General features: G+C 61.3%; 53 protein-coding genes and 2 tRNA genes. 21 read left to right on the top strand and 34 right to left on the bottom strand.

Features of this window, described 5'->3' with window-relative positions:
• Positions 1–10: 10 nt before the first annotated feature.
• The 9 genes from dnaG to K529_RS03150 all read right to left on the bottom strand — a co-directional run bounded on the left by dnaG (position 11) and on the right by K529_RS03150 (position 10,706).
• Positions 11–2,020 carry a DNA primase gene (gene dnaG / locus K529_RS03190; protein WP_046002424.1) on the bottom strand — a complete coding sequence of 670 codons (2,010 nt, stop codon included), beginning with the start codon at positions 2,018–2,020 and terminating at the stop codon, positions 11–13.
• 67 nt (positions 2,021–2,087) lie between these two features.
• Positions 2,088–2,447: a hypothetical protein gene (locus tag K529_RS03185; protein WP_005654777.1), complete on the bottom strand. Its 360-nt coding sequence runs from the start codon at positions 2,445–2,447 to the stop codon at positions 2,088–2,090.
• Between the two features lie 38 nt (positions 2,448–2,485).
• Complete coding sequence (locus K529_RS03180; protein ID WP_406707193.1) at positions 2,486–3,043, bottom strand: sarcosine oxidase subunit gamma; 558 nt, start codon at positions 3,041–3,043, stop codon at positions 2,486–2,488.
• Positions 3,036–5,981 carry a sarcosine oxidase subunit alpha family protein gene (locus K529_RS03175; RefSeq protein ID WP_046002422.1) on the bottom strand — a complete coding sequence of 982 codons (2,946 nt, stop codon included), beginning with the start codon at positions 5,979–5,981 and terminating at the stop codon, positions 3,036–3,038. Before K529_RS03175 ends, K529_RS03180 begins: the two co-directional genes overlap by 8 nt.
• Complete coding sequence (locus K529_RS03170) at positions 5,978–6,256, bottom strand: sarcosine oxidase subunit delta (RefSeq protein ID WP_005657308.1); 279 nt, start codon at positions 6,254–6,256, stop codon at positions 5,978–5,980. Before K529_RS03170 ends, K529_RS03175 begins: the two co-directional genes overlap by 4 nt.
• Before the next feature lie 66 nt (positions 6,257–6,322).
• Complete coding sequence (locus K529_RS03165) at positions 6,323–7,588, bottom strand: sarcosine oxidase subunit beta family protein (RefSeq protein ID WP_046002421.1); 1,266 nt, start codon at positions 7,586–7,588, stop codon at positions 6,323–6,325.
• 501 nt (positions 7,589–8,089) lie between these two features.
• On the bottom strand, positions 8,090–8,452 hold the full coding sequence (locus K529_RS03160; protein WP_005634395.1) for a hypothetical protein: 363 nt from the start codon (positions 8,450–8,452) through the stop codon (positions 8,090–8,092).
• Positions 8,453–8,559: 107 nt separating this feature from the next.
• Positions 8,560–9,198 carry a VOC family protein gene (locus tag K529_RS03155; protein ID WP_005634392.1) on the bottom strand — a complete coding sequence of 213 codons (639 nt, stop codon included), beginning with the start codon at positions 9,196–9,198 and terminating at the stop codon, positions 8,560–8,562.
• 77 nt (positions 9,199–9,275) lie between these two features.
• Positions 9,276–10,706, bottom strand: coding sequence for a Glu/Leu/Phe/Val family dehydrogenase (locus tag K529_RS03150; RefSeq protein WP_005634390.1), 1,431 nt, complete (start codon positions 10,704–10,706; stop codon positions 9,276–9,278).
• A gap of 389 nt (positions 10,707–11,095) precedes the next feature.
• Here K529_RS03150 and K529_RS03145 point away from each other — a divergent pair, with 389 nt between their 5' ends.
• From K529_RS03145 to K529_RS03135, 3 genes are read left to right on the top strand one after another with little or no spacing between them, the layout of a single operon-like run.
• Positions 11,096–12,847: a TadE/TadG family type IV pilus assembly protein gene (locus tag K529_RS03145; protein WP_005634387.1), complete on the top strand. Its 1,752-nt coding sequence runs from the start codon at positions 11,096–11,098 to the stop codon at positions 12,845–12,847.
• The gene (locus tag K529_RS03140) at positions 12,844–13,392 is read left to right on the top strand and encodes a TadE/TadG family type IV pilus assembly protein (protein ID WP_005634384.1); all 549 of its coding nucleotides are present in this window, start codon (positions 12,844–12,846) and stop codon (positions 13,390–13,392) included. The genes K529_RS03145 and K529_RS03140 overlap by 4 nt, the downstream gene beginning before the upstream one ends.
• Positions 13,393–13,395: 3 nt before the next feature.
• A complete protein-coding gene (locus tag K529_RS03135) occupies positions 13,396–14,007 on the top strand; it encodes a TadE/TadG family type IV pilus assembly protein (protein WP_005634377.1) in 612 nt (203 codons plus the stop codon).
• A gap of 95 nt (positions 14,008–14,102) precedes the next feature.
• Here K529_RS03135 and K529_RS03130 read toward each other — a convergent pair whose 3' ends face one another.
• Complete coding sequence (locus K529_RS03130) at positions 14,103–14,558, bottom strand: glyoxalase superfamily protein (protein ID WP_046002420.1); 456 nt, start codon at positions 14,556–14,558, stop codon at positions 14,103–14,105.
• Positions 14,555–15,949: an MATE family efflux transporter gene (locus K529_RS03125; RefSeq protein WP_046002419.1), complete on the bottom strand. Its 1,395-nt coding sequence runs from the start codon at positions 15,947–15,949 to the stop codon at positions 14,555–14,557. The genes K529_RS03130 and K529_RS03125 overlap by 4 nt, the downstream gene beginning before the upstream one ends.
• A gap of 353 nt (positions 15,950–16,302) precedes the next feature.
• Here K529_RS03125 and K529_RS03120 point away from each other — a divergent pair, with 353 nt between their 5' ends.
• Positions 16,303–17,262: an SRPBCC family protein gene (locus K529_RS03120; protein ID WP_005648149.1), complete on the top strand. Its 960-nt coding sequence runs from the start codon at positions 16,303–16,305 to the stop codon at positions 17,260–17,262.
• 2 nt (positions 17,263–17,264) lie between these two features.
• Here K529_RS03120 and K529_RS03115 read toward each other — a convergent pair whose 3' ends face one another.
• Together K529_RS03115 and K529_RS03110 are read right to left on the bottom strand one after the other, a co-directional pair.
• The gene (locus K529_RS03115; protein ID WP_005648151.1) at positions 17,265–17,756 is read right to left on the bottom strand and encodes a hypothetical protein; all 492 of its coding nucleotides are present in this window, start codon (positions 17,754–17,756) and stop codon (positions 17,265–17,267) included.
• Positions 17,757–17,841: 85 nt separating this feature from the next.
• Positions 17,842–18,492: a helix-turn-helix domain-containing protein gene (locus tag K529_RS03110; protein ID WP_005648153.1), complete on the bottom strand. Its 651-nt coding sequence runs from the start codon at positions 18,490–18,492 to the stop codon at positions 17,842–17,844.
• Between the two features lie 64 nt (positions 18,493–18,556).
• Between K529_RS03110 and K529_RS03105 the strand changes: the two genes are divergently transcribed.
• The 6 genes from K529_RS03105 (at position 18,557) to K529_RS03080 (ending at position 27,123) form a co-directional block, all read left to right on the top strand.
• The gene (locus tag K529_RS03105; RefSeq protein ID WP_046002418.1) at positions 18,557–19,831 is read left to right on the top strand and encodes an FAD-dependent oxidoreductase; all 1,275 of its coding nucleotides are present in this window, start codon (positions 18,557–18,559) and stop codon (positions 19,829–19,831) included.
• 53 nt (positions 19,832–19,884) lie between these two features.
• Positions 19,885–20,820, top strand: coding sequence for a bifunctional Delta(1)-pyrroline-2-carboxylate/Delta(1)-piperideine-2-carboxylate reductase (gene lhpI, locus K529_RS03100; protein WP_046002417.1), 936 nt, complete (start codon positions 19,885–19,887; stop codon positions 20,818–20,820).
• 100 nt (positions 20,821–20,920) lie between these two features.
• Positions 20,921–22,375, top strand: a complete 1,455-nt coding sequence (nhaC, locus tag K529_RS03095; RefSeq protein ID WP_005644081.1) for a Na+/H+ antiporter NhaC — start codon at positions 20,921–20,923, stop codon at positions 22,373–22,375.
• A gap of 238 nt (positions 22,376–22,613) precedes the next feature.
• Entirely contained in the window at positions 22,614–23,969 is a 1,356-nt protein-coding gene (locus K529_RS03090) for a sigma-54-dependent transcriptional regulator (RefSeq protein ID WP_046002416.1), read from the top strand.
• A gap of 350 nt (positions 23,970–24,319) precedes the next feature.
• On the top strand, positions 24,320–26,041 hold the full coding sequence (locus K529_RS03085) for an OFA family MFS transporter (protein ID WP_005651385.1): 1,722 nt from the start codon (positions 24,320–24,322) through the stop codon (positions 26,039–26,041).
• Between the two features lie 170 nt (positions 26,042–26,211).
• Positions 26,212–27,123: a pirin family protein gene (locus K529_RS03080; RefSeq protein ID WP_009176736.1), complete on the top strand. Its 912-nt coding sequence runs from the start codon at positions 26,212–26,214 to the stop codon at positions 27,121–27,123.
• Positions 27,124–27,478: 355 nt separating this feature from the next.
• Here the strand turns inward: K529_RS03080 and K529_RS03075 are convergent, their stop codons facing one another.
• Together K529_RS03075 and K529_RS03070 are read right to left on the bottom strand one after the other, a co-directional pair.
• Positions 27,479–27,967: a GNAT family N-acetyltransferase gene (locus tag K529_RS03075; RefSeq protein ID WP_046002415.1), complete on the bottom strand. Its 489-nt coding sequence runs from the start codon at positions 27,965–27,967 to the stop codon at positions 27,479–27,481.
• A 5-nt stretch (positions 27,968–27,972) separates the two neighbouring features.
• On the bottom strand, positions 27,973–28,560 hold the full coding sequence (locus K529_RS03070) for a TetR/AcrR family transcriptional regulator (RefSeq protein ID WP_046002414.1): 588 nt from the start codon (positions 28,558–28,560) through the stop codon (positions 27,973–27,975).
• 125 nt (positions 28,561–28,685) lie between these two features.
• Between K529_RS03070 and K529_RS03065 the strand changes: the two genes are divergently transcribed.
• The 6 genes from K529_RS03065 (at position 28,686) to K529_RS03040 (ending at position 33,862) form a co-directional block, all read left to right on the top strand.
• Entirely contained in the window at positions 28,686–28,988 is a 303-nt protein-coding gene (locus K529_RS03065; protein ID WP_046002413.1) for a hypothetical protein, read from the top strand.
• Between the two features lie 96 nt (positions 28,989–29,084).
• Positions 29,085–30,371: a homoserine dehydrogenase gene (locus tag K529_RS03060; RefSeq protein WP_046002412.1), complete on the top strand. Its 1,287-nt coding sequence runs from the start codon at positions 29,085–29,087 to the stop codon at positions 30,369–30,371.
• A gap of 180 nt (positions 30,372–30,551) precedes the next feature.
• Positions 30,552–31,535 carry a class II fructose-bisphosphatase gene (gene glpX / locus K529_RS03055; RefSeq protein WP_046002411.1) on the top strand — a complete coding sequence of 328 codons (984 nt, stop codon included), beginning with the start codon at positions 30,552–30,554 and terminating at the stop codon, positions 31,533–31,535.
• A gap of 117 nt (positions 31,536–31,652) precedes the next feature.
• Positions 31,653–33,395 (top strand): single-stranded-DNA-specific exonuclease RecJ, encoded by a 1,743-nt coding sequence (gene recJ, locus K529_RS03050; RefSeq protein ID WP_046002462.1) that lies wholly within the window; start codon positions 31,653–31,655, stop codon positions 33,393–33,395.
• A gap of 114 nt (positions 33,396–33,509) precedes the next feature.
• Positions 33,510–33,584, top strand: a tRNA-Glu gene (locus K529_RS03045).
• Positions 33,585–33,787: 203 nt separating this feature from the next.
• Positions 33,788–33,862, top strand: a tRNA-Glu gene (locus K529_RS03040).
• A 67-nt stretch (positions 33,863–33,929) separates the two neighbouring features.
• Here the strand turns inward: K529_RS03040 and pdxR are convergent.
• The 8 genes from pdxR to K529_RS03000 form a co-directional block, all read right to left on the bottom strand.
• A complete protein-coding gene (gene pdxR, locus K529_RS03035) occupies positions 33,930–35,327 on the bottom strand; it encodes a MocR-like pyridoxine biosynthesis transcription factor PdxR (RefSeq protein WP_046002410.1) in 1,398 nt (465 codons plus the stop codon).
• Positions 35,328–35,438: 111 nt separating this feature from the next.
• Positions 35,439–37,520, bottom strand: a complete 2,082-nt coding sequence (locus tag K529_RS03030) for a molybdopterin-containing oxidoreductase family protein (protein WP_046002409.1) — start codon at positions 37,518–37,520, stop codon at positions 35,439–35,441.
• Between the two features lie 143 nt (positions 37,521–37,663).
• Positions 37,664–38,380, bottom strand: a complete 717-nt coding sequence (locus tag K529_RS03025) for a phytanoyl-CoA dioxygenase family protein (protein ID WP_005619138.1) — start codon at positions 38,378–38,380, stop codon at positions 37,664–37,666.
• A 90-nt stretch (positions 38,381–38,470) separates the two neighbouring features.
• A complete protein-coding gene (locus K529_RS03020; RefSeq protein WP_005619141.1) occupies positions 38,471–39,499 on the bottom strand; it encodes a diguanylate cyclase domain-containing protein in 1,029 nt (342 codons plus the stop codon).
• Positions 39,496–40,083 carry a heme NO-binding domain-containing protein gene (locus K529_RS03015; protein ID WP_005619144.1) on the bottom strand — a complete coding sequence of 196 codons (588 nt, stop codon included), beginning with the start codon at positions 40,081–40,083 and terminating at the stop codon, positions 39,496–39,498. The genes K529_RS03020 and K529_RS03015 overlap by 4 nt, the downstream gene beginning before the upstream one ends.
• A gap of 397 nt (positions 40,084–40,480) precedes the next feature.
• Positions 40,481–42,040 (bottom strand): trimethylamine methyltransferase family protein, encoded by a 1,560-nt coding sequence (locus tag K529_RS03010; protein ID WP_005619147.1) that lies wholly within the window; start codon positions 42,038–42,040, stop codon positions 40,481–40,483.
• 128 nt (positions 42,041–42,168) lie between these two features.
• A complete protein-coding gene (locus tag K529_RS03005) occupies positions 42,169–42,861 on the bottom strand; it encodes an HAD family hydrolase (RefSeq protein WP_046002408.1) in 693 nt (230 codons plus the stop codon).
• 40 nt (positions 42,862–42,901) lie between these two features.
• On the bottom strand, positions 42,902–43,186 hold the full coding sequence (locus K529_RS03000; RefSeq protein ID WP_005658418.1) for a DUF3572 domain-containing protein: 285 nt from the start codon (positions 43,184–43,186) through the stop codon (positions 42,902–42,904).
• Between the two features lie 115 nt (positions 43,187–43,301).
• On the opposite strand from K529_RS03000, the gene K529_RS02995 reads away from it, so the two are divergent.
• Complete coding sequence (locus K529_RS02995) at positions 43,302–44,705, top strand: diguanylate cyclase (protein ID WP_005658416.1); 1,404 nt, start codon at positions 43,302–43,304, stop codon at positions 44,703–44,705.
• A gap of 47 nt (positions 44,706–44,752) precedes the next feature.
• Here the strand turns inward: K529_RS02995 and K529_RS02990 are convergent, their stop codons facing one another.
• The 4 genes from K529_RS02990 to K529_RS02975 all read right to left on the bottom strand — a co-directional run bounded on the left by K529_RS02990 (position 44,753) and on the right by K529_RS02975 (position 46,871).
• Entirely contained in the window at positions 44,753–45,286 is a 534-nt protein-coding gene (locus K529_RS02990; protein ID WP_046002407.1) for a periplasmic heavy metal sensor, read from the bottom strand.
• Positions 45,283–45,678 (bottom strand): hypothetical protein, encoded by a 396-nt coding sequence (locus K529_RS02985; RefSeq protein ID WP_046002406.1) that lies wholly within the window; start codon positions 45,676–45,678, stop codon positions 45,283–45,285. Before K529_RS02985 ends, K529_RS02990 begins: the two co-directional genes overlap by 4 nt.
• Positions 45,671–46,291: an RNA polymerase sigma factor gene (locus K529_RS02980; protein ID WP_110590710.1), complete on the bottom strand. Its 621-nt coding sequence runs from the start codon at positions 46,289–46,291 to the stop codon at positions 45,671–45,673. Before K529_RS02980 ends, K529_RS02985 begins: the two co-directional genes overlap by 8 nt.
• A 70-nt stretch (positions 46,292–46,361) precedes the next feature.
• Positions 46,362–46,871, bottom strand: a complete 510-nt coding sequence (locus tag K529_RS02975) for an EF-hand domain-containing protein (RefSeq protein WP_005645273.1) — start codon at positions 46,869–46,871, stop codon at positions 46,362–46,364.
• A gap of 266 nt (positions 46,872–47,137) precedes the next feature.
• On the opposite strand from K529_RS02975, the gene K529_RS02970 reads away from it, so the two are divergent.
• Positions 47,138–47,569 carry a DUF983 domain-containing protein gene (locus K529_RS02970; RefSeq protein WP_005645275.1) on the top strand — a complete coding sequence of 144 codons (432 nt, stop codon included), beginning with the start codon at positions 47,138–47,140 and terminating at the stop codon, positions 47,567–47,569.
• Positions 47,570–47,659: 90 nt separating this feature from the next.
• A complete protein-coding gene (locus K529_RS02965; protein ID WP_046002405.1) occupies positions 47,660–48,388 on the top strand; it encodes an NUDIX hydrolase in 729 nt (242 codons plus the stop codon).
• A 246-nt stretch (positions 48,389–48,634) separates the two neighbouring features.
• Here the strand turns inward: K529_RS02965 and K529_RS02960 are convergent, their stop codons facing one another.
• Genes K529_RS02960 through K529_RS02950 form a run of 3 tightly spaced genes read right to left on the bottom strand, consistent with a single transcriptional unit; the run spans position 48,635 to position 50,784 of the window.
• Positions 48,635–49,537: a DMT family transporter gene (locus K529_RS02960; RefSeq protein WP_046002404.1), complete on the bottom strand. Its 903-nt coding sequence runs from the start codon at positions 49,535–49,537 to the stop codon at positions 48,635–48,637.
• A gap of 46 nt (positions 49,538–49,583) precedes the next feature.
• Entirely contained in the window at positions 49,584–50,585 is a 1,002-nt protein-coding gene (locus tag K529_RS02955; protein WP_005658019.1) for a fatty acid desaturase, read from the bottom strand.
• Positions 50,578–50,784 carry a DUF2061 domain-containing protein gene (locus K529_RS02950; RefSeq protein ID WP_005658022.1) on the bottom strand — a complete coding sequence of 69 codons (207 nt, stop codon included), beginning with the start codon at positions 50,782–50,784 and terminating at the stop codon, positions 50,578–50,580. Before K529_RS02950 ends, K529_RS02955 begins: the two co-directional genes overlap by 8 nt.
• Before the next feature lie 104 nt (positions 50,785–50,888).
• On the opposite strand from K529_RS02950, the gene K529_RS02945 reads away from it, so the two are divergent.
• Positions 50,889–51,752: a helix-turn-helix domain-containing protein gene (locus K529_RS02945; RefSeq protein ID WP_046002403.1), complete on the top strand. Its 864-nt coding sequence runs from the start codon at positions 50,889–50,891 to the stop codon at positions 51,750–51,752.
• A gap of 144 nt (positions 51,753–51,896) precedes the next feature.
• Here the strand turns inward: K529_RS02945 and K529_RS02940 are convergent, their stop codons facing one another.
• From K529_RS02940 to K529_RS02930, 3 genes are all read right to left on the bottom strand, one after another.
• Positions 51,897–53,372: a carnitine 3-dehydrogenase gene (locus K529_RS02940; RefSeq protein WP_005623289.1), complete on the bottom strand. Its 1,476-nt coding sequence runs from the start codon at positions 53,370–53,372 to the stop codon at positions 51,897–51,899.
• Between the two features lie 12 nt (positions 53,373–53,384).
• Positions 53,385–53,945: a lipocalin family protein gene (locus tag K529_RS02935; RefSeq protein ID WP_040642499.1), complete on the bottom strand. Its 561-nt coding sequence runs from the start codon at positions 53,943–53,945 to the stop codon at positions 53,385–53,387.
• Between the two features lie 71 nt (positions 53,946–54,016).
• Positions 54,017–54,934: a BKACE family enzyme gene (locus K529_RS02930; protein WP_005623284.1), complete on the bottom strand. Its 918-nt coding sequence runs from the start codon at positions 54,932–54,934 to the stop codon at positions 54,017–54,019.
• Positions 54,935–55,068: 134 nt separating this feature from the next.
• Here K529_RS02930 and K529_RS02925 point away from each other — a divergent pair, with 134 nt between their 5' ends.
• The gene (locus K529_RS02925) at positions 55,069–56,100 is read left to right on the top strand and encodes a GlxA family transcriptional regulator (protein WP_046002402.1); all 1,032 of its coding nucleotides are present in this window, start codon (positions 55,069–55,071) and stop codon (positions 56,098–56,100) included.
• Between the two features lie 77 nt (positions 56,101–56,177).
• Here K529_RS02925 and K529_RS02920 read toward each other — a convergent pair whose 3' ends face one another.
• Positions 56,178–57,224 carry an aldo/keto reductase gene (locus tag K529_RS02920; protein ID WP_005638504.1) on the bottom strand — a complete coding sequence of 349 codons (1,047 nt, stop codon included), beginning with the start codon at positions 57,222–57,224 and terminating at the stop codon, positions 56,178–56,180.
• Between the last annotated feature and the right edge of the window lie 74 nt (positions 57,225–57,298).

The following is a 57,298-nucleotide window of genomic DNA, read 5'->3' as shown; positions in this document are numbered from 1 at the left end:
GGCTGATTCGTCACTTGCTGTTGAAACCGATTCGCTTGAGCAGGTCCCCGAAGGCGTCGCGCTCATCCCGATTGAGCCGCGCCCCGTTTTCACCCACATCATAAGTTGCCTTATCCTCATTTTCACTGCGCACAGCCCGGTTGCGGGCCTCTGCCGCCTGACGCAAACGCCAGGTCAGGGCCTCATCCGCCAGACCGTCCAGATCCTCCTCGGCTTCCGCCAGTTCGGCATTGAGCCCCGCGATGCTCTCGAGTTTTGCGAATTCCTCGGCCAGAGTCAGGCTGGCCATGTCTAGGTCGCCGGGTTTTCGCACGCAGGGGCTAATAGCCACATGGCGCAGCGACAGGAGGTTTTCAAGGGCATCCGGCCCAAGAGCATAGGCAATTTCATCGCGCAGTCGCTCTGGTGCATCGATTCCATAGCGCAAAACCAGATCGCGCAGGTGAGCGTGATCCATGTCCTGACACTGCATGCGCTCCAGATTGATCTCAAACTCCGGGATTACCGTTGGCGTGGTGATCGCGGTGGCCAGGATCACCGCCTCGCGCACACGGGCAAAATCCTGTTCCTCAGAGGAAGCCACCATCGACGCCCGCGTGGTGCTGCGCGGGGGCGGTGGTGCGCCCCATGGCATACGGCTGCCATCGCGAAACCCGCCCTGAACACGGGAGCCCGATTTGTAACCGCCATACCGCTGGCCATAGCCGGTGCCCCCCTGCCCGCCACCGCCACGCTGACCGCGAAAGAGCTGAAAGCGCAGCTCCTTGATGTCTTCGGCATAGTGTAGCCTGATGGAGGGATCGCGGATCAGTTTGATCTTTTCGCGCAGGGACTTGTCCAATGCCGCCTTGCGTTCGGGGCTGTCAAAAACGCGCCCTTCGGTCTCGCGACGCCACAGCAGCTGCACCATTGGGATCGCCTGATCCAGCACCGTCTGCACCGCCTCTGGCCCCTCAGCACGGATCAGGTCATCCGGGTCCTTGCCCTCGGGCATGATGGCGAACCGCAAACTCTTGCCGGCCTCCAGCAAGGGCAGCGCCATGTCGATCAGCCGCATCGCCGCGCGCAGACCGGCGGTGTCCCCATCCAGCGCAATCACCGGCTCGTCCGACATTCGCCACAGCAAATGCAGCTGATTATCTGTCACCGCCGTACCCAGAGGCGCCACAGCGGAGGCAAATCCCGCCTCGGACAGCGCGATCACATCCATGTAGCCTTCGGCCACGACTAAGGTGGTGCCGCGCCCCGAGGCCGCCCGCGCGGGGCCGTGGTTGTAAAGGTTGCGCCCCTTATCAAACAGCTCGGTTTCCGGCGAGTTCAGGTATTTGGCACTGTCATTGGGGTCCATGGCGCGGCCCCCGAATGCAATGGCGCGGCCCCGTGCATCGCGGATCGGGAACATGATCCGGTTGCGAAACACATCGTAGGGTTTGCCGCCCTTGCTTGAGGGCTTAGCCAGCCCCGCACCGAGGATCAGATCATCCGCGACATCCTTGCCCTTGAGCGCGTCCCAGAGGTTTTGCCAGCCATCGGGGGCAAAGCCGATCTCCCAGCGATCGAGCGCCGCCGGATCGAGCCCACGCCGCGCCAGATAAGCGCGCGCCTCGCTCGCGGCTTGGGTTTTGAGTTGCAGGCGGAAGTACTTCACCGCCTGTTCCATCACCTCGGCCAGCTGCGTGCGGCGGTCCTGTTTCTCGGCCGCCTTGGGGTCGCGCTTGGGCATCTCAAGGCCCGCTTCACCCGCAAGGATTTCCACCGCCTCCATGAAGGAGACATTCTCCGTCTCCTGCACAAATTTCAGCGCATCCCCTTTGGCGTGACAGCCAAAGCAGTAATAAAAACCCTTGCGGTCATCCACATGAAAAGACGCGGTTTTTTCATGGTGAAAGGGGCATGGAGACCACATGTCGCCCTTGCCCGGCTGGCTTTTGCGCTGATCCCACATGACCTTGCGCCCGACCACGTCGGACAGGCTCACACGAGTGCGCAATTCATCAAGGAATCCGGGCGGCAGCGACATTCACAAAGGGTCCAGTTGTGTGCAAGGGAGCGGCCCTTACCGAGGGCCGCTCAAACGCAGGTTCAGATCAGTTTCCAGAGAGGTTTTTCTTCATTTCCTGGATCTGGTCCCAGTTTTGCACGCATTGGGTCTCGAACACATCGCCAAGGTCGACGTTTTTCAGATCGCGGCGCTTCATCTGATAGACATGCTGGGTGAGCTGCGGGATCGCATTGGAGAAATTCTCCGGCCATTCAGGGTTGCTGGCGCGGATGGTCTCTTCGACCTTGCCCTCGGGCACCCGGTCCAGACGCGCGGCTTGCACGGCGGCCATCACCTGCCCCTGATATTTGCAGCTTTCCTCCTTGCCGAGGTCTGCGGCAGCGACTGCGGGGGTGGCGAAGAGGGGCGCGGCCACAAGTGCGGCTGCGAAGATGTTGCGGATCATGGATCAGCTCCGGAATCAGTTTCGTGATCCCCGTTAATCTAGCCCCGTGCCGCCACGGCTTCCATGGCTCTTTTCAGATCGTGAACAAGCGTGTCTGCAAAAGAGCGGAACACCATGATTTGCAAGGCTTTTGGCCCAATCCGCGTGATCGACGCCATCATGTGTTTCAGCTCCGTGCGCGCGGTGTGACCGCGTTTGAACACCTGTGGCCGCAGATCAATGGGCACCAGACGGGCCATCACCTCCTCGGCGTGCGCGCCCTCCAGCCGCACAACCGCCCAGCCATCGCTGAGGTCAGTGAGTGCTGCATGCGCCGCCAGTTCGGGATCGGCCACAGGGCCGACCAGCAGCGCCTGCGCCCGGCCAAACCAGATCGCGCGGGCCTCCGCCTTACCAGTGGCACGGTTGGACGCGGGAAACCCCATGCCGTGCGCGGCGTTCAACGCATCGCTCAGCGGTTTTTCTTGCCCCTTGTAGGGCGCGATCAGGGTCATGGCGGCGGGTGTGTCCTCTGAGAGGGTCACATCACCAATGGTCAGCGGCAACAGCCCCGCGCAGGGGGATTTTGCGGCAAGTTGCATCTCAGTCTCAGCCACGAACGCGCCCTCCCTCAGGGTCAAAGAACACAGGGTTCACCACTTCGCACAGGGTGTCGATGCCCCGCGTGTGATCCACCAGCCGGATGGTATCGCCCATCCGGTCCGGCCCGCCCGACAGCATCGCCAACCCGATCATATGTCCCAGCGTCGGCGAGAACCCCACCGAGGTCACGTAGCCAAGGTCATTGACCCGCTCCACCGTGGCATCGGGGTCAAACAGATGCGCCCCGGCGCTGAGCGCCTGCATCGCGCCCACGGGTTTGAGGCCCACAAGCCGCATCCGGTCGTCATCCATCAGCCCGTCTCGTTCCGACAAAGCCTTGCCCCAGCAGGATTTCTTTTTCGAGACCAGCCCCTGCATGCAGAGGTCAAAGGCGGTGACGGTGCCGTTGATCTCAGCATGGGTGATAAAGCCCTTCTCGATCCGGAGCACATTCAGCGCCTCCATCCCGTAAGGACCGCCGCCGAAGGTTTCAGCCCGCTCCAGCAGCAGGCGATAAAGTGCGTCGCCATAGCGCGCGGGCACCGCGATCTCATAGGCGTGCTCGCCCGAAAACGAGATCCGGAACAGCCGCCCGGCCACGCCCGACACGGTGATTGCCCCGCAGGCCATGAAGGGGAAGGTCTCACTGTTGACGTCCTCATCCACCAGCCCGTCGATCAGATCGCGCGCCTTGGGACCAGCCACCGAGAACTGCGCCCATTGATCCGTGACGGACGTGAACCGCACATCAAGATCCGGGCGCACCACCTGTGTGAGGTATTCCAGATGCGCCATCACCTGCCCCGCCGACGCGGTGGTGGTGGTCATCACATAGTGGGTTTCCCCCAGCCGCGCGGTGGTGCCGTCATCCATGACAAAGCCGTCTTCGCGCAGCATCAGACCATAGCGCACGCGCCCCAGCTTCAGCGTGGAGAACAGATTGGTATAGACCAGATCCAGCAGCTCTGCCGCGTCCGGTCCCTGAATGTCGATCTTGCCCAGCGTCGAGACATCGCAGACACCCACGGCATTGCGCACCATGGTGACCTCGCGGTCGCAGGATTGCCGCCAGGTGCTCTCGCCGTCCTTGGCGAAATAGCTGGCGCGATACCACAGGCCGACCTCGATATTGGCCGCTCCGCGTGCCAGCGATGCCTTATGCGAGGTCAGATAACGCTGCGGCATAAACCCCTGATCCTCGGCCCCTGCCCCCATCGCAGCAATGGACGTGGGCACGAACGGCGGGCGGAAGGTGGTGACACCGGTTTCGGCAATGCTGCGCCCGGTGGCATCCGCCAGCACCGCCAATGCGGCCACGTTGGAGTTCTTGCCCTGATCGGTGGCCATGCCTTGGGTGGTGTAGCGCTTCATATGTTCGACCGAGCGGAAGTTCTCCCGCGCCGCCTGCGCCACATCCTTGACGGTGACGTCGTTCTGGAAATCCAGCCACGCCCGCCCCTTGCCCGGCACCGCCCACAAGGGGCTGATCCGGTAGGGCGCATCGCTGGCCTCTGGCAGGGGAACAGCGTCAACCGATGTGCCGATGCTGGCCAATGCGGTGACGGCGGCCTGCGCGCCGTCCTGCAAGGCACCATGGGTGGAGAACACCCCATTGGCGGCCCCTGCGACCACCATGCCCGGCACAGCATCCGGTTTTGGCAGGAACGCCGCCAGTTCCCGGTTCCACTCCGGGCGCGCGCCCATGTGGCAGGTTAGATGCACCGAGGGGTTCCAGCCGCCAGATACGGCCAGACAATCGGTTTGCAGTTTTTCCTCGCCATTGACGCTGCGAATGGTGACGCTCTCCAGCCGCTGCCGCCCGGCGCTGTCGCAAACCATCGCGCCCTTGATGACGGGGAATTCGCCACTGTCGGGCGCGTCATGACGGCTATCGACCACTGCGGTGACATGCACGCCCTCCGCCACCAGATCCCGCGCGGTGCGATGGGCGTCATCGTTGTTGGCAAAGACGGTGATCCGCGCGCCCGGGGCCACCCCCCAGCGATTGAGATAGGCCCGCACCGCCCCCGCCATCATGATGCCGGGGCGGTCGTTGTTGCGAAAGGCGATGGGGCGCTCAATGGCCCCCGCCGCCAACACCGAGGCCTTGGCGGCGATGCGCCAGAAACACTCGCGCGGGCGATGCGCGGTCTTCAGGGACTGGCTCGGCGGCAGGTGGTGCGAAACCCGCTCCAGCGCCGAATAGGTGCCGTGATCGTAGACGCCGGTGACCGCGGTGCGGGTCATCAGACGCACATTGTCCATCCCCTCCAGCTCCGCCAGCACCTCTGCCACCCAGACATGCGCAGGTTTGCCGTCGATCTCCTCAACCTCGGCCAGAAGACGCCCGCCCATGCGGCTGTCGTCTTCGGCGAGGATCACATCCGCCCCCGCACGCCCCGCCGTCAGTGCGGCCATCAGCCCGGCTGGGCCAGACCCGATCACCAGCAGATCGCAAAAGGCAAAGGCCTTCTCGTAAGGATCCTTGTTGGCCGCCCCGGACAAGGCCCCAAGCCCCGCCGCGCGCCGAATGATCGGCTCATAAAGCTTTTCCCACAGGGGCGCGGGCCACATGAAGGTCTTGTAATAAAACCCCGCCCCAAGAAAAGGCGCGGCCAGATCGTTCACCGCCATGACATCGCGCTCGACCGAGGGCCAGCAGTTCTGGCTCTGCGCCGCCAGCCCCTCAAACAGCTCCTGCTGGGTGGCGCGAATATTGGGATCTCGCGCTGCACCTTTGCCGGTGCTGACCAGCGCGTTGGGCTCCTCAGACCCTGCGGTCAGGATGCCACGCGGACGGTGATATTTAAACGACCGCCCCACCAGATGCACATCATTGGCCAACAGGGCCGAGGCCAGCGTGTCACCCTCCAGCCCCATGTAATCCTTGCCATTAAACGAAAAATTGACGGTCCGATTGTGCGAGACCAGCCCCTTGCCCGCGATCCTCATGACCTGTCCTCCTTGATCGCAAGGCCCGCGTCCTGCGCAAGCTCAACAGCTAAAATCTCATGAGACACGGTGTTGCGGCGGACCTTCAACCACGCCCCGCAGCCCATCGAATGCTGCCAAAGCTCCTCATGGGGCCCGGCGGGGTTTTCACGCAGATGCACATGCGCGTCCCATTCTGCCACCCCAGACTCCAAGGCAGGCACCGGCAGGGCCGCGCCCTTATAGGTGAACTCGCGATGATCGCGCGCGCCGCACAGCGGACAGGTGATCCTCATGACAACCGCCCCTTCATCTTCTTAAAAATATCCCCGCCGGAGGCTCCCCAGCAGCGCGTCAGGCGCTTAGTGCAGATTATGTTGCGCACCGGTGCCCTCCTCATCCATCAGACCATAGCCGCTGCGGAACCGGTCCAGCTTGAACCGGGTGGCTGCCGCATGCGGGCGACCGGTGGCAATCAGATGCGCAAAACAATCCCCCGAGGCCGGCGTCGCCTTAAAGCCGCCGTAGCACCAGCCCGCATTGAGATAGAGACCGTCAATCGGTGTCGTATCAATAATGGGTGAGCCATCCGGCGTCATATCCATGATGCCGCCCCAGCTGCGCAGCAGCCGCGCCTTGGTCACAGCGGGCACCATGGCGGTGATCGCCTCCATCACATGTTCCTGCGTTGGCAGATTGCCGCGTGCCGCATAAGAGCTGTAGAAATCCAGATTGCCGCCAAAAACCAACCCGCCCTTGTCGGACTGGCTGATATAAAGATGCCCGGCGGCAAAGGTGATGACGTGATCAATCACCGGCTTCAGCCCCTCAGAGACAAAGGCCTGCAACACATGGCTCTCGATGGGCAAGGTCAGCCCCGCCATCGCCGCCACCTGCCCCGAGCGCCCCGCCGCCGCCAGCGCCACTTTCTTGGCTTTGATCGGGCCGCGCGCGGTCTGCACACCGGTCACTTTGCCCCCTTCGACATCAATGCCGGTGACTTCGCAGTTCTGGATCAGATCGACGCCATATTGATCCGCACCGCGCGCAAAGCCCCAGGCCACCGCGTCATGGCGTGCCGTCCCCGCGCGGCGCTGCAACAATGCGCCCATGATGGGAAAGCGGTTGTTGTCATAGTTCAGGAACGGCACCAGTTTCTTGAGTTGGTCGCGATAGAGGATCTCTGCATCGTCGCCCTGATTGATGATGGAATTGGCGCGGCGCACGGCGGCGTCGCGCTGGCCATCGTTGTGAAACACATTCAGGATGCCGCGCTGGGACATCATGGCGTTATAGTTGAGGTCCTGCTCCATCCCCTCCCAGAGCTTCAGGGAATGGGAATAAAACTCCGAGTTGCCGGGCAGGTAGTAATTGGCGCGCACAATGGTGGTGTTGCGCCCGACATTGCCGCCGCCGAGGTAGCCTTTTTCAAGCACCGCAATATTCCGGAGGCCATGTTCCTTGGCGAGGTAGTAGGCCGTGGCCAGCCCGTGACCGCCACCGCCCACGATAACCACATCATATTCGCGCTTCGGCTCCGGGTCGCGCCAATGGGCGGTCCAGCCCTTATTGCCGGTCAGCCCTTCTTTTAATACGCGCCATCCGGAAAATTTTCCCGAAAACCCCATGGCCCACTCCCCAAACGGTGTCTCGACGTTGCGCTGCAGGAATACACAACGCACCCTCTGTGCCAAGTGCTAGCGGGTTTGAACCATGAGTCCTAGTCCGTACGCGACAAAGCAGCAGCCGATTGCCGCAGATGGGCACGAACTGGGCAGTTATGTCCAGTGCTAATTGAGTGCAGGATGTTTCGACTCTAATGCTTTGAGCGAATGCGACCCCCAAGTCAGATTGCCATCAAATCAGGTGGCGATCTTAGATCGGCTGCGGTGAAGAAGGTGCTGCTCGATTGGCAGGTGGCGTAGGTTCGGCCTGAGTCCAACTCTGAGCGATGCTGCGCCGCGCACCGGCCGCTAGCGAAGCGCAGATGGCAGGCTTTGCAAAGTCTCGAGATCTGCCTCTTGGGCGGCGGTCCCATGTTGCTCAAACTATAGAAGGAGCAGACCTTCGCCGCAGATCCAGCCACCAACCATCATCGAACGTAAGAGATGCGGGACGGAGCTGCCGTTCTAAATTTCAGTATAGCCGCTTTGAACAAGACGTTTGACCGTTGGATACCTAAGCCGCAGATAGGCTAAAATTCCGCTTAGTTCGTTCTCAATGTCGATATCATCGGGACACTGCAAAATGCTCACTTCTGAGGCGTCGTCCATATAGCTTCGCGCTGTAATCTGTGTGCCCGTGTGTTCAAAGGTGTACTGCAAGTAATTGTAAAAGTAGGAGCATTCCCCCGACCGTGGATCAAGGTCGGTATCAACGAGATGCTCGACTTTGCTTGGCAACTGTTCGCTGAGGCCATTCACGATAAGTGCTCTTTTTTCTCGATACCCGAAGGTGTTGCTGACGATGTTTGGATGGTCAACATATGCCATTTCGCTGCGTTCGCATCAATCAAGCATCATGGTAGGTATGGGCTCGAAACAGACCTCGCCACACGGGCTTGGGTTGCTCGTGTTTGCAGCTCGGAACACAGCACAGGTCAGGTCAACTCGCAGATCCCGGCTGGGGTCTCGATCCGGGCGCGGTAGCGCAGGGATGGGCCTTTGATGATCTGGGGCGGATTTGCACATTGAAACCGCTGGAATAGCGCAGAAATGGCGTCCGGGTCGGGGTGCTCCAGCGTGAAATCCAGAAGGCGTGCGCCCAGATCGGGGATGTCATTCATGGCAGTCGGCTGCCCACAATGATCTATAACCGAGGGCAAGGCCCCACCGAGTGGCAACCTGCCATCGTTGGGAATGGCAAACTCAAATTCTGGTGCCTCCCGTGGCAGCGAAACCCGCGCGCCAAAGACGCTGCCTTCTCCTGTAAGGAGGCTCGCGAGCGAAGGCGTATTGGCAACCCAGCCGCGCAAGCGCCGCCCGGCGTCCCAGTCGGCTCGTACGCTGTCCTGATCGTCCAGCCCGAACCATCGTGCGCGCGGGGGTGGCACACCGTCAGGATCACGCGCCACGATCTCCAGATAGACGCGCCCGCCAAGCTGTAGGCGGTGATTGTGGGTGCCCATGTAGATGTGACGGGTGCCGAATGGCACCTTGAGCCCCAGGCACTCCTCTACATGCGCGCAGCCCTCCGCGAGTGAGGGCGCGATGACGGTCAAGTGGTCGAGAAGCAGCATCGCCGTCCCCCATCTGCTCCAAAACAAAAACGGCGGGATGATACCCGCCGTTTCCATTGATTGCGATATGGTTCGCCTCAGAGGCCCTTGGCGCGGTAGCTTGCGGCCACTTTGCCGATGGAGACCAGATAGGCGGCGGTGCGAAGGTCGGAGACATCGTCACGCTCGTGCCAGACTTCACGCATGGACTGATAGGCGATGCGCATGGTGTCATCGAGACCCGAACGCACCAGCTCCAGCTCGCCCGCGCCGCGGAGGTATTTCTCCTTGAACTTGGGATCGAGCGTCCAGGCTTTGCCCATGCTCTCCGAGAGCATTTCAAGCTGGTCGACCACAAGCTGGTGGCGCGCCTCTTCCTGACGGCGCTGCATGCGACCAAACCGGATGTGCGACAGGTTCTTGACCCACTCAAAGTAGGAGACCGTCACACCACCGGCGTTGGCATACATGTCAGGAATGATCACCGTGCCTTTTTTGCGCAGGATCTCATCCGCGCCTGCGGTCACAGGACCGTTTGCCGCCTCGATGATCAGCTTGGCCTTCACGTTTTCGGCGTTGGAGAGGTTGATCACCCCTTCCAGAGCCGCCGGGATCAGGATGTCGCATTCTTCTTCGAGGTATTTGGCACCGTCCTTGATGTAGCGCCCGGTGGGGTAGCCATCGACGCCGTCGTGCTTTTCAATCCACGCGCGCAGATCCTCGATGTCAAAGCCGTTTTCGTCAAACAGCCCGCCATCACGCTCAATCACGCCAACGATTTTACAGCCGTCTTCCTCAGAGAGGAATTTCGCCGCGTGATAGCCCACGTTGCCGAGGCCCTGCACGATGACGCGTTTGCCATCCAGCGTGCCGGAGAGACCGGCCTTGGCCTTGTCTTCCTCGTAGCGGAAGAATTCCTGCAGCGCATATTGCACGCCGCGACCGGTGGCCTCGACCCGGCCAGCGATGCCGCCCGCATTGAGCGGCTTGCCGGTGACACAGGCGCGGGAGTTGATGTCGGTGGTGTTCATGCGGGCGTATTGGTCCGCAATCCACGCCATCTCACGCTCGCCAGTGCCCATGTCGGGGGCGGGCACGTTCTGCGATGGGTTGATCAAGTCGCGCTTGGCCAGCTCGTAGGCAAAGCGGCGGGTGATCAGCTCCAGTTCGTGTTCTTCGTATTGGCGCGGGTCGATGCGCAGACCGCCCTTGGAGCCACCAAACGGCGCCTCGACCAGCGCGCATTTGTAGGTCATCAGCGCCGCAAGCGCCTCCACTTCGTCCTGGTTCACGCCCATGGCATAGCGGATACCGCCCTTCACGGGTTCCATATGTTCGGAGTGGACCGAGCGATAACCGGTGAACGTATGCATCTGACCGCGCAGGCGCACGCCGAAACGCACCGTGTAGGTGGCGTTACAAACGCGGATCTTCTCCTCAAGTCCAGGCGGCAGGTCCATCAGCGCCACCGCGCGGTTGAACATGAGATCCACACTTTCGCGGAAGCTGGGTTCTTTGAGATTGCTCATGGGATGATCCCCGTCCTTCTGAAACGACTCAAGCAGTTACTATGCGCCCCATCTATGCAGAGAACGTTACCAACTGCGACCGGTATTCCCCGATTTTGCACAAATTTTTGGCAGTTTGTGAACTTTTTCGAAAACGAATCGTTAATGGCCCTGCAATGGCCCTGCTCACGCTCGGGCGGGCCATGGGGGGATTGTTTCTATGTTGCAAACAACTCCTCAGACGCCCTGCGGATTAAGCTCAAACTTTCACTAGAAACGCCAATTTAGGCGGGATTTCGCCCCAGTTCAGCCACCTTCGTCAACGAATAATAAAGAGTATTTTCATGTCCGCGTGCCTGCGCCTGCCTGTTGTGCGCCCCGCGCCCGCTGACCGAAGGAAAGAATGAACTATGAAGGTAAGCTTCTGGACTTCATCTGCCTTGACCGGACCGCAGCCGCGCCTGGGCTTTGTTGACGAATTGCGCGCGTTTCGCAGTGACGAAAGTGGTGTTCTCGCCAAGCCGATGATCATGATCCTCGTCTTGATGTTCGCGTTAGGCGGGCTGGGGATGGACCTTGTACGCATGGAGCGCGACCGGACCAATCTGCAATATACGCTGGACCGTGCGGTGCTGGCGGCGGCCGATCTCGACCAGCCGCTGGACCCGGAAGCGGTGGTGATCGACTACATGTCGAAATCAGGTCTGGGTGAATATACAACCGTGGTTGTGCCCGAGGTTTCGCCCACCGCCAAACGCGTCAAGGCAAGCGTGGATACCGAATTCACCGCCGGGTGGATGAACAGCATCTTCTACGAAGACTACATGCGCAATCCAGACACCTATGAACTGGAGCCGATTACACTGCCGCTGCTGGCTTCCTCGACCGCGGTGGAGAGCATCGGCAATGTGGAGATCTCTCTGGTGCTCGACGTCTCGGGCTCCATGCGCAACAACAATCGTCTGGTGAACCTGAAACGCGCCGCCAAGGAGTTCGTCCAGACCATGGACGACAACACCGAGGACGGCAAAATGTCGATCTCGATCGTACCCTATTCGACCCAAGTGTCGATGCCTGCGGCCTTTCTTGATGAGATGCGCGTCAGCGATGAGCACAGCTATTCGAATTGCATCAACTTCGACGGCTCCGATTTCAACACGACGGGCCTCAACCTGTCGCGCGAATACGAACGCACGATGCATTTCAGCGTGTGGGATTACTATGACTACCGCGACGAAGACGAGCATGTGCGCCAACCGACCTGTGCCTCTGACGCGGATAATCCAGAGCGCACGGCGCTGTTGATGTCAGATAACGTGGCACAGCTGCAAAGCTATATCGATGCTTTCGTGGATTCCGAGAACACATCCATCGATCTGGGCATGAAATGGGGAACCGCCCTGCTGGACCCCTCCGTGCAGCCGATTATCGCCACGCTTGCGAATGACGCCAACCCGAACCAGTCGATTGAAGCCCGCTACGCCAATCGCCCGGTATCCTATCAGGACACCGAAACGCTGAAGGTCATCGTGATGATGACCGATGGTCAAAACACCGCACAATATTACATCAAGGACGACTACCGCGAAGGTTTGACGCCGGTTTGGTACAACTCTGAAGAGAATGTATATTCCACCTACGACCCCAACCGGTACGGGAGCGATAAGTACTATTGGCACCAAACTGGACAGTGGGAAGATCACCCCTATGGAAATGGCACCTATCAAGAGACGTATTGCGACGGCAACGAGTATTACGGCAGATGTTATTACGGCTCTTGGAAGAAGAGGACCGTCGAAGAACCCGGTGAAGCCCTGCAACTCAGCTACGCTGACCTCTTTGCCGAGACCTCTTTGCGATATCTCTACAGAGACCTCTTTGGCGATTGGATGAGCAACGCCAGTTGGTACTGGTACAACCGCCTCTATAGCTACGTCGGCGACAGCACCAAAGACTCCCGCACATTGGCGGTCTGTGATGCCGCTAAAGAGAAGGGGATTGTGGTCTTCACCATCGGTTTCGAAGCCCCCTGGAGAGGTCAGCAAGTCCTGCAAGCCTGTGCGAGCTCCGCATCCCACTACTATGATGTGGACGGGCTGGAGATCTCCGACGCCTTCGCATCGATCGCCTCTGCGATCCGCCAACTGAGGCTGACAGAATGATCTATCGAACCTCTATACCTGCACTGGTCCAAAAATTCCGCCGCAACGAGGATGGCAATGCGACCATCGAGTTTGCAATCCTCTTCCCGCTGATGCTGATGGTGCTGTTTGCCGCGGTTGAGTTGGGTATGATCAACTACCGCCAGATCATGCTGGATCGCGCCATGGATATGACGGTGCGAGACATCCGGCTCGGCACCGGTGGCGATATGCAGCATGACGATATCCGCGACACCATTTGTGCCCGCTCGGGTTTTATCAAAATGGCGGAATGCAATGTGTCGCTGAAGCTGGAAATGGTGCGTCTGGATCCCTTCAACTGGGGTGGTATTCCGCCACAAGCCGACTGCGTGGACAGTGTCGAGGAAGCCGATCCGTTGATCAACTTCACCAATGGTGGCTCTAACGACCTGATGTTCCTGCGCGCCTGTGCCAGTGTCGATGTGCTCTTCCCGAATTGGGGTCTTGGTGAAGCGTTGCAGAAAGACGACGGCGGGCGCGTGAACCTCTATGCGTCCAGTGCCTTTGTTCAGGAGCCTCAGTGACCCATGTTCAGAAAAATCACACATAAGTTACAAGAGTTTCGCCGCAAAGAAGATGGCAATATTGCTCTTGAGGCCGCGCTGTATCTGCCGCTTTTGCTTGGGGTCTTTGCAGCGACCTACACGCTGTTTGACCTGTTCCGGCAGGAAACCGTCAACACCAAAGCCGCCTATACCGTATCGGACCTGATTTCCCGAGAGACGGCCGCGCTGAACGATGACTACATCGACAGTATTTACACGCTGGGCAAGCTGATGGCGCGGGCGGGTTCTGACATGTCGATGCGGGTCTCGGTGATCCGTTGGGATACGGACGATGATCGCTATTATGTGGATTGGTCGGTGGAACGTGGCGATCAGATGGAGATCTGGACCGACGCCAATGTGACCGCACTCAATAACAAATTGCCCCTCATGCCCGATCAGGAACGGGTCATCGTGGTGGAAACGTGGAACGATGTGGAGCCTGCCTTCAGGCTTGAGGCGATCGGGGTTGGCAAGCGCGAGATCTATAACCTCGTCTTCACCCGCCCCCGCTTTGCATCACAGGTGGCGTTTGAGGGCTCTGTGGTCAGCGATGGCTCCGTACATGACGACGACGACAACGCCGGCACGTAAGATGATCTGTTGACGCGGCCTGTTTCGCCGGGTTGAGGTCGCCGCTCCTTTTGGAGCGGCGACCTTGCGTTTCAGTGCCCAGTTTAGCGTTCTGTTTATGCCCGGGTGTGTCCGCCATAGACCCCCAGCACCAGATGGGGCACCCCGTCTGAGGTCCTTTCCCGACTGTAGCCCTCTGGTCCCACAACGGCCCTGATCCGGCGGCGCAGGTTTGAAAACCGCTCTGATGTGACCACGTCGACGGGGTGATCCAGTTCAAGCTCCACCTGCACCCAGCCGGGACGTCCCTCGGCGGGGGTGGCCCGCAGGATACGGGCGGTGAACGGCTGCGACAGGTAATGGCCGCTTACATGATCACCCGTCGCATAGCTGCGCGCCTCGGACTGTGCCAATGTGGCGACGCAGGCGTTCCAATCGCGAAACCCCAGCTGCCGTGCGACATGTTCGAGCGCCGCGCTATGGCTACGTCTCTCGCCCGCCTGCGCCTGTTCGCTGCGCCATGCGCGCGCCGTAGCCTTGGCCTCAGAAAGGCTTGGGAGAGGCTGTCTCATGAGTTGCCCTCCGAAGCGCGGGTGGGGGCTGCATATCGCCGTGGGCCGTGTCTGCGCCGCAGGTCAATCAGCACCGACAGTGTGAGCAACAGCAGCGCCGCCTCCGCCAAGGGGGCGGCCAGCCAGATGCCTGTCTCTCCGAAATATGCCGCCAGCACGAAGGTCAGCGGGATCGAGAAGAGATAGGGTTTTGCCAGCCCCAAGAGCGCCGCCCGCGCCGCATCTCCGATGGCCTGAAAATGCATCGCCACCATCATCAGCGGCCCCGCCAGCACGAACAACCCGCCAAGGATCGGCAGAATGCGCGCAACCTGCGCGATGACGCCGGGATCCGCAACAAACCAACTCGCGATCTGCGCCGCACCCAAGCTGAGGGCCGCCTGTGTCACCGCGCAGTAGATCAGCGCAATCCAGATGGCGAGCCGGAGGCTTTGACGCGCCCGCAGCCGCTCACCCGCACCATAGAGATTGCCGGTGATGCTCTGCATTGCATGCGACAGCCCCAGAAGCGGCAGGAAGGTGAAGGTCAGAAGCCGGGTGATCACCCCATAAGCGGTGAGGGTCTTTGCGTAATCTGGAGCCTCCACCCATTGCAGCGCCGCCATGATCGCCGCCGACCCCAAGGCGATGCCGATGAAATTGAGGCTTTGTGGCGCACCGAGCGCCAGCATGCGCCCCCACCCTGCAATGAGGCTCTGCTGCCACAGGATCGCAGGGCGCAGCACAGTATTGCCGCGCAACCGGAACCCAAGGATCAGCGCGAGCGCCAAGGCCTGCGCCAGAGCGGTGCCTAGCGCCGAGCCCGCCACGCCCAGTTCGGCTTTGGCGATCAACAGGTAGTTGAAAGCGATGTTGGAGAGCGAGACCACAAGGCTCATCAGCGCCATCAGCCCGGCGCGGCCCTCGTTGCGCAGCGCGTCGGAGTTGACCGACAGCACAAACAGCAGCGGCGTACAGCCCACGGTGATGCGCAGGTAGGTATGGCCCATGGCGGCCAGTGTGGCATTGCCCCCGGCAGCGGCCTGCGTCACCGCATCGCCCCAGAGCACAAAGGCCACCATCAGCGCCACCGCAACCGCCAGCGCCAGCCCGTGCGCCCCGGCATAATCCGCCTGCGCCGCTGGTGTGTCGCCCGCACCGAGGTGCCTGGCAAGGCGGCTCGACATGCCGCTGGCCACCAGCGTCGCCAGCGCCACCACCAGCATATAGGCGGGAAACATCAAGGTGACGGCGGCCAGCGCCTCCGGCCCGACGAAATGCCCCAGAAACAGCGCATCGGCCACCGTGAGACACCCGTTCATCCCCATCACAAAGATGATGGGCAAGGCGGTTTTGGCATAGGTCGGACCCAATCGTCCGGTCAAAAAATGGTTGGTAGGGGAAGACGCCATATCCCCGATCTCCTCTTGCAAGTGTCGCGCAAGAACAGGATGGAGCCCGCATTACCACCCGCGCGATATGCGTGGAGGATGATCGATAGACAGAGATGTCCGCAGAACTTCACCAAGGCCAAAGGCCCGCGGGCGGCTGGGGTCTGCTCCCCTGCGCTATCGGATAGGCGGTGTCTTGAGGTGCGTCAAGTCCCGATGATCGCACCATTGGTCGCGTTCCCTCAGCCGCGTTTTTGGTTTAACCCAACTAAGGGCGATCATCGTCTGGCTTTGCCTGAGTTATTTTCAGGCATCCGGCCCGCCCAAAGCGAATTGAATTTTTCCTTTGTTTTTGCAGTTTACAGAAAGTCGTTATGGACATGCTCTCAAATTTTCTTCGGATACTTGCGCCAGCCATTGCGCTGGTTGTTGGCGTATTGGGCCTTGCCGCCCTGAGCGTGTCCACGATCGATCCCGTGGGCTTTGGGTATCTGTTCGGCTTTCCTGCCTTGGCCGGTTTTATCATCATGTGGTTCCGCCCCAAGAATTCATTCAAAACCTTTGGCAAATCGGTTGCATGGTTGTTGTCCATCATGCTGCTGTCTGTGCTTGGCTCTTGGGTCAGTGGCCTTGAGGGGCTGATCTGCATCACGATCGCTCTCATCCCGATCCTGTTTGGCACATTGCTTGGGGGCGTTTTATATCTCTGCTATGACCGCTGGAAAAAGCTCTCCAAGAGCACCCTGAGCGTTGCGAGCATGCCGATACTGGCCATTGCTCTGGCAAACGCCATACCCGCAAATCCTGAAGTTTATCAAATTTCCAACAGCATACTGATAGATGCTCCGCCCGCCGTTGTATTTCAGATGTTGAAATCCATTCCCGACATTTCGCCAGACGAGGTGGAGACGCGCCCCACCCATTTGCTGGGCGTGCCCAAACCGACCGCAGCGGTGTGGGAAGAGGGGGAAAACGGTGCGGTGCGGCATTCCTACTGGAGCGATGAGGTGCATTTCCTTGAACGCATCACCGCATATGATCCTGCCCGCCGCATCGCATGGGATTTTGAGTTCCCCGAGGGCTGGGCCCCAGAGGGTATTGAGGATCAGCATGTCAAAGTTGGCGGACCCTACTTTGATGTCTTGCGCGGCGAGTATCTGCTTGAGGAAAAAGACGGCAAAACGCAGCTGACCCTGACCAGCTGGACCTATGATGGATCAGGCATGGGGGGTTACGCCGAATTTTGGCACAATTTCTTTTTTGACGATTTCCACGACGTGATCTTGCATGTGGTGAAGGCACGCACAGAGCGCGCTTGGTCTGAACAGTCCTAAAATCACCCCGCGTCGCGCTCTACCATCATGGCGGCGAGGATTTCGGTCATGGTCTTGGTCTGTGATCCCGGTGTGACGCCGCCGACGCCGATGCGGCGGCCCAGGCGCCACCACAGACCCGGATACCAGCACTTGTCACCAGCGGTTTTGCTGCGCATCAAAAACCCGTTTGAGGGTTTGAACGCGAAGAACCCGCGATCCAGATGTTGCAGGTCGCTGATACGGATGATCTCGGTGCCGTCAGAGCAGCGCAGCCCCTCGGCGGTCAGTTCAAGCCGGTGCGCTGTGGCGTGCCACATGCGATAGCCCATCCAAAGCGCCCCCCCCGCGACCAGCAGCAAGAACCCCTGCCACGCCAAACCGGGCGTGCTGATCATCGACAGATAGAGAAGCACCAGTCCCAAACCCACCAGCATGCCCACACCGATCACCCGGCGGGCGGGCGATGCTTCTACGGTGGCGAGGATTTCGCCGCGGTCCATCTGGCTGCTCATCTGTTGTTCTCCCTCAGATCCTTTGCGTCGGATTAGCGAAAAATGCCGGGATCTAACAGTCCTTTTCGCACCTGCCGCACGGGGATCAGCTGAGACCCCCCAGATGGGTGCAGGCCCAGAACACCCGCGCCTCATTCGGGCCGGTGCTGCGCACGCCGTGGCGCATGGTGCTGTCGTAATAGGCGCAATCGCCCGCCCCGAGGATGACGGGTTCGTAATGTTCGACCATCAGCTCCACCTCGCCTTCGAGAACGAACAACAGCTCTTCGCCGTCGTGGCGATCAAGATGGGCGGGCACGCTGTCGCCTGCGGCGCTGATGGTGCCGATCAGGGGGATGATCTTCTTGCCGGTGAGCCCGTTGCAGAGCACCTCATACTCATACACTTTACCCTCGACCGAGCGCCCCTGCCCGGCGCGCGTGACCGTCAACCGGGTGGTGCTGACCTCGTCTTCGGGCTCAGCGATGAGCTTCTCCAGCCCGACACCATAGCCCCGTGCGAGTCGCAGCAGATTCTCAAAACTCGGGGACACTTTGCCGTTTTCGATCTTGTAAATGGTCGAAACCGCAAGGCCCGTGCGCTCTGCGGCTTGTTCCAGCGTCATCCCAGCGGAACTGCGTAAGCCTTTGACACGCCTGCCGAGTTCAAGCCGGATCCTTTGCTTTTCACTGTCATCCAGCAATGCCGCTTGGACATCGGAGGAAAAGGGAGAGTCTTTTTTTGTTGTTTGGGACATGATTTTTCTTATTTTACCAAAAAATTGCCCATAGGCCGCGTGCCCGAGCTATTTGGATGAAAGTATGCATGACCAGCAGAAGCGTGGCCAGCGAATTGCCGTGATCGGAGCGGGGGTGGTTGGGATGGCCACCGCCTACCACCTCGCGGAACGCGGCCACCACGTGACCGTGATCGAGCGCGCAAAGGCCCCTGCCGAGGGCTGCAGCTTTGCCAATGCGGGGATCATTGCCGTCGGTCATGCCGAGAGCTGGGCCGGGCCTGCCGCGCCTGCGCAAATGATACATGCGCTGCTGGGCCGTACCCCGAGCGTGAAGATCAGCAAGCTGATGGACCCGCAACTGTGGCGCTGGGGGCTGGCGTTCTTGCGTCAGTGCTCGGCGCGGGCGCATCGGGAAAATTCCGGCGCGATGGCGTGGCTCGCCCGCCATGGGCGGCAAGAGTTGCAGGCCTTGGAGCAAGCCACTGGGCTTGCTTTTGAGCAGGGGCATGACGGGGCCTATTATCTTTATGGGGAAGAGAGCGCCTTTGCGGCGCGCAAGGAGTCGGATCATCTCGAAGGCTTCTCCCCCATGAGCGCCGAAGAACTGACCCAATGGGACCCGGCGCTGAAGGTTTATGGCGACAGGCTGAAAGGCGGGCGGTTGTCCTCAGTCGACAGTAAGGGCGATTGCCGCCGGTTCACCAGAGCGCTGGCGCAGTGGCTGGAGCAGAACCGGCAGGTCGCGTTCCGCTATGGCGCAACGGTCACCGGGTTCGAGCGCGCACAGGGGCGCGTGTCGGCGGTGCAGACCACAGACGGGCCAGTGCCCTGCGATCAGTTGGTGATCGCGGCAGGTGTTGGCACGGTCGCGCTCGGCAAACAGTTAGGTGTGCGCCCGCTGATCTACCCGGTCAAAGGCTATTCGGCGACCTACCCGATACGGGATGGTGCGTATATGCCAGCCCGCCCGCTGGTCGATGAAACCAATCTGATCGCAGTCACCCGGCTGGGATCTTACCTGCGCGTCACCGCCATTGCCGAATTTGCAGGTCACGACAGCAGCCCCAACCCGGAGCGCGCGGCGTATCTGGATGACTATGTGGCGCGCCACTTTGGCTGCGCGGTCGAGTTGGATGCAGTCACACATTGGGCCGGTCTGCGCCCCACCACCCCCAGCGGGCGGCCTTATCTGGGCCGTTTGCGCACCCACAGAAATGTCTGGCTCAACGCCGGTCATGGCCAGCTTGGCTGGACCATGGCGGCGGGCGCAGGACAGCTCCTCGCCGAGCGGCTGCATGGCGCTCAATCTCCCTCATACGGCGTTTCCGAGACAGCCCGCTGGCTGATCGCCGCCTAGGCACGGGCGTTATCCGCCCGGCGCTGCCTCCTCTTCACAGTTAGGATCGTTCAATGAAAATTCTCGACCAGGAACAGACCCGCGCCGCCCTGCCTTACGCGGAATTGATTGATGCATTGGATCAGGGATTTTGCGGCGCGTATGAGGCGCCGCTGCGCCATCACCACTATCTGGAAAACGCCGAAGAAGAAGACGATGTGCTGCTGCTGATGCCGGCATGGCGTGCGGAGGGCTTTGGCGGCATCAAACTGGTCAATGTGGTGCCCGGCAACAGCAAACGTGGCCGCGCGGCGCTGTCGTCGAGCTATGTGTTGTTTGACCGCGAAACCGGCGCGCATTTGCTGCTGGCAGATGGCGGAGAGCTGACAGCGCGGCGCACCGCTGCGGCCTCGGCGCTGGCGGCACGGCGGCTGGCCCGCCCCGAGAGCGCCACGCATCTGATCATTGGTGCCGGGCGCGTGGGCTTTAATCTGGCGCAGGCCTACCGTGAGGTGCTGCCGATGACGCGCACGCTGGTCTATGACATCATGCCGGAAAATGCGGCGCGCACGGTGGCAAACCTGAACGAGATGGGCATTGCCGCCGAGGTCACTGAAAGCGTCGAGGCCGCCGCAGCAGAGGCCGATGTGATCTCTTGCGCGACCCTGTCGCAGACACCAGTGCTGCAGGGTGCCTGGCTGCACCCCGGCCAGCACATCGACCTGATCGGCAGCTTTACTCCAACCATGCGCGAAGCGGACGACGCGGTGCTGACCCGTGCCACGGTCTATGTGGACACGATGGATGCGCTGGTGGAAAGCGGCGACATCAAGACCCCGCTGGAAACCGGCGTGCTCGTCGAAAGCGACATTCGCGCTACGCTCAAAGACCTGTGCGAAGGGGATCTGTCCCCGCGCCAGTCGCCAGAGGAAATTACCCTTTTCAAAGGGGTCGGTACCGCGATTGAGGATCTGTCGGCCGCAATACTCGCCTACAGATCCACCAGCTGATCCCAAAGAGACGACAACCGGTACCGGACCCCGCTGCACTCGGTGATGCCCTCATTGAGGCCAGGTCACGGTTCGCCACCCAACAGAGAGGACATGTTTCATGCCATTACAAAAAACGGACGTTCGTCCATCAATCGGTCTGGCGCTGCTGCCGATTGTGCTGACGCTCGGCATCCTTGGGGTGCAGATCTTTTATTTTGGGGATTTCACCCCGCATATCCCGCTGGCCATTGGTATCGCATTGACGGCCGTCGTGGGCCTGATCGAAGGTCTGAGCTGGGATGAGATCGAGAAAGGCGCATTCCATGTGATCGCGGTCTCCTTTCCCGCCGTCTCGGTTCTGATCCTTGTCGGCATGATCGTCGGTACATGGATCGCCTCGGGTACGGTTCCGACATTGATCTATTACGGGCTATCGCTGCTGTCGCCGCAGCTGTTTCTGGCTGCGGGCATGATCCTGTGTTCCATCGTCTCCTTGGCGCTTGGGACAAGCTGGGGCACCGTGGGCACCGTGGGTCTGGCGCTTATGGGCATTGGCGAAGGCTTTGGCATTCCTGCATACTGGACCGCAGGCGCAGTGGTTTCGGGGGCCTTCTTTGGCGATAAAATCTCGCCCCTGTCGGACACCACCAACCTTGCGCCCGCCGTGACCGATACGCAGCTGTTTGATCACATCCGCAACATGCTGCCGACCACGGTTCCGGCCATGCTGATTGCACTGGCGATCTATACGGTGATGGGCTTCAACCTTGGCGAAGGGGAGCCGTCCTTTGAACGGATCGAGAGCTTTAAGACCGCGCTGGATGGCTCTTTTGACATCACGCCCTGGCTCTTGTTGCCCGCGCTTTTGGTGATCGGGCTTGCGATGATGAAGATGCCCGCAATCCCGACGCTGTTCATCGGTGTCGTGGTGGCCTCGCTGATCGCGATCTTTGTGCAGGGCGCATCGGTGCATGACGTCTTTACCTATGCCAACTACGGCTACTCGGTTGAAACCGGGGTGGAGGCGATGGACGCGCTGATGAACCGGGGCGGCATTCAGTCGATGATGTGGACCATCTCGTTGATCCTGATTGCGCTTGGTTTTGGTGGCGCGCTGGAGCGCACAGGCTGTCTGGCCGCGATCATTGAGCTGCTGACCAAGCGGGTGAAGACCATCGCGGGCGTGCAGACCTCGGCGATCCTGTCGTCGATGGCAACCAACACCGTGGCAGGCGACCCCTATCTGTCGATTGCGCTGCCAGGTCGGATGTTCAAGCCGGTCTATGACCGCATCGGCTATTCGCGTCTGAACCTTGCCCGCGCCACCGAAGAAGGCGGCACCATCATTTCGCCGCTGATCCCATGGAACGCAGGCGGTGCCTTTGTGATCTCGGCGCTGGCGCTGGGGATCTCGGAGGGCAAGATGGAGAACCTTCTCTATATCCCGCTGTCCTTTGCCTGCTGGCTGGCGCCGGTGTTTGGCATCTTCTACGCATGGACGGGTTTCTTTACGCCCACGGCAGAAGAGACCGGCGAGGTCGCACCGGACGCAGCCCAGCGCCCGGCGGAGTAAGCTCTGACAAGATTGCTCCCGGTTGTGACCGGGAGCAATCCCCCCTTCTGGCATTGCCCTTTTGACGGGCAGCCACGCATTTTTCGAACATCCCCGCCTGACGCTTCATCTGTGCTGAACGCCTTTGCTGTGATGCGCTCAGGTCTGCCTGTTCGCCTTGTCGTTGAAAAACACGCTTGCCAGCACCGCCCCGTCACGATTTGATGCCCCGACACTGCAGCGAGGAGGAGGCGCGGGCATGGAGGTGATGGAGCGCCCGGATACAAGCGAGCCTTTGGCGCGCGCGCAGATCCTTGTGGTCGATGACGAGCCGGGGATGCGCAATTTCCTCGTGAAGACGCTGCGCCCGCTGTGCCGGGGCGTCGATGAGGCCGCAACCGCCGCAGAAGCCGAACAGTGTCTCGCGCGCCAGCACTACGATGTGATGCTGCTCGATAACATCATGCCCGGCACCAAAGGGCTGGACTGGCTGGCAGAGCGTCAGCGCACCGGGGGCTTTACCGAAACCATCATGATCACCGCCTATGCGGATTTTCACATCGCGCTAGAGGCCCTGCGGGCGGGCGCTTCGGATCTGGTTCTCAAACCCTTTCGCTCCAATCAGATCGTCAATTCGCTGCGGCGCAGCCTTGAGGTGGCGCAGCTGAAGCGCGAAAATCAGGCGTTGCGCCGGGCGCTGGCGCAATCTGATCCCGGCAGCCGCCGCACAGACCTGATCGGCAGTTCTGCCGCTATTTCAGACGTGCGCGCGGTGCTGGAACGGGTGGCGCAGCTCAAGACACCCGTGCTGATCACCGGTGCCTCTGGCACGGGCAAGGAAGTTGCCGCACGCCACCTGCACAAACGCTCTGCCCGCGCGGATGCGCCTTTTGTGGCGATCCATTGCGGCGCGATCCCCACCGAGATGATTGAGGTCGAATTGTTTGGCCATGCCCCCGGTGCCTTTCCCGGTGCGCAGGGTGCGCGCGAGGGGCTGCTGGCCTCCGCGCAGGGCGGTACGGTGTTTCTGGACGATATGGCGGAACTCAGCGCCCATGCGCAAACCGCCCTGCTGCGCGTCCTAGAGGATGGGGTGATCCGCCCGGTCGGATCAGAGCGCGACGTGCAGCTGGATCTGCGCTTTGTGATGTCCTCGGCGCGCTCGCTGCAACAGGCGGTTGCAGAAGGCCGGTTCCGTCGCGATCTTCTGTATCGGATCAATGTGGTCGAATTGGACATGCCGCCGCTCAAACTGCGTGGCGCGGATGTTGTGGATCTGGCGGAGCTGTTCCTCTCTGAGATTGCTGGCACCATGGGTGTGCCGCCGCTGGAAATCCCTCCCGGCGTGCGCTCGGCCATGTTGCGCTATGACTGGCCCGGCAATATCCGCGAGCTGCGCAATTTTGTGGAACGCGCCCTGATATTTGGCCGCTTCCCCGCTGCCATTGGTGAAGACCATGGCCATGATGCCGAGATTGCCCCGCTGGAGGATGTGGAGCGCCGCGAAATTCTGCGCGCGCTCGAACTGGTGGGGGGCAATCGCACAGAGGCCGCACGACGGCTTGGTGTGTCGCGCAAGACCATAGACCGCAAATGCGCCACTTGGGGGCTGTGAGTCCTGCATCGCGCGCACGAACCGCATCTGGGCCGCATCTGGGTGCCCTGCGCCCGATCTGCGTATTTCCGACTAAAAACAGCGAAAAAACGCAAAAACTGCAAAACCGGACAAACTAACCCGGTTTTCCCGCAGACACGGCCCACCCGCAGGACAATTTGTCTCAAACTGCGCCATCTGACCGGCGCTTCAAGGACAGAAGATATCCATAAGCAATTGTTATTGCTAATAAATTATTTGACATCGCAAGTTTCCACCTGCCTTTCTCCCTCTCATATGCGGCCGCATGCATGAGGAGGCACGACCGCAGAGCGAACAGCCTGAGCTTAGGCCATAAGGGAGGAAACCACATGAGCACCGCACAAGGTGGCGCATTGTCATTTCTGCGCAAGGAACACATCGTCGCAGAGCCGGGATTTAACCGCTGGCGGGTGCCGCCCGCATCCATTGCCATTCACCTGTGCATTGGCTCTGTCTATGCATGGTCGGTCTTCAACCCGCCGCTGACGCGCGAGTTGGGGGTGCTGGCCTCCAGCGCGGAGGACTGGAGCCTCAGCTCGGTGGTGTGGATCTTCTCGGTCGCCATCGTGTTCCTCGGGCTTGCGGCGGCTTTTGCCGGCAAATGGCTCGAAGAGGTCGGCCCTCGCATGGTGGGCGTCGTTGCGGCGTTTCTCTGGGGCGGTGGCTTTATTTTGGGCTCGTTTGGCATCTCCACCCATCAATTGTGGTTGGTCTACATCGGCTATGGCGTGCTGGGTGGCTGCGGGTTGGGCCTTGGCTATGTGTCCCCGGTATCTACGCTGCTGCGCTGGTTCCCGGACCGGCGTGGTATGGCCACCGGCATGGCGATCATGGGCTTTGGCGGCGGCGCAATGATTGCCGCCCCGGTCAAGGGCTGGCTGCTGGGTCTTTATCAAAAAGCACCCGAATTCCTCGGCTCCGCGGACGCGGTGCAAACCATCGTCGAGGGCGGTCGTGTCTTTGCAGAGACCGCCACCGGGCGGCTGGAGGTGGTGGTGGCCACTGCCACGCAGGCCGCGAGCTTTGGCGGCGAGGCAGGCGTCTATGTGGTGGGCACCGGCAACACGGGTGCCGCGCAGACCTTCATGACCCTTGGCGTGGTCTATTTCGTGGTGATGATCCTCGCCTCGTTCCAGTACCGCGTCCCTGCAAAAGACTGGAAGCCCGCAGGCTGGGAACCCAAGCCCGTGGCCTCCGGCATGGTGTCGCAGAACAACGTCCATATCGACCAAGCCCTGAAGACGCCGCAGTTCTGGCAGCTCTGGGTGATGCTGTGCTTTAACGTGACGGCAGGCATCGGGGTGATCGGCGTGGCCAAGACCATGATGTCAGAGATCTTCGGCTCGGTGATGCCCTTGGTGGTGACGGCGGCGTTTGCATCGACTTACGTGCTGATGATTTCGGTCTTCAACATGGTGGGTCGTTTCTTCTGGGCCTCCACCTCCGATTACATCGGGCGCAAGGCCACCTATATGTGCTTCTTCGTGCTGGGCACGCTGCTCTACCTGTCGATCCCCTATTTCGCCAGCGCAGTGGCCACCAACCCGTCGCTGATCTATCTGATCGGCTTTTATGCGGCGACGATGATTATCTTCTCCATGTATGGCGGCGGCTTTGCCACCATCCCGGCCTATCTCGCGGATATGTTCGGCACCATGCATGTGGGCGGCATCCATGGGCGTTTGCTGACCGCGTGGTCCACCGCTGGTGTGCTGGGGCCGCTGGCGATCACGTCGCTGAGGCAAATGTCGGTGACCAGCGCAATCGAGGATCTGGCGACGCGCGTCGACCCGGCGGCTTTTGCGGCGAAATTCGGCGCGCCGCTGGCGCAGCTGGATCAATTGGTTGCGGCCAAGACCGTAACCATCGCCAAGCTGATGGAGATCGCGCCCGCAGGCACCATCGACCCGACGCCTTCGCTTTATAATACCACGATGTATTGCATGGCGGCGCTGCTGGTGGTGGCCTTTGTCGCCAATCTTGTGATGCGCCCGGTACGGGAACATCACCACCATGATGAGCCGGAACTGCAGGTGGTCGCGGGCGAATAACCGCAGACACATGTCACGACCCAACAGGGGCAGGATCATCCTGCCCCTTTTTTGTGCAGGCCCTTGCGCCTGCCCTGCATTCACGCACAGACCCGGTGAGTCTGCGCAGATTTTACCCAAGGCCCGATCCTCCTATCTATGAGCCACACCCTCTCATCAGGAGAAGTCTCATGTCCCTGCGTCCCATTCTGGAAAAACGCGCCGCACAGCCCACACTGGAGGGCGCAGGCGTGCATCTGCACCGCGCTTTTGGGTTTCAGGACCCAAGCGAGCTTGATCCCTTCCTGCTGTTTGACGATTTCCGCAACGATCACCCGGAGCTCTACCAACAGGGGTTTCCATGGCACCCCCATCGCGGCATCGAGACGATCACCTATGTACTGGAAGGCTCCGTCGAGCATGGTGACAGCCTCGGCAACACCGGCACGCTGGGCGCGGGTGATGTGCAGTGGATGACCGCCGGGTCCGGCATCCTGCATCAGGAGATGCCCAGCGGCAACACCAAGGGCCAGATGCACGGCTTTCAGCTCTGGGGTAACCTGCCCGGCAGCCAAAAGATGTGCGCGCCGCGCTATCAGGACGTGCAGGGCAAGGACATCCCCGAGGTGATCGACGACGACGGCACCCGGGTGAAGGTGATCGTGGGCGAATTTTGGGGCAAGCGTGGCCCGGTCGACGGTATTGCTGCCGATCCGCAATATCTCGATGTCTATGTGCCTGCGGGCGTCAAGAAGACCTTCAAGATCGACACCTACCGCCGCGCTTTCGCCTATGTCTTTGACGGTCAGGCGGCCTTTGCCGATGCCTCGCGCCCCACAGGCGTGCTGCTGGAAAAGGAGGTCGCAGGCCAAGAGGTCAACATCCGCGACATGTCCGGCGACCGCACGCTGGTGCGCTTTGGCACCGGCGACGAGATCACCGTGCAAGCGGGCCCCGAGGGCGTGCGCTTCCTGCTGATCTCCGGCGCTCCGATCGAGGAACCCGTTGCCTGGCACGGCCCCATCGTGATGAACACGCAGGCCGAGCTGCAAAAGGCCTTTGCCGAGCTGCGCAACGGGACATTTATAAGGCCCGCTCACTGATCGGGAAAACCGGTATCCACTTTTCCCTGCGAGCGGCGCGGCCCGCCCCCTGATCGGGAAAACCGGTATCTACTGCCCCTGCGAGCGGCGCGCTGGTGCCGCTCGCCCGAAATACGCCACAACAGGCGCGGATCGGGTCAAGGGGGCCAAAGGCCCCGCCCGGCACGGGCGGCGTGCCCTTGACGCGCCCAACCTCATCACACTTGAAAGCGGCTCCTGAGGGCAGACCTGCCCCTCAGGACCGTCTCAGCAGCCTTGTTTCAATCCGCCAGCGTCAGACACTCCGCCCCGCAAACAGCCATCACCTCGCCCCCAGCAGAATAAAAGCGCGCGGAAGCGCTCCGCTTGGCCCCTCTCAACCGCGCTGCGCATCCCAGATATAGGTGAGTTCACCTGCCTCGCTCGGCGCGCTCGGCACGAAGCCCTGCTTTTGCAGAACCCTGGCAGAGGCGGCGTTGTCCGCCATCACACCACTGGACAGGACCACAGGCTGGCCACGATACAGGTCCTGAAGCGCGCGCAGCATTTCACTGGCGTATCCCTGCCCCCAGGCCGCTCGAACAAAGAGATACCCGAGATGACGCAGGCGATCTCCCGCAGCCCCATGCGACAGGATCAGCAGACCGATCACGCCTCCGGCCGTGGTTGCCAGCACCACCACCTCTGCCTCCTGCTGCACCCCGTCCAGCAGCGCGCAGCGTGCGGCATCCGTCTCCAGTCCCTGAAAGCCGTCCGGCAGATAGGCAACCACCTCGGGTTCGAAAAGCGCTTCGCGATCCTGTGGCGACAGTCGCGCGACGGGGACCGCCCGCAACCGCTCCGACTGCAAGTCCAATAGTGCCATGTGGCCTACACTCCCACCGATTTGCGCACCATGTCCCAGTAGAGCGTCTCCACCTCCACCAAAGACAGCCGCCCGCCGTCGCGATACCAGGTCAGAACCCCGTTCAGCATCGCAATCACCGCAAGGGCCGCGATCTTGGTGTCGGGCACCTGAAACAGCCCCTGCGCGACACCGGCCTTCAGGATGCCCTCCAGCTGGTCCTCATAGGCGCGGCGACGGTCTTCGATCTTGGCAAAGTTCTCTTCCGTCAGGTTGCGCAGCTCCATATAGGCGATAAAAACCGCATCCGGGCGTTCCAGATTGTAGCGGATGTGAAACCGCACAAACCCCTCAAGCTGCCCCATCACATCGACCGGCACCTCTTCTGCGGCCCATGCGGACAGCAACCCCTCCATATGCGCCTGCATCAGATCAAAGAGCAGGCTTTGCTTGTCGGCGGTATAATTATAAAGCGCCCCGGCCTGCACCCCGACCGCGCCCGCAATCTGGCGCATGGACACCGCAGCATAGCCGTGCCGGGCGAACAACTCTTGTGCCGCCGCGCGGATGCGAGGGCCGGTGAATTCGGAATGAGAACCTTGCGTACGTGCCATAGACCCAAGGTATCTGAACATCTGTTCAGATAAAAGCACCATGGCGTGCTGCGCGGATTAACTTGTACCCTTAGGCGCATTTGTGCATCAAGGGCGAAACCTCAGACAGAAGATTTGGGACTTTCATGCCTGCCAGACAGACCGCCTTGATGCGAATGACACCCGCGCCCCGACTGGCGCGCCTGACGGTGCTGTCGGCCTGTGCCCTCCTGAGCGTATCGGCCGCCTGCTCGCGCGTGCCTCAACTTGAAGACCGCCTGCCTGCGGATTTGCGCAGCCAGCCCTACCCTGAATTGCTGCCGCTGGACACCGCGCTGGCGCAGGAGCCGCTGCCGGAGGAGGAAAGCGCCGCGCTGTCGGATGCGCTGGATGCTCGCGCGGACCGGTTGCGCAGGCGGGCTGAGGCGCTGCGCCGCCGCCAGCCCTGAGCCTCGTGTTCACAGTGTTGAACATTGCACCACCGGGCCAGAGCCGCTAAGGCGACATCGAACCCATAGACCGTCAAGACAATAAGGACCTCCACTATGACTGAACCGCTTCGACTGGGGATTGCAGGTTTGGGCACGGTCGGCATTGGCGTGGTGAAAATCATTCGCCGCCATGCTGCCCTGTTGGAGGCACGAACTGGTCGTCCGGTGGTCATCACCGCCGTCTCTGCCCGCGACGCCACTAAGGATCGCGGCGTGTCGCTTAAGGATTACGCCTGGGAGACCGACCCGGTCGCTCTCGCGACCCGCGATGACGTGGATGTGTTTGTCGAATTGATGGGCGGCCATGAAGGCCCCGCCAAGCTTGCAACCGAAGCCGCACTTGCCGCAGGCAAGGATGTGGTCACCGCCAACAAGGCGCTTCTAGCCATTCACGGTCAGGCCTTGGCCGAACAGGCCGAAGCCAATGGCCGCGTGATCCGCTTTGAGGCTGCTGTTGCGGGCGGCATCCCAGTGATCAAATCCCTGACCGAGAGCCTTGCAGGCAATGAAATCACCCGCGTCATGGGCGTGATGAACGGCACTTGCAACTACATCCTGACCCAGATGGAAGCCACGGGCCGGGGCTATAACGCCCTCTTTGAAGAATGCGGCCAGCTGGGATATCTCGAGGCGGACCCGCTGTTGGATGTGGGCGGCATTGATGCGGGGCACAAACTGGCGCTCCTGGCCTCTATCGCCTTTGGCACCAAACCCGCCTTTGATGATGTAAAGCTCGAAGGTATCCAGCGCATCGCCATTGAGGACATCCGCCACGCCGCCGACATGGGCTACCGGATCAAACTCTTGGGTGTGGCGCAGCGCTCGGCCCGCGGGCTGGAGCAGCGCATGACCCCCTGTCTGGTGCCTGCGGACTCGCCGCTGGGGCAGCTTGAGGGCGGCACCAATATGGTGGTGATCGAAGGCGATGCGATTGATCAGGTTGTGCTGCGCGGCCCCGGTGCCGGTGAAGGCCCCACCGCAAGTGCCGTGATGGGCGATGTTCTGGACATCGCGCGCGGCTTGCGGATTGCCACCTTTGGCCAGCCCGCGACCACCCTCTCTGAGGAACCCGCCGCCCAGACCGGCCTGCCTGCGCCCTACTACGTGCGTATGGCCTTGCAGGACAAACCCGGCGCGCTGGCCAAAGTGGCCGCAGCCCTTGGAGATGCGGGCGTGTCGATCCACCGGATGCGCCAGTATGACCACGCGACCACCGTCGCGCCGGTGCTGATTGTGACCCACAAATGCACCTCCACCATGCTGGAACAAGCGCTAGAGGCGCTGGCAGCCACTGGCGTGGTCGAAGGCGCGCCCGTGGCGCTGCGCATCGAAGAACTGTGACATTGCTGCCCTAGGATGGGCCTATGCGGACCGGCGGCTGGCAACGCGCCGCTGATCCGCGCAGCTGAGACGCAAAAGACGTGTTGTTAGCGACACCACCGCTGCCATGGCCTTGCCCCTCCGGGGGCGGGCGGGCTATGCCGGGTTGGATCGCGCAAGTTTGAGATAGGAATATTGGGAATGACATCGACCACCGCCGACGCGCCGTTTCATGATCGCCTGCTGTCCCTGGGCCTCGCCCGGGTTGCGGAACAGGCCGCTCTGGCCTCTGCCCCGCTGATCGGGCGCGGCGACGAAAAGGCCGCCGATCAGGCCGCCGTAAACGCCATGCGCGAGCAGCTGAACCTTCTGGATATCGCCGGCACTGTGGTGATCGGCGAAGGCGAGCGCGACGAGGCGCCGATGCTTTATATCGGCGAGGAAGTGGGCACCGGCAACGGTCCCGGCGTCGATATTGCGCTGGACCCGCTGGAAGGCACCACGCTGACCGCCAAGGACATGCCTAACGCGCTCACCGTGATCGCCATGGGGCCGCGTGGCTCCATGCTGCATGCGCCCGACACCTATATGGACAAGCTGGCCGTGGGTCCGGGCTACCCTGAGGGCGTGGTTTCGCTCGATATGTCGCCGCGTGAACGGGTCGAGGCGCTGGCCAAAGCCAAGGGCTGCGCGCCCTCGGATATCACCGTCTGCATTCTGGAACGCCCCCGCCACGAGGCGATGATCGCCGAGGTGCGCGAAACCGGCGCGTCGATCCGCCTGATCACCGATGGCGATGTTGCGGGTGTCATGCACTGCGCCGAGGCCGAAACCACCGGCATCGACATGTATATGGGTCAAGGCGGCGCGCCCGAGGGTGTGCTGGCGGCGGCCGCACTGAAATGCATGGGGGGCCAAATCTTTGGCCGTCTGCTGTTCCGCAACGACGATGAAAAAGCCCGCGCCGCCAAGGCCGGTATCACCGATCTGGACCGCGTCTATTCCCGTGACGAGATGGTGACGCAGGATGTGATCTTTGCTGCCACTGGCGTCACCGGTGGCTCGCTCTTGCCGCGCATCAAGCGCCAGCCGGGCTGGGTCGAGACCACCACTCTGTTGATGCGCTCCAAGACCGGATCGGTGCGCCGCATGACCTACCGCACGCCGCTGAGCGCGCATCAGTAATCCTGATCGGGCCACGGTGCTTGCAGCTGTGGTCGGGATTTAGGTATTTGGGAAAAGATGAAAGGCCGGGTCCCGCGCGGGTCCGGCCTTTTCTGCAAAAAGATCGGGAGAGTGGATTTGAGTTTTCTGGGTGTTGAGACCTCTCTGACCGGGCGGTCCTGGATCGGTCCCGGTGTGGAGCAAGCCCGTGCTGGTGAACATCTGGCGCAGGAAACCGGCCTGCCCCCGGCGGTCTGTCAGGTGCTGGCTCGGCGCGGTGTTCCCGCGCATGAGGCGACAGGGTTTCTGACACCGCAACTCAAGGAGCTGCTGCCCGATCCGCGCCGGATGAAGGACATGGAGACCGCCGCTGCGCGGTTCCTGCAAGCGGTGGAGCGGCGCGAGCGGATTGCGATCTTTGCCGATTACGACGTGGATGGCGGATCTTCGGCGGCGTTGTTGTTGGTCTATCTACGGCAGATGGGTCAGCAGGCGACGCTCTATATCCCCGACCGCATCGACGAGGGCTATGGCCCCAATGACGAAGCGATGGCGGCACTGGCGCGCGATCACGACCTGATTGTCTGTGTCGATTGCGGCACGCTCTCGCATGGGCCGATCGCGGCGGCCAAGGGCGCGGATGTGGTGGTGCTGGATCACCACCTCGGCGGCGAGACCCTGCCCGACTGCGTGGCGGTGGTGAACCCCAACCGGCAGGATGAAGACGGCGATCTGGGCTATTTCTGTGCTGCCGGTGTGGTGTTCCTGATGCTGGTGGAGGTGCGCCGTCAGGCCCGCGAAAAGGGGCTTGGCGCGGGGCCGGATCTGATGGCGATGCTCGATCTGGTGGCCTTGGCGACGGTGGCGGATGTGGCACCACTCATTGGGGCCAATCGGGCGCTGGTGCGGCAGGGCCTCAAGGTCATGGGGCGGCGTCAGCGCGCAGGATTGGTGGCGCTGGCGGATGTGAGCCGGATGGATTCGGCCCCTTCCACCTATCACCTTGGGTTTCTACTGGGTCCACGCGTCAATGCGGGCGGGCGCATCGGCAAGGCGGATCTCGGTGCGCGGCTGTTGTCGACGGATAATCCGCATGAGGCCGCCGCGCTGGCCGAGCGGCTGGATCAACTCAACACCGAGCGGCGCGACATTGAAAACGCCGTGCGCGCCGCCGCCCTGGAGCAGGCTGAGGAGCGCGGCTTTGACGCGCCGCTGGTCTGGGCGGCGGGCGAAGGCTGGCATCCGGGCGTGGTGGGCATCGTGGCCTCGCGCCTGAAAGAAGCCACCGGTCGCCCGGCGGTGGTAATCGGGCTTGATGGCGATGAGGGCAAAGGGTCGGGACGCTCGGTGTCCGGCATCGACCTTGGGGCCTCGATCCAGAAGGTCGCGATGGAGGGGCTTTTGCTGAAAGGCGGCGGCCACAAGATGGCGGCGGGCCTCACGGTGGCGCGCGACCAGCTGGAACCTGCAATGGCGCGGCTGGCGGAACTCTTGGACAAACAGGGCGCAGGCGATCTGGGCCCGGCGGACCTGAAGCTGGACGGGATGCTGATGCCCGGCGCCGCCACGGTGGAGCTGATCGAGCAGATCGAACAGGCCGGGCCGTTTGGGGCCGGAGCCCCTGCCCCGCGCTATGGTTTTCCCGATCTGGCGGTGCGCTTTGCCAAACGGGTTGGGGAATCGCACCTTAAGGTGAGTTTCACCGATGGTATGGGCGGCAATATCGACGCCATCGCCTTTGGCGCGTTTGACACGCCCCTTGGCCCACGCCTGCTGGAGCATAGCGGCGCGCGGTTTCATGTGGCCGGACGGCTGGAAGTAAACACATGGGGCGGCCGCCAAAGCGCGCAATTGCGCCTGGAGGATGCGGCGGAGGCCTGAGCCTCGCCACATCTGGCGAGGATTTTGCCTGTGGATAAGAATTTTGCGATGCGAGCGTTTTTTTCGCTTGCGGCACCCGGCACAAAACCCTAAACACCCGCTCACACCAAGAGTGCTCCGTTCGTCTATCGGTTAGGACGCCAGGTTTTCAACCTGGAAAGAGGGGTTCGATTCCCCTACGGAGTACCACTTTCTCCTTCCGTAGAAATCTGACACACATCCTGTCTGGATGCCGCTATTGCGCTGCTCTGTCTTCAGATGCGGTGCTTAACGCGTTGATATAATTTCGATTATTTGGAAAACCCGCGCTGTCGCAAAAACTTTGCAGTTTGTGCAATTTTCCTCTTGCGCGGCCCGGATGGCTTCAGTAAACACCCGCTCACACCAAGTGTGCTCCGTTCGTCTATCGGTTAGGACGCCAGGTTTTCAACCTGGAAAGAGGGGTTCGATTCCCCTACGGAGTACCATTTTTCATTTCGAAAACTGGCACGTTCCACCACTCACGCGCGCATTATTTGCGCACGCGGCGGGGGATTATCCTGTTGAGGAAATCGCCCGCCGCAGGCGTGTGAGCGCCTCTGCCTGGTCCTCAAGATCATTGAGACAGGCCCCCAGAACCACCCCATTATAAGCCCCGGCGCGACGGCTGTAGGTCGAGAGCGATTCCACCCCCACCCCGCCCGCGCGGGCCGCCGCGGTGATCGCCTGATCGCACAGCTCCGGGTGCAGATGCAGCACCACCTGCATGCCCGCGTGATGGTCCTCCACGTGCCCCACATCGGCAAAATCCCGGCGCAGACGGTCGATGAGCGTGCGGTGTCGTTCGGCGTAGGTGCGGCGCACGCGGCGCAGATGACGGTAGAACTCGCCGCGCTGCATGAACTCTGCCAATGCTGCCTGCGGCATGGCGCTGGCCCGCGCGCCCTTCATGCGCATCGCCTGCGCAAGCCGGTCGATCAGCCCCTCGGGCGCCACGATGTAGCCCATCCGCAGACTGTTGGAGAAGATCTTGGAAAAGCTGCCGATGTAGACGGTGCGCCCCTGCCCGTCGACGCCCGCCAGCGCCGGAATCGGTCGGCCTGCGTAGCGGAACTCCGAATCGTAATCGTCCTCTATGATCCAGCCCTGCGACTGCGCCGCCCATCGCACGAACTCTTGCCGTCGGCCCGCACTCATCGCGCCGCCCAGCGGATATTGATGCGACGGAGTGAGCACCACCACATCGGTCTCATCCCCAAGCCTCGGCACCTCTGCCCCTTGTGCATCCAGCGCCAGATCGCGGGTGCGGCGGCCCTGTGCCTCGGCAAAGCGGCGGATCGGCGGGAAGCCCGGATCCTCGACACCGACGCGGCCCTCAGCTGAGGCCAGCGCATGCAGGCAGATGTCCAGCGCCTCGGTCGCGCCAGAGGTCACCAGCACCTGTTCGGGACGTGCCGCAATCCCGCGCCAGTCGCGCACATGGCTGGCGATGGCCTGCCGCAACTCCGGGTGACCAAAGCGGCCACAGCCCGTCAGCATATCCTCGGGCCGGGTCCGGCACAGGCGCGCGACGCATTTCGCCCAGGCACGATGCGGAAACAGCCGCATATCGGGCTGGCCCGCCTCCAGCAGCAGATCGCCGCGTTCGCTGAGTTTGGGCGCAGGGGCTGCGGACGGACCCGGTGACAGCTCCACCTCACCCATGGCGCAGACCGTGTAGCCAGAACCCCGGCGCGACGCGAGATAGCCTTCTGCGACGAGCTGCTCATAGGCGGTGACCACCGTGGCCCGCGCCACCCCCAGATCCCCCGCAAGCGCGCGGGTGGCGGGCAGCCGGGCACCGGTCTCAAGCGCGCCGGAGCGGATACGGCCCCGAAACGAGGCACAGATCTGTTCAAAGATCGGCACATCTGACGTGCGATCCGGCATAAAGGCTGGCGTGTCACCGGGCATGGAATTGGTCCGTTCAGAGTGATCCAAAGTCAAAGCTATGCCTCAGCCAATTTGCACACAAGCAAAGACCGGACACATGGCCCGGCCTTTTGGTCGTGTTGGGCGAGATCGCTACTCGGCCGCGTGACGCCCACCGTAGGCGCGCAGCTCCACGAAGGTTTCGTTATAGCAGGCGCCATCCCCGATATCCGTGCGCACCTCCACCGGAATCAGCGCATTGGCGGTAAGGCCGGTTTCAGAGCTGATGCGCCATGTGCCCTTGGGCGCATAGACCACCCCGCGCTGCATCGCGTCCGAGATTTTCAGACGGAAGGTCACGGCCCCACGGGCATTTGCCACCTCGACCGTATCGCCCTCCTCAAGCCCGCGTTCGGCGGCGTCCTCGGGGTGGACCTCGATGCTTTCGGGACCGGCTGAGAGCGGTGCGCTGCCGAAGGTCGCGTTGATGCGTTTATCGGAACTGGGCGTAATCAGCACCAAGGGCAGATCCTGCGGCACCGGATCAAAGCGCGGCACGCCAAAGCCGGTTTCAGCCTCGAGCGCGGCGCTGAAGAGTTCAATCCGGCCCGTTTCCGTGTCCGGCGTCACCGTATCGCACAGGATCAGCGCCGCACCGTCGCTGTTTTGCATTTCCAGCGCCCGGTCAGTGGGCATCTGGCTGGGTGGGCGGCCCTCGAACTGCGGATGGCTGGCATCCATGGCGTCATCCATCAGCTGCACGTCCGAGGCCTGATGGGCGGCTTCGGTATAGCCAAAGCGCGCCGCCAAACGGCGGAAGATTTCCGTATTGGGCAGGCTCTCCCCCACCGGCGCGATCACCGGCTCGGCGCGTTGCACGTAGTTCTGACCATACGCGGCAAAGATCTCGTCATGTTCAAAATGAGTGGCCGCAGGCAGGATCACGTCGCAATAGGCCATGCTGTCGGTCATCACCACGTCACAGCCGACGGTGAACATCTCCGGCTGGCTGAGCGCCGCAATCATGCGGGCCTGATCTGGATGGGTGGCCACGGGGTTGTGGTTGTAGATCATCACCGCATTGATCGGCGTGGGCTGGTCCCGGTCCAGCATCAGCCGCGCCACGTCGAGGATATTCACCACCCGTGTATCCGGGTCGATCAGGTGGTCGCCTTGCAGCCGTGCCCGGGTCTTGGGCGAGGCAAGGCCGGATTTGGCCACCACCCCGGCCCCCAGCCGCCCGTGTTGACCCAGAAGCGCATTGAGCGCCATGGCCGCACGCAGGCCGGACCCACCGGAGCGGCCACGCTCCATCCCGTTGCCGGTGGAGGTCGCGAGCCGCTCTGCCGCCTGCATCCAGTCGGCCAGTTGCAGGATGTCGCGCGCCTCAAGGCCGCAGATTTCCGCTGCGTCTTCAATGGAGTATCTGCGCGCCTCGGACATATAATCCTCCGCACCATGCACCCACTGCGCGATAAACTCCGCATCAAAAGCCCCGCGCCGCTCCAATTCTGCAGCGAGCGCATGGGCCAGCACCACATCGGTGCCCGGTTTGACCTGAAGATAAAGGTCAGCCTGCTGCGCGATCTTGATGCGCTTGGGGTCGATCACCACCAGCCGCGCGCCCTTGGCCCGCGCCGCCTTCACGACGCGTGTCAGATGCAGGTTGGAGACGGTGACATTGTTGCCCCAGACCACGATCAGATCGGCGTGCTGCGCCTGCTCAGGCGGCATGCCGGGCGCGTTGCCATAAAGGCTCTCGTAGGCGAGGCTGCGCACCCCACCGCAGAGCGGGCCACGGTTCATCCGGGTGGCCCCAAGGCGGTAGAAGAACCGCCGATCCAGCGAGCCGCCGGCCAGCTCCCCATGCGGGCCGGCGTAGTTCAGCGGCAGGATGGATTGCGCGCCATGGGCGTCGATTGCGGCGCGAAAGCCCGCCACCACCAAGTCCAGCGCCGCATCCCAGCTGATGCGCTCAAACTGATCCGAGCCGCGCGGGCCAACCCGCCGCAACGGATGGGTCAGCCGCGCAGGGCCGTGGACAAAATCGGGATAGGCGCGCGTGACCTTGTTGCAGACCACTCCGGCGGTAAACGGATTGGCGTCAGAGCCGCGCACCGAGGTGATCTGATCGCCCGTGACCTCAACGCTGAGGCTACACGTGTCGGGGCAATCCAGAGGGCAGACGCTGGGCAAGACCTGTGTGAGCGCGGTAGACGGGCGTTGGCTGGACATGGCTGTGCTCCATAATGACTTTATTTCTGGCTAAACCAAAATAAGCCCAGCCAGAAGTTCCAATAATGATCAATTCAGGCAGACCAATTATCAGACTCGCCGTTTAGGAATGCTGTCTGTATTAACAGCTCTATACACGCGGTTTACTGGTGTTCGCCTTCAGGCATCAAACGTGAGGACTGGCGAGACTGCCAGCCCCATGACAGCGGCGGCGGCAGGTGAGAAGACGAGAAATCTACACGCAATACCCTGCCCCCGGATTGAACCTTTGCGGGTTGCGAAGCGTGTAGGGTCAGCATTTTCAGCACCAACACATCCCCGCGTTTGGCGGTGCAGGTCTCTATCGGGTAGGTGTTCGCCACCGCCGCGGCATCTGCGGTTCGGACAACCCCGGCGGCATGGCTCCCAAGGGCGATTTCCATTGCGCCATTAGAGTGATCGGAATCGTCTAAATGAATGCGCACAAAGAGCATATTCTCCAAAATCGCCCGTGGTGGTTCGCAGTGCCAAACACCCGATTTATGGGTCCAATTCATATACCCGGCAACATCCGCCTTGGCAGCAACTGCAATGATCCGATCCTGGTGCCAAGGCACACCCCAATTTGCCTTTTCGGACTTATTGAATGCCACGATCCGAACTGGTTCCGCGGCAGGTGCGAGACATCGGAGAGCGCGAAGCAGTGAGCTTTCGCGGGACAGGGCGTCATTCAATGCCGCCGAGGCATCAAGCCTTTGCCCAGCCTGCTCGGAGCCCCCAGCAGCGCAGTCGAAACGGGCCAGATCCGCTTTCGAAATAGCATTTCTAAGCCAGATGCGACCGCAGTTTTCGAATTCATCGCGAAGTGATTGACCCTTCACCGCCCACCCCTTCCTTTTGATCGCTGTAGAAGCTGACACAGGTTGCGACGCAATATAATGTCACTTCCCAGTTCGAGCCACGAGGTGTCGTCAGGCGGATTTGCTGTCCTGCTCGATCAGTTCCATCTCCATCTCGTCCTCAAGACGCGGGGTGTAGAACATGTGCTGCGCTTTACCCGCCCGCTTGGAGGCATAAAGCGCGATGTCGGCCTGATACAGCAGCGTTGCTGGCAGCGGCTGAACCACATCCGTCGAGAGCGTCGTGCCCGCAGACGCGGAGATCCGGCATTCATCGGCACCGTACATGATCGGCTCTTCTAGGCGCGCAATCAAGCGACAGGCAAGATCGTTGAGCCGGTTGCGGTCCATAAGCCCCTCGAACACCAGCACAAACTCATCTCCGCCGATGCGGGCGACCGTATCAGATTTGCGGGTGCATTCGACCATGATTGCAGCCACACGCTGCAAAACCGCATCCCCGGCCGCATGGCCGTAGGTGTCATTCACGGATTTGAAGAAGTCGAGATCGACATTCATCAGCGCAAAATCCCGCCCCCCGCTGATCAGGCGATTGAGCACATGATCCATGGCGCGGCGGTTCTTGAGCCCGGTGAGCGTATCTGTAAAGGCCTGCTCTTCGGCTGCGATCTTGGCCCCTTGCAGACGCAGGTTTAGCTGGCGCGAAGCCTCCATCGCGGCAGATTTCGCCTCAACCAGATAGAGCATCTCAATCGTGAGGTCGGTGGGCGAGAAATCCTGACTGGTCAGGTTGAAATCGCGCACCGCATCCAGAACCGAAATCCCGAAGGATAGGTTGATGAACGCGCCCTGTCCTTCGGGCAGGGGCACCAAGACCCCTTTCATCCGCGTATGCGGCGCCTCGTTCAGTTGAAAATGCAGCTTGCTGCCTGCGGTTTGCATCAGGTCTGAGACCTGTTTGACCGAGCGCGGACGCTGCAGGTCCAATACCTCAAGGAACGGTTTGCCGACCCAGCTTTCGTCGCCGCAGATCTTATTCAGCGTCGGGCCGTGGCTCACCACCAGACCCTCTGCATCAATAATCACATGCATCGGGCACAGTTGATCGGCGAGGCCCGTCAGTTGATCGAAGCTCATCATAATGTATGCGCCCCCAGGTCAAAGGCTCGCCCTTCGCTGAATTCGCTTTCAACGAGGGTGATTGAAATCACATCCGATCCGTCCTGCTTTCCCGTGATGTCGAGAATCACCAGCGCGCCGTAGTCATCGGCCATCGCCCGCAGCACGCCGGTCATCACCTGCGCGTAGCCCAGCACCCCGGGTTGGCAAAGCAGTTGAAACTGTCCGGGAGCCTGTTCGATCAATTCCAGCCCCGGCAAATGCAAATCAGAAACCGCGAGGCGCGCACGGTCCGGAAGATCATCGAGGGAATGCAGGAAATCCACGTAGTTCACGCCGCCAAATCGCAACAGGCGGCGCAGGGCCTCGACCTGCGGATTAGACACCAGAAACGTGCCCACGTCCTCGAGGATTTCATCCAGAGGTCGCTCCAGCTTGGTTTCGACCGCGCGCAGCATACGGGTGGACTGATCTTCGGGGTAGACAAGCATTGCTTCGAACTCGGTAAACCCGAGGCCGCTCTCATCCATGATTTCCATCCAACGCTTGTCACCATAGGTGGTAATGACAAAAGCCTGAACAGCCCTGTTGATCAAACCGTGCATACGGTCGTTTCCCTATTTCACCTCTGCCCCTTCTTAAGCTGACATACTTAAGAAAGCCCAAATATCTGCGTCCAACCCGAAGCCGGATGTCACAAAATCATGTGAAACGGCTCCGAAATCATGCATGTCGCCCATGCAAAACAAAAGCCTGAGGGACAGCTCCCACGGCCAAAGAATACCACCAAGACTTGTAGTGTCTACTTGCTGCGTTGCGTTCAGTTACGTTGCCTGCGGATTTCAACAATCCAAAGCTCTGAACTTATGAAAGCCCTACCCCACTCAATCGTATCGGGGCGGACCATACCGCAAGGCGCGGGGCTGCTCCAACCGATTTGTGATCAAATAACGCACATAAGCGCGTAAAATTGCCCATGCCGCGCCCAAATGGTAACAATGGTTAAAAATCCGTGGGCGCGCCACCCTCTTCCTTGCGACGGGCAACAAAGGCCTGCAGCTCTTCGCGGATGCCCTCATCCAGCGCCGGGGCCTCAAATTCATTGATGATCTGCTTGAAGAGCCCGTTTGCGCGCTCGGCCGTCCATGTGCCCCCCGCAGCTTCCCACGCCTCATAGTTGTGCCAGTCGCTGAGAAACGGTTGGTAAAAGGCGGTGGCATAGCGGTCCTGCGTGTGCTGAATGCCAAAGAAGTGACCGTCGTTGCCAACCTCCCGGATCGCATCCAACGCAATCTCCTCGGGGCCTGTCGCATTGACCGCCGGGTCCATGTAACGCTGGATCATCTGCAGGACTTCGCAGTCCATGATGAATTTCTCAGGCGAGGCAATCAAACCGCCCTCCAGCCAGCCTGCAGCATGGTAAACCATATTGGTCCCCGACTGCACCGCCGCCCAGAGCGAGTTGGATGTCTCCCACATCGCTTGCCCATCGGGCACATTGGCCGCGCAGACCCCCGACGAGCGCAGCGGCAGGCCGTAGAATCGCGCCATCTGCCCGGTCATTTGAGTCGCGCGCATATATTCAGGAGTGCCAAAAGCAGGCGCGCCGGATTTCATATCAACATTGGAGGTAAACGTCCCGATCGCGCAGGGGGTGCCGGGGCGGACATATTGGAACAGGGCAATCGCGCAGAGTGCCTCTGCCAGCGATTGCGCCACCGCGCCCGCCATCGTCACCGGCGCCATTGCACCGGCCAGCGTGAAGGGAGAGACGATCACCGGCTGGCCGCGCCGCACCAGCCGCAACGAGCCATCAATCATCGGCTCATCATGTTTGAGCGGCGAAGTGGAGTTGATGTTGGTGTACATATGCGGTGTGGCGTCAAACTCCGCATGGCTCAGGCCACCTGCGATCCGCACCATCTCCATCACGTCCTCGACCCGCTCTTTGCCGAGCGAATAGGCGTGCATCACCTTATCGGTGAGGGTGAGTTTGTCATATAGCACATCAAGGTGCCGGATCGAGGCATGCAGATCCACGGGTTCTACCGGGTAGCCCCCGGCGAAGTGGATGCAGTTGAAATACTGGGTCAGTTTCAGCAGGTTTTGGCAATGTTCGCGGGTGCCGGGGACCTTTTTGTTTAGGTCCATGTCCCAATAGTTGGGTGGCGACGACACATTGCCAAAGACCATGGAATTGCCGCCGATCCGGATGGAACGATCTGGGTTGCGCGGTGTCAGAGTGAACTCCGACGGCGCTTTGCCCACCATTTCCATCACAAAATCGCGGTCCATGCGGACCAGTTCGCCGTCGACCTTAACCCCCGCCTCTTTAAAGATCTCCAGCGCCTCGTCATTGAGGAACTGGACGCCGATTTCCTCAAGAATACGCATGGCACCATCGTGGATCGCGGCAATGCCCTCCTCGGTGAGCGGTTCAATCGGGCGATCAATATTGGTCGGAGGCTTCCACGGCATCTGCTCCAATGTGGCGGTTCCGCGTCGGGCGGCTGCGCCTGCCCTGCCACCGCCCCGGCGTCTGCGCGCTTGTGTCTGCGACATGGGGTTCCCTCTCCTGCGACGGATCGTTTCCGGTCCAGATTGGGACGGAAGGCACCAGACACACCTGTCCATTACCGACACAGCATGTCGTTTTTGACCAGCTTGATGCCGCGAAAACGCCCTGCCGCTTATGGGCGCGCCAGCCACTCGGGAATATGGCCAATGTCTGGCAGCACCACGTCGGCCATATCCGCCAGATCCTCGGCGCGGGCCATACCCGTCAACACGCCAATGGTGCGCATGCCTGCAGCGCGTCCGGCGATCAGATCGTGGCGGCTGTCGCCGACCATCGCGGTTGCCTCGGGCGCAACACCAACATTTGAGCAAAAGGCCAGCAGCGGGTCTGGATCGGGCTTCGCGCCAAAGCCGCTGTCGGCCCCGATCACCATATCAAAGAGATCAAAGACCCCTGAACGCGTCAGATGCCGCTGGGCCGAATGCGCCCCGTCATTGGTCATCACCCCAAGCTTCAGCCCCATGTCGCGCAACGCGCTGAGATAAGGGGCGAGCGGCACCGCCTGCGCCAATTCTGCCTCACCCGCCGTGCGGATCAGGAATTGTTCCAGATCGCTCAGTGTCATGTGCGGCAGATGCGGCAGCAGGGCCTCAGCCACCTCTTCATTGGTGCCCGCGATCACCACACTGTCGGGATGAAACGCCGCCGCACTCAGATCATACCGCACCGCATCGGCCATCGCCGCAAGGCGCGCCTGATCCCCCGCAGCGAGTTCCGTAAGCATCGCCATCGACCAGCCATTCCATGTGCGGGCAAAGTCAAAAAGCGTGCCATCCTTGTCAAACAGAAGCGCAGAGAGGGTCATGGGACATCCTTGGTCGAAGTATCTTTTGTCAGTGCGGTTATCACGTCCAATGGACCTGATCACCCCCGGGCAGCATCGCGCGCGCCTCAACGAGCGAGGAGTAGGCCACGCCTTCATTGTCGCAAAAGGCCACGACCCAAGAATCATCCATCAAGAGAAAGTCGAGCACCGCGCCCAAAAACTCCGTATCATTGACCCGATCCCGCAGATCCGAGATCGATGCACCGCTTGATCCCAGAAACACTGGCAACAGCTCATCGCTGCTGGCCAGCCAACTCAGCGCCTTTAAGCCCAGAACCTCGGCGTGATCGGCGGAAAATGGCATATCAGCCCCCTTGTCGACACTTTTACGTCAATTTGCACTAACCCCGAAAGGGTTTGTTAACCAGTCTCATCAACACTCAATCGCAAGCAAAAGCCGGAACTGAAGGTGTTTTAACGTGCAAGGCACGATCCTGGTCATAGATGGGGTATCCACCAATCGCATCGTTTTAAAGGTGCAACTGACTGCCGCCTGTTTTCAGGTGCTGCAGGCAGACAGCCTGTCGGCTGCGATGGCGCTGATGAAGGACAACCGTCCCGATCTGGTTCTCACTGCCATGAGCCTGCCTGATGGCGATGCCGCCGATGTGAAGCGCGCGCTTGACCGGATGCAGCATGGCGCCGGGGTGCCGGTGATCGCGCTCAGCGCAAACAATGATCGCGGCACACGGATCATGGCCTTGTCGGCAGGCATCGACGAGGTACTGCCGCAGCCGGTGGATGATATGATCCTGCAGGCCCGCATCCGCAGCCTGTTGCGCATGCGCATGCAAGAGGACGATTTGCACCTGCGCGAAGACGGGGTTGCCGCCTTTGTTATGGCACCCAAAGACGCCGCTGGCGAACACATCAGTCAGTCCGACGCCAGTGTCGCGCTGGTCTGTCATGACCTGCAAACCGCCCATAAATGGAAGGCGAGGCTGGGGGCCAGCGTCGGCTACAGCCTGCGTGCCTATAACGTGGACGCCATTCAGGATCTCATGCGCACGCCGGTGCCGGATGTGATCGTGATCGAACTCAACGAGCAATCCGCAGGCATGGCGCTGCGATTGCTGGCCGATCTGCGCGCTCGCATCAGCACCCGCGACAGTGTGGTGATTGCAGTGCCCAACCCTGCCGATGCTGGCATCGCCGCCGAAGCGCTGGACCGTGGCGCGCATGATGTATTGCACTGCGGTTTTCAGGTGGATGAGCTGGCGCTGCGCATCAACACTCAGTTGCAACACCAGCACCGCGCCGAGATGATCCGCAACAACCTGCGCGACGGCTACCGCGCGGCGATGCGCGACCCGATGACCGGGCTTTATAACCGCCGCTACGCCCGCCCGTTCCTTGAGCAGGTGACACAGGACGCCCAATGTGCGGGGTCGAATTTTGCGGTGATGGTCGCGGATCTGGATCACTTCAAACATATCAACGACGCGCATGGCCATCCGGTCGGTGATGCGGTGCTCATCGAAGCGGCCCGTCGCTTGCAGGCCGAACTGCGCGGCTGCGATCTGTTGGCCCGCATCGGCGGTGAGGAATTTATGCTGGTGCTGCCGAACTTGCGCCGCGATGAGGTCACCACCATGGCCAACCGGCTGTGTCGCGCGATCAATGCCGCGCCCTTTGTCGTCAAAGGCTGCGCCGCGCCGCTGGATGTGACGATCAGTATCGGCGCAATTGTCGGGGGTCAGGGCGAACGCCAACTGTCCTCAGAGGAATTGTTCTCTGCCGCTGACCGCGCCCTTTATGAGGCCAAGAACGCCGGGCGCAATCAGGCCGTGATCAAAGGCCTGCCGCAAAGCGCGGCGGCCTGATCCGCCCAAACGCCCCCTAGGTAACGCCCAAAGCAATGTGCCTGCGATTAGTTGCGCGGGGCCTCGCCTCTCTCGCGTTCGCTGCGAGGTTTGCGGAAGCGGGCCACATGGTCCTTGACCTTCTCGGCGAAGGCGGCGCGCTCCTCGGGTGTCATCTTTTGCAGCTCCGCAATCCAGACCTCATGCATAGTATTGCGAAACGCCTGCGCCGCGCGTGTTTGCGCCTCAATTCGGGCGCGCAGAGTGTCCACATCCAGCGGATCGCTCTGGATCACCTCCAGCAGGTCGTTCAGTTCCGCAAGCCGACGCTCAACAATATCACCATGCTTGCCACCGGCCATGTCACGCAGGGTGCGGCGCTCATCGCGGTCAAAGCTGCGATACATCACCGCCCCGATGGCATCGGCAGCCGCAGGCGGCGGCGGCGCTTTGTGGCGGCGATGACCGGGGCTATCCTCGCGCAGGGCCGCCCCTGCCATGATGCCAACCACGGCGAGGTTCCCGGCAAGGGACAGCGCAAACACCGCCTTCATCCAGCGGGGCATCCGCGACGCGCGTTTGGGTTCAGGTGTCTGTGTCATTGCAAGTCCTCAGCCAGTACCGTGGCCAGATCAAAAGTTTCGTAAACCTCATAGTCAGAGGTCTCGCTGCCTGTCATCGCCAGCGCCTGCAACCCCGGTGCATTAAGCATCAGGTCCGGCGCATTGATGCCAAACCACAACCCGGTGCAGCTTGCGGCGACCAGACCTCCGACCGCAGGCCAGCCCCCGAGCGCAGCGACAAACAACGCAATCGGCCCTCGGCTGGCACGCTCGGGCGCACTCTCAGGCTGCCATTGCGCATGCTCGGTTGCGGCATCGGCAAGGATCGCCTGCATCAGCCGATCCGGCACCTCGGGACGGGTCGCGCGCGCCTCTGCAAAGAGCGCATCGAGATCGTCGAACCCATCCCGGTGGTTGTGATGATCAGCCATCTTGATACCCCAATTCCTCGCGACGCCCGGCCAGTGCTTTGGCGAGGGTCCGTTTACCCCGCGCGGTCAGGCTTTCCACGGCCTCCACGCTGATGTCCATGATCCCGGCGATTTCCGGGTTTGTCAGTTCCTCGATGTGGCGCAGCACCACCGCCTGACGCTGCCGCTCCGGCAAGGTCATGAGCGCCTCTTGCAACGCATCACGCCGCGCGCCCTCCTGCAGGGCCTCCGCCGCCCCTGCGGCCGGGTCTGGCGGTTCGGGGATGGCATCCAGATCGACATGACCGCCGCGCGCCTTGCGCTTGTGGTCGATACAGAGGTTCATCCCCACACGGTAGAGCCAAGTAGTCACCCGCGCCTCGCCCGAACGCCATTCGGGCGCGATCTTCCAAAGTCGGATCATGGCCTCTTGGGTCACATCCTCCGCCTCGGCGCGGCTCCCCAGCACCCGAGTCGCCAGTGACAGCACCCGTGGCGCGAGCCTCCGGGTGAGTTCGGCCGCCACGGATGGATCACCATTGCCAAAGCGGACCAGCAACGCCTCATCGCTGGCCTCGGGTTCGGACCGAGACGCCACCTGTCGCGCCTGCGGTCGCTGGCCCGCCTCGGTCATCGATGCTCCCCCCTTTGGCGGGAGCACCGGTTTTGTGGCACGCATATGCACTTTGTCGTTCGGATATGATTTACTCCGATGCCTCGCCGTGACCTTGGCCATGACGGGGTTTGTCCGGCCCGCCGCGATGATGCTGACGTTTTGTCACCGCTTCAATAATAGCCTGAGCCGTATCGAATTCCGCCTTGGAAATCGAGCCATTGCCATCGGTATCTGCCTTTTCCAGCAAATTGAGCGGGCCGCGACGGCTGGGCATTTCTTCTGCGCTCAATGCACCATCGCCATCCTTGTCAAACCGCTCGATCATTGCAGCCGTGCGTTTTGCAGCGCGTTCCTGCGCCCGGGCGTTGAGTTCATCCGCGCTCAGCACGCCATCTCCATTTTGGTCAGCCTTGGCAAACCGCTCTTGCCCGCGCGCTTCAAGCTCGTCACGTGTCAATGCGCCATCGCCGTTGGCGTCCAGTTGTTCGAATGTCGGCTTTTCGTGCCGTGGCCCGGCCCCTTGCATTGCCAAAACCTGCGTTCCTGCCGCAGCAGTGGTCAGCGAAAGAAGGGTAGCAATCAGGATCTGTTTCTTCATAACATCGTTCCTTTATTGAGCCTCAGCAGCACCATGCTGCCCGATGTATGAGTAAAACGGCCCGGTCCCCGCTTTCCGTCGCATATTTGTGGATTTTTTCTATGTCCCTTTTAGAAAAGGGCTTTTAGTCAATTTCTCCACACCCGCGTCACCCGGTCACAGCGAAATAAATCTGTGATTTGCATATTTCGGTCTAATATTGAAATTAAGACGACCATTGCCATTCAGATTAAATCACACGGCGCGCATAGGTCACGGAGTATCAGATGACAGACACGCAAGGCCTCACCCCGCAGAAGGCTCCGATCCATGAAGACCGCCCCACCAAACCTGCCCTGTGGAAGGGTTGGCGCGGGCGATGCCCCAAATGCGGCGAAGGCAAGCTGCTGCACAGCTACCTGAAGGTGAATGACAGCTGCTCCAACTGCGGCGAAGAATTCCACCACCACCGCGCCGATGACGGACCGGCCTACCTGACGATTCTGATCGTGGGGCACCTGATGGCGCCCTTGATGCACTATATGGCGTTTGAGTGGCGTCCCTCGCCCTGGGTCATGGCATCTGTGTTCTCGACCGGCTGTCTGGCGGCGTCGCTTTATCTGCTGCCGCATCTCAAAGGGGTGGTGGTCGCCTATCAATGGGCACGCCGGATGCATGGGTTTGACAAAACGTCAGAGCAAAAGACATCGGCGGCCTGATCCTGCCTCTTTCCTTTCCATGTTAAAGACGTGACACTGAGGACGGCTCGCAGATTGCGGGCCGTTTTGTTCATTTCGGAGGCCGCAGCGATGACACAGATTGGTGAACGCGAAGCACAGGTCGACAAGACCGCGATTCGCAATGCTGCCACGGTGATCGTGGTGCGCGACGGTGACAGCGATGACCCAAGGGTGCTGATGGGGCAGCGCGGTGCCAAGGCGGCCTTTATGCCCAACAAATTCGTCTTCCCCGGTGGCGCGATGGATGCCGGCGACCGCGAGATCGCCTTGGGCGGTGACATTGCCGAACCCTGCCGGGGCCGCCTGCAGGCGGATGGTGGTGCGGATGTGTGGCGCGCAATTTGTGTGGCAGCCGCGCGTGAGTTGTGGGAGGAAACCGGCCTGATCCTTGGCCAGCGTGGGACATGGGATGACGCGGTGCCTGATGATTGGCAGAGCTTTGCCGCGACGGGTCATCTGCCCGATGCCTCAGCGCTGACATTTGTGTTTCGCGCCCTCACCCCGCCCGGACGCCCGCGCCGGTTTGATGCCCGGTTCTTTCTGGTGGAGGCCGAAGCGCTGGTGGGCGATCTCGATGATTTCTCCCGCGCTTCGGACGAGCTGTCGCATCTGCAATGGATCCCGCTCAGCCAGGTGCGCAGCTTTGATCTGCCCTTCATCACCGAAGTGGTGCTGGCAGAGGTCACCGCCAATCTGCGCAGCGAAACCCCGCCGGAAAGCACACCCTTTTTCCGCAATGACGACGAAGAGAGCCTGTTTCTGCGCTTGCACGGCCGTCCGATGTCACGGGCAGACTGAGCGCGGCGTTGAACCCGCAGATGAGGGGGCCTCCCGCGCCCTCGGCTGCGCCCCTTTTATCAAAGGGTCACCGCCAGTCGGTCTTGGGCCCGGCAGCCTGCCCTGAGGGCAGGCTGCGGCACCGCGCGGCACGCGCGGTGCCCGGCCCAACGGGAGCGCCGTGCTTCCGATAGGGAAGACTGCAGCGACGGGCGGGAGCCTCCCCTAACGTGTCTCGCTGAGGTGATTTGAATCAGACTCTCAACTTCAAAGAGCGAGGATCAGGGCAAGGATCGACAGCACCAAGAGCGCCATGCCGATGATCTCGCGGCGGGTCACGTCTTCTTTGAAGAATACCAGCGACGCAAGCAGCGACAATAGCAACTCCACCTGCCCCAGCGCTTTGACGTAGGCTGCATTTTGCAAAGTGAAGGCAAGAAACCAGCAAAACGACCCGCCCATGCTGGTCAGCCCCACCCAGACCGCCACCCGGCGTGCGGCCCAAACGCGGGCGATCTGGCCCGGATCGCGCAACACCAGCCAGACCAGCATCATCGCGGTCTGCAAACAGACCACCACGCCCAGCGTCACCGCCGCACGCAGCACCGCGTCCGGCTCGAGCAATTGCAATGATGCGCCACGGTAACTTACCGCGGAAAAGGCAAAAAGCACCCCCGACCCAAGCCCGAGGAGCGGTGCCCGTCCGGTGAGTTGCCGCCAGATCCCCTTGGGGCCGTCCTTGGTTTTTGAGAGCACCAGCACCGCCGCCAATCCGATCAGGATCGCCAGCCAACCAAGTGGCGAGACCTCATCGCCCAGAACCACCAACCCGACGATGGCCGTCTGAATCACCTCGGTTTTCTTAAAGGTTATGCCCACCGCAAAATTGCGCTCCTTAAAGAGCGCCACGACGCAGACCGTGGCGAGAATTTGCGACAGGCCTCCGATGGTAGCAAAGCCCCAGAACCGCGCGTTCAGCGCCGGCAATTCAGCCCCGGTGGCCGCCACATAAGCCCAGAGCAGCAACAGGATCAGCGGCGCGGAATAGACAAAACGCGAAAAGGTCGCGCCTGCCGCGCTCAGGGTTACGCTGCTCAGCACCTTTTGCAGCATAAAGCGCACGGTCTGAAAACTGGCGGCAGCGAGGGTGACGGGAATCCAGAGAGGCATCGGGCAACCTTTACAGTATACTATCGCATACCGACCTTATGCGCCTTTACTCGGAGGATTTCCAGAGCGGATGTGGCACCGGATCTTTGGCGCGGAAGGCAAACTGGCGAAACACGCTGGCATAGCTTGGCAGCACATAGCCGTCGTTTCTCTGCTGAAATCTGCTGCGATGCTCATGATAGAGGCGCGGCAGCCGGTGCCACGGTACGCCGGGATAGAGATGATGCACAATATGGAGATTGTTGTTCAGGAACAGAAATCCCAGCACTGCGCCCAATACGCCCCGCCCTTCGACGATCGCGGTCCGGCCATGCATATCTGCGTGGGCGCGATGTTCCAGATAGGTGCGGATCTTGAGCAGCGCGAGCCCCATATAGGCCGCTGCAAGATAGGCGAGCAAGGACATCGCGGAAAGACTGACGAGCCACAAAACCAGCGCCGCTCCAACCCCGTGCAAGGCCCAATCCCGCTTGATGCCCGGCCCGCCGTCTCGCGCAAGGCGCCAGTCGGTCCTCATAAAACACACCTGCCCGATCAGCGGTCCCAATAGGATCCGCCCCAAGAGCGTATTGTTCACCCGCAAGAGGTTTTGCCGCCATTTCGGCAGGCTTGCCCAGATCCGGGGATCCTGAAAGTTGCTCTCCGGATCATCATATGGATCGGTAAGGTTTTCGTCCCGGTGATGCTCCAGATGCGTGTCGCGAAAGCGGCCATAGGGTACACAGAGATTGAGCGGCAAGAACACCAGCGCCTCATTCAGGGACCGGCTGCGAAACGGGTGGCCATGCAGCACCTCATGACAGAGCGAGGAATGCAGCGCCACCATTAGCCCTGCCCCCACCACCGCCAGTGTTTGCGAGATCTGCGCCAGCCCAAAAACCATTCCGGCCCAAAGCAAATAGCAAACCACAATCAGCAGGAAGGTCCCCCATTCCGGGTGCTGCGGCAGCGCCGCCTTGGCCTCCGCCGTTGCCGGATCGAGGTCCGGCGCAATCGGCGGAACGGCAACCGTCTGATCGTCCAGATCTATGGCACTCATGTCATGCATGGTGCCGCCCCCAGCGGATGCCAGCCCAAACGCGCTCGTAAATCAGATAAGTTGTGAACCCCAGCGCGGTGTTGATCCCGGCCATCAGGCCCCCTGCGCTGAACGACCCGGTGGCAACAAACCCCACCACGGTCATTGAGATCAGCCCAATCACATTCCACACAACAGCCTTCACGAGGGAGCGCCCGCGCGTTTCCATAAGTCCTCCGATGTTTGATATGCACTCAGGCTAGGCGATCCGCAGGCTGTGCGAAATTCTGTATGTGATTAACAAAACTCATCAGATGTGATATTCGTCACCGCATGAGAGAAAATATCGACAAGCGCCTGCGTGCGACGCAGTTCCGCGACCGCCTGAACCGTGCCCTGCGCGACAGCGGCCTGAGCCAGAGCGCGCTGGCGCGGGCCACTGGCGTGGATCGGTCCACCATTTCGCAGCTCCTGACCGATGAGGGCGCACGTTTGCCCAATGCGCATGTGGTTGGGGCCTGTGCAACGGCGCTCGGCGTGTCGGCGGACTGGCTGCTCAGCCTGTCGGATCGGCCCGAAAGCGCGGCAGAACTGCTGGCGTCCTCGATTGCCATGACCGAAGCGCCCCGCGCGCTGGTGGATGAACGCATTTATGAATGGCACCGAGAGGCAGCGGGGTACAAAATCCGCCATGTGCCTGCGACCCTGCCGGATATGCTAAAAACCCGCGCGGTGCTGGAATGGGAATATGCGCCACATTTGGGGCGCACTGCCGATCAGGCCATCGGGGCATCCGAGGACCGGCTGGCATGGATGCGGCAGGCAGGGTCGGATTATGAGATCGCGATGCCGATCTACGAGATCGACAGTTTCGCCAAAGGCGTTGGCTATTACGAGGGGCTATCCGCCGAGATCAGAATAGAACAGCTGGAGCATCTGGAACGGCTGACCACGCAGCTTTACCCGCGGTTGCGGATCTATCTCTACGATGCCAAACGGCTGTACTCCTCGCCGCTGACGATTTTTGGCCCGCTCTTATGTGTGTTTTACGCGGGTAGCCACTACATGGCGTTTCGCGACCGTGAACGGGTGGAAACCTACACTGGCCATTTTGACCGGCTGGTGCGCGAGGCCGATATCACCGCCCGACAAATGCCCCGGCGCGTCGGCGCATTGAGGGCTCAGATCGGGCAGTGATCCATATAACCCGGCAGGACCACCCCGGGGAAGGCTTGGGCGCGGTCCGGGCCTTTGGCCCGAACCCTGATCTCATTGTCGCAGGTGAGTGTGCACATGCATTGACCTGATCGTGACGTGCATCGCCCCAGCACGACGCCTGAACTAGCGCGGTGCCCCTATGGCGCGGCCCAGACCTTCGGGCGCAGGCAAAGCGGCATGCGCCTCAGCAATCCGTGTCAGATTGGCCTCGATCTGCGCGGCAGGCGGTGCGGAGCGACGGGTTTTAAGGTCCACATGCAACAGCATATGCTCCGCCGTCGCCAACAGACGCTCCCCCTCATACATCTCGTGCCAGAGGTGCATTTTTTTGCCAGCGCCCATAATGACCCGCGTCTTGACCTGAATGGGGTTGCCCGCATGAACCTCGTCGATGTGGCGAATATGGGTCTCGGCGGTGAAGTAGCTGCCGCCAGAGGCGATATACTCGGCATCACAGCCGATGATCTCCATCAGCCGGTCGGTAGATTGCGCAAAGGCATCCAGATAGCGGCTCTCGGTCATATGTCCGTTGTAATCGGTCCAGTCGAGCGGCACCACGCGGCTCTGGGTGAGGATCGGCTGGCTGATATCCGCAACCTCATCGAGACTGCGTGCAAGACCCGCCTCGGCCATGCGCGCCGCATCATGGGCGTTCTGAAGCGCTCCTGCGCCCCAATCATTTGCGCCCAGCGCCCGCATCATCCCAACAAGGTTGTCGTCGCGAATACGCTCCAGCTCGCGAATGGAATGCTGCCCGGATTGCGCATCGGACTGCCCCGCAATCAGATCAACCAGCGCGTCATTATATTCCGGCACATCCATCAGCTTGGTCCACGGCCAGCTGAGGCACGGCCCAAACTGCGCGAGGAAGTGCTTCATCCCCGCTTCCCCGCCGGCGATACGATAGGTTTCAAACAGACCCATCTGCGCCCAACGGATGCCAAAGCCATAGCGGATCGCATTGTCGAGTTCTTCGGTGGTGGCGATGCCATCCTTCACAAGCCACAGCGCCTCGCGCCAGACCGCCTCCAGCAGGCGATCCGCCACATGGGCATCGATCTCTTTTTTGAGATGCAGGGGATACATGCCAATTGCGCTGATGATCTCCTTGGCCTTGGCGATCACCTCAGGCGTGTTCACATCGGTGGTGACCACCTCCACCAGCGGCATCAGGTAGACCGGGTTGAATGGATGCGCGACCACGATCTGCGCAGCGTTTGTGAATCCTTCCTGCAGTTGCGAGGGTTTATAGCCCGAGGTCGATGAGCCGATCACCGCACCCGGCGGCACATGCGCCTGCAATTCGCCATAAACCTTTTGCTTCAGGTCGAGCCGCTCTGGCACGCTTTCCTGCACCCAGTCGACCCCTTGCACAGCCGCCTCGATTGTGGCGTGAAACGTCAGCGTACCTTCTGGCGGCAAGGCCACATTCCCCAGCCCCGGCAGGCTACGGCGCGCGTTGGCCAGAACGTCGTTGATCTTGCGCTCCGCCTCAGGGTCCGGGTCAAACACCCGTACATCCCAACCATTAAGCAGAAACCGCGCGGCCCAACCGCCACCTATCACTCCGCCGCCCAGTACCGCCGCCGTTTTTGTCATATCCCGTTGTCCTCAGTTCTGGGGCACCATTTCCAAGGCCCCGATGTCATATCCATTGTCGCGCAGGACCGATTTCGCCTCGGTCAGTTGCTCTGCGCTGATTTCGGGCGTGCGGGCCAAGATCCAGCCGTGCTTGCCTTTTGGGGTGCCGATCACCGCGACCTCATATTCTGTGTCCACGCTGAGCACCCAATAATCCCCCCAGGTAAACGGCAAGATCCGCAGCCATGGGACGAAATTCACCTCCAGCATGCCCGGCCCTGTGACGCGCGCCACGCCTTCGGCGGTATCAATCGGACCGCTCAGCCCCCCTTTGTGGCAGCTGTTCACCACCTTGATACGATCTTCGGGGAGTGCGCTATATTCTGCGGTGACACCCTCGCACCCCATCTCAAAATTGTTGGGAAAGCGTGCGACTTCATACCATTTGCCAAGGTAGCGCGAGAGGTCCAGATCCTCCTCCACTGTCAGCGGGACATCCGTGTCGCGATAGCCCCCTGCCTGCGCCGACGTCGAGACGGTCAAAACAGCAAGCGATATAGCGAATGTGGTGCGGACAGCGGATGTGATCATGGTCTGGGCCTCCGGGGGCATGTGCTTCGGGTTCTCACCCGAAACGCCTGTCCCCCGGTGGGAGTTCCCATTTACTTTGCCACCGGAGCCTGTTTCTTCAGCCCCAGCTTCTCGCGCACCTCGGCCGGGGTGATCACCCGCGCACCAAGGTTGGAGATGATGTTGCCAGCCCGTTCGACGAGCTGCCAGTTCTCCGCCAGAACGCCCTTGTCCAGATAGAGATTGTCCTCCAGCCCCACCCGCACATTGCCGCCCGCCAGCACCGAGGCCGCCACATAGGCCATCTGATCGCGGCCCAGCGAGAACGCCGACCAGCTCCAATCATCAGGCACATTGTTGACCATCGCCATAAAGGTGTTGAGATCATTGGGCGCGCCCCATGGCACCCCCATGCACAGCTGCACCAGCGCGTTCGCCTCAAGGATGCCATCCTTCACCAGCTGCTTGGCGTACCACAGATGGCCGGTGTCAAAGGCCTCGATTTCTGGCTTCACGCCCAGATCCGTCATCATCTTGCCCATCGCCTGCAACATGCCCGGCGTATTGGTCATGACGTAATCGGCCTCGGCAAAGTTCATGGTGCCGCAATCCAGCGTGCAGATCTCCGGCAGGCAGTCCGCCACATGCGCCACCCGTTCGCTGGCGCCAATCATGTCGGTGCCCGCCGTGTTCACCGGCAGCGGGTTCTCCACCCCGCCAAAGATAATATCACCGCCCATGCCAGCGGTCAGGTTCAGCACCACATCGGTGTCGCTGTCGCGGATACGGTCGGTGACCTCGCGATAGAGCCCAAGGTCACGCGAGGGCGCGCCGGTTTCGGGATCGCGCACATGGCAGTGCACAATCGCCGCCCCTGCCTTGGCAGCGGCAATGGCACTTTCGGCAATCTCCTTGGGCGAGCGGGGCACATGCGGGCTGCGATCCTGCGTCCCTCCGGAGCCTGTCACGGCACAGGTGATAAAGACCTCGCGGTTCATGGAAAGCGGCATTTTTGATTTTCCCTCTGATGTACAGGGTTGTGCCACGGGTTATCCCCAGGCTTCTCCCCGGATTCCAATTTGCGCTGATCTTCACTCTCGCTCAGCCTTGGCGGCAAGAGTTTACGCGAAGCGAATCGAAGTTGATGAAATCCGCAAAAAACATTCTCCAGCCGGAGAACCGCCCCCTCAAGACCGCCGTTCTGGTGATGGACGAGTGTAACACGCTCTCTTTTGCCGCAGCGGTGGACCCGATGCGTGCCGCCAATCGGCTGGCCGGACGCGCGGCCTTTGACTGGGACTATATCAGCGCCACCGCCGAGCCGCCGATGCTCACCTCCGGCCTCACCGTCCCCACCACACCGCTGGCGCGTCTGGATGGCTGTGATCTGCTGATCGTGGTGGCCGGCTTCCAACTGGCCCGTCACGCCACCCCGAGCCTGCTTGCGGGTCTGCGGCGCATCGCAAGCACCGGCGCCACCATTGCCGGGATCGACGGCGGACCGTGGCTCCTGGCCGAAGCCGGGCTGCTGGACGGCCATGCCGCCACCACCCATTGGGAAGATTTGGAGAACTTCTCCGCCCGCTTCCCCGACATTCACTGCCGCACGGATCGTTTCACCGTCTCTGAGGGTCGTATGACCTCCGGCGGGGCGACGCCCGCGATCGAGATGATGCTCCATATCATCGGCGCGCGCCACGGTCATGGCTTTGCCTCTCGGGTGGCAGGCCTGTTCCTTTATGATGGCAGTTCTTCGCCCCAGCGCAGCCAAAGTCGCCTTGGCCATCACAAACACAATGCCCTCACCGCCAAGGCCAATGCGATCATGGAAGCGGCGCTGGATGAGCCAAAGCCTCTGGCGGAAATTGCCGAGGTTCTGGGCACCAGCCCCCGCAGCCTGCAACAACAGTTCCGCCTGCGCCTCAATACAACGCCGCAGGACCACTACCTGCAACTGCGCCTGGCCGAGGCCCGCCGTCTGGTCACCGACACCAACCTGCCCCTGATGGAGATTGCAGTGGCCACCGGCTTCACCTCACAATCCACCTTCGCCCGCGCCTTTCGCACGGCGCATGGTTTGTCGGCGCGCGAGTTACGTCAAAGCACAACAGAGACCGCTTTTACAAACTACCCGATGATGCAGGCCAACAGCCACGCCAGCCACAGCACCAACTAGCCTCTTCAGCTTTTTAAAAATATCTCGGGGGTGAATTGCCCCTTGGGGCAAGAGGGGGCAGCGCCCCCTCCCGTCGCCTAATAGGGCATCGCATGGGCGCGATGCGCGTGGTCGATCTGAGCCAGAACCTCCGGCGCCAACTCCAGATCCGCGCCCTTAAGGATATGCGCCAGCTGGTCCACATCCGTCGCACCAAAGATTGCGGAGGCCATAAAGGGCCGTGTCCGGCACCACGCCAACGCCATATGCACCGGATCAAGACCGTGATCGGCAGCAATCGCCAGATAGGCCGCCACAGCACTCTCGACCCGATCAGATTGACGCCCCCCCATCTCGGGATTGATCGATTTGCGCGATTTCTCCGGCACCGCACCGCCCTGATACTTGCCGGTCAGATACCCCGCGCCCAAGGGCGAGAACGACAACAGCCCCACATCCTCGTAATGGCTCAGCTCCGCCAGATCGGTATCATAGAGACGACACAGCAATGAGTATTCATTCTGGATCGAAGCCACGCGCGGGCCTTTGCCGTCTTCGGCCAGACGCAGCCATTGTGCCGTGCCCCAAGCGCTCTCATTCGAGAGGCCAAAGGCGCGGATATTGCCCTTGTCGACCTGCTCCTGCAACGCGCCAAGACAGTCTTCCATATCCGCAATCACCTGCGCGCGGTCATAGCGCGATGCGGTCGGATCATAGGTCCAGTTCTTACGGAACATATAGCTGCCACGGTTGGGCCAATGGAACTGATAGAGATCAATGTAGTCGGTCTTCAGCCGCCTCAACGACGCCTCTATCGTTGCCCCGATGGTCTGGGCCGTGATCGGCGCACCATCGCGTGCGACCGATCCCTCGCCGGAATGTTTGGTAGCAAGAATATACTCGCCCCGCCGTCCGGTTTTTTCATTCCAGCTGCCGATGATCTCTTCGCTGCGCCCCAATGTCTCCAACCGGATCGGGTTCACCGGATACATCTCTGCGGTATCAACAAAGTTGATCCCCGCTGCCAAGGCCATGTCGATCTGCGCGTGGGCATCCGCCTCGTCGGTCTGGGTGCCATAGGTCATGGTGCCAAGGCACAGATCGGTCACCATCATATCTGTGCGGCCAAGCCGGTTCTTCTTCATCTCGCGCTCTCCTGTCATCGTCTTCTGCGCGGACCCTAACCCGCCGCCGGGATGATGCAAGCCGATGTCACCCT

Origin of the sequence: Tritonibacter mobilis F1926, from assembly GCF_000376545.2 — a bacterium.
GTDB classification, from domain to species: Bacteria; Pseudomonadota; Alphaproteobacteria; order Rhodobacterales; family Rhodobacteraceae; genus Epibacterium; species Epibacterium mobile.
Note: the sequence above shows the minus strand (reverse complement) of the source record. Positions and strands in the feature narration are given on the sequence as shown.

Coding starts and splice junctions, on each gene's coding strand:
- K529_RS03145 (WP_005634387.1), top strand. CDS start 11,096: ATGAAGGTAAGCTTCTGGACTTCATCTGCCTTGACCGGACCGCAGCCG.
- K529_RS02950 (WP_005658022.1), bottom strand. CDS start 50,784: ATGGAAACGCGCGGGCGCTCCCTCGTGAAGGCTGTTGTGTGGAATGTG.
- K529_RS02960 (WP_046002404.1), bottom strand. CDS start 49,537: ATGCCTCTCTGGATTCCCGTCACCCTCGCTGCCGCCAGTTTTCAGACC.
- K529_RS03010 (WP_005619147.1), bottom strand. CDS start 42,040: ATGTCGCAGACACAAGCGCGCAGACGCCGGGGCGGTGGCAGGGCAGGC.
- K529_RS03115 (WP_005648151.1), bottom strand. CDS start 17,756: ATGAGCAGCCAGATGGACCGCGGCGAAATCCTCGCCACCGTAGAAGCA.
- K529_RS03085 (WP_005651385.1), top strand. CDS start 24,320: ATGAGCACCGCACAAGGTGGCGCATTGTCATTTCTGCGCAAGGAACAC.
- K529_RS02930 (WP_005623284.1), bottom strand. CDS start 54,934: ATGCCGCTTTCCATGAACCGCGAGGTCTTTATCACCTGTGCCGTGACA.
- dnaG (WP_046002424.1), bottom strand. CDS start 2,020: ATGTCGCTGCCGCCCGGATTCCTTGATGAATTGCGCACTCGTGTGAGC.
- K529_RS03030 (WP_046002409.1), bottom strand. CDS start 37,520: ATGTCCAGCCAACGCCCGTCTACCGCGCTCACACAGGTCTTGCCCAGC.
- K529_RS03000 (WP_005658418.1), bottom strand. CDS start 43,186: ATGCCATTTTCCGCCGATCACGCCGAGGTTCTGGGCTTAAAGGCGCTG.
- K529_RS03060 (WP_046002412.1), top strand. CDS start 29,085: ATGACTGAACCGCTTCGACTGGGGATTGCAGGTTTGGGCACGGTCGGC.
- K529_RS02985 (WP_046002406.1), bottom strand. CDS start 45,678: ATGGCTGATCATCACAACCACCGGGATGGGTTCGACGATCTCGATGCG.
- K529_RS03110 (WP_005648153.1), bottom strand. CDS start 18,492: ATGTCCCAAACAACAAAAAAAGACTCTCCCTTTTCCTCCGATGTCCAA.
- K529_RS03150 (WP_005634390.1), bottom strand. CDS start 10,706: ATGAGCAATCTCAAAGAACCCAGCTTCCGCGAAAGTGTGGATCTCATG.
- K529_RS03160 (WP_005634395.1), bottom strand. CDS start 8,452: ATGGCATATGTTGACCATCCAAACATCGTCAGCAACACCTTCGGGTAT.
- K529_RS02990 (WP_046002407.1), bottom strand. CDS start 45,286: ATGACACAGACACCTGAACCCAAACGCGCGTCGCGGATGCCCCGCTGG.
- K529_RS03135 (WP_005634377.1), top strand. CDS start 13,396: ATGTTCAGAAAAATCACACATAAGTTACAAGAGTTTCGCCGCAAAGAA.
- K529_RS03065 (WP_046002413.1), top strand. CDS start 28,686: ATGCCTGCCAGACAGACCGCCTTGATGCGAATGACACCCGCGCCCCGA.
- K529_RS03075 (WP_046002415.1), bottom strand. CDS start 27,967: ATGGCACTATTGGACTTGCAGTCGGAGCGGTTGCGGGCGGTCCCCGTC.
- K529_RS03165 (WP_046002421.1), bottom strand. CDS start 7,588: ATGGGGTTTTCGGGAAAATTTTCCGGATGGCGCGTATTAAAAGAAGGG.
- K529_RS03155 (WP_005634392.1), bottom strand. CDS start 9,198: ATGCTGCTTCTCGACCACTTGACCGTCATCGCGCCCTCACTCGCGGAG.
- K529_RS03130 (WP_046002420.1), bottom strand. CDS start 14,558: ATGAGACAGCCTCTCCCAAGCCTTTCTGAGGCCAAGGCTACGGCGCGC.
- K529_RS03015 (WP_005619144.1), bottom strand. CDS start 40,083: ATGCACGGTTTGATCAACAGGGCTGTTCAGGCTTTTGTCATTACCACC.
- K529_RS03105 (WP_046002418.1), top strand. CDS start 18,557: ATGCATGACCAGCAGAAGCGTGGCCAGCGAATTGCCGTGATCGGAGCG.
- K529_RS03080 (WP_009176736.1), top strand. CDS start 26,212: ATGTCCCTGCGTCCCATTCTGGAAAAACGCGCCGCACAGCCCACACTG.
- K529_RS03070 (WP_046002414.1), bottom strand. CDS start 28,560: ATGGCACGTACGCAAGGTTCTCATTCCGAATTCACCGGCCCTCGCATC.
- K529_RS03005 (WP_046002408.1), bottom strand. CDS start 42,861: ATGACCCTCTCTGCGCTTCTGTTTGACAAGGATGGCACGCTTTTTGAC.
- K529_RS03140 (WP_005634384.1), top strand. CDS start 12,844: ATGATCTATCGAACCTCTATACCTGCACTGGTCCAAAAATTCCGCCGC.
- K529_RS02945 (WP_046002403.1), top strand. CDS start 50,889: ATGAGAGAAAATATCGACAAGCGCCTGCGTGCGACGCAGTTCCGCGAC.
- K529_RS03175 (WP_046002422.1), bottom strand. CDS start 5,981: ATGAGGATCGCGGGCAAGGGGCTGGTCTCGCACAATCGGACCGTCAAT.
- K529_RS03170 (WP_005657308.1), bottom strand. CDS start 6,256: ATGAGGATCACCTGTCCGCTGTGCGGCGCGCGCGATCATCGCGAGTTC.
- K529_RS03185 (WP_005654777.1), bottom strand. CDS start 2,447: ATGATCCGCAACATCTTCGCAGCCGCACTTGTGGCCGCGCCCCTCTTC.
- K529_RS02980 (WP_110590710.1), bottom strand. CDS start 46,291: ATGACCGAGGCGGGCCAGCGACCGCAGGCGCGACAGGTGGCGTCTCGG.
- K529_RS02965 (WP_046002405.1), top strand. CDS start 47,660: ATGACACAGATTGGTGAACGCGAAGCACAGGTCGACAAGACCGCGATT.
- K529_RS02975 (WP_005645273.1), bottom strand. CDS start 46,871: ATGAAGAAACAGATCCTGATTGCTACCCTTCTTTCGCTGACCACTGCT.
- pdxR (WP_046002410.1), bottom strand. CDS start 35,327: ATGCCCGGTGACACGCCAGCCTTTATGCCGGATCGCACGTCAGATGTG.
- nhaC (WP_005644081.1), top strand. CDS start 20,921: ATGCCATTACAAAAAACGGACGTTCGTCCATCAATCGGTCTGGCGCTG.
- K529_RS02970 (WP_005645275.1), top strand. CDS start 47,138: ATGACAGACACGCAAGGCCTCACCCCGCAGAAGGCTCCGATCCATGAA.
- K529_RS02940 (WP_005623289.1), bottom strand. CDS start 53,372: ATGACAAAAACGGCGGCGGTACTGGGCGGCGGAGTGATAGGTGGCGGT.
- lhpI (WP_046002417.1), top strand. CDS start 19,885: ATGAAAATTCTCGACCAGGAACAGACCCGCGCCGCCCTGCCTTACGCG.
- K529_RS03125 (WP_046002419.1), bottom strand. CDS start 15,949: ATGGCGTCTTCCCCTACCAACCATTTTTTGACCGGACGATTGGGTCCG.
- K529_RS02920 (WP_005638504.1), bottom strand. CDS start 57,224: ATGAAGAAGAACCGGCTTGGCCGCACAGATATGATGGTGACCGATCTG.
- glpX (WP_046002411.1), top strand. CDS start 30,552: ATGACATCGACCACCGCCGACGCGCCGTTTCATGATCGCCTGCTGTCC.
- K529_RS03090 (WP_046002416.1), top strand. CDS start 22,614: ATGGAGGTGATGGAGCGCCCGGATACAAGCGAGCCTTTGGCGCGCGCG.
- K529_RS02955 (WP_005658019.1), bottom strand. CDS start 50,585: ATGCATGACATGAGTGCCATAGATCTGGACGATCAGACGGTTGCCGTT.
- K529_RS03120 (WP_005648149.1), top strand. CDS start 16,303: ATGGACATGCTCTCAAATTTTCTTCGGATACTTGCGCCAGCCATTGCG.
- K529_RS03020 (WP_005619141.1), bottom strand. CDS start 39,499: ATGATGAGCTTCGATCAACTGACGGGCCTCGCCGATCAACTGTGCCCG.
- K529_RS02925 (WP_046002402.1), top strand. CDS start 55,069: ATGAAATCCGCAAAAAACATTCTCCAGCCGGAGAACCGCCCCCTCAAG.
- K529_RS02935 (WP_040642499.1), bottom strand. CDS start 53,945: ATGATCACATCCGCTGTCCGCACCACATTCGCTATATCGCTTGCTGTT.